The following is a 55,885-nucleotide window of genomic DNA, read 5'->3' as shown; positions in this document are numbered from 1 at the left end:
CCCGGCGACCGCCGCGGCCAGGAAGTCCGCCTCCTCACCGCTGTGCGGGCGGGACCGGAAGTCCACGTCGTTGGTGCCCAGCACCACCCGGGCGAACTTCGCGTACGCGTACGCGTCCTCCACCGTCACCCGGCCGCCCGCCAGCACACCCGTACGGGCCCCGCGCAGACCCTCGGCGGCCCGCCGCAACGCCTCCGGCCAGGAGGCCGGCACCAGCTCGCCGTCCACCCGCACCAGCGGGGCCGTCAGCCGGTCCCGCTGCTGGGCGTAGCGGAACGCGAACCGGCCCTTGTCGCAGTTCCACTCCTCGTTCACCGCCGGGTCCTCGCCCGCCAGCCGGCGCAGCACCTTGCCCCGCCGGTGATCGGTGCGCTGCGCGCAACCCGCTGAGCAGTGCTCGCACACGCTCGGCGAGGACACCAGGTCGAAGGGGCGCGAGCGGAAACGATAAGCCGCCGAGGTCAGCGCGCCCACCGGACAGATCTGGATGGTGTTCCCGGAGAAGTACGACTCGAAGTCGTCCCCCTCCCCCGTGCCCACCTGCTGCAGCGCCCCGCGCTCCACCAGGTCGATGAACGGGTCCCCGGCGATCTGCTGCGAGAAGCGGGTGCAGCGCGCGCACAGCACGCAGCGCTCCCGGTCCAGCAGCACCTGGCTGCTGATCGGCAGCGGCTTCGCGTAGGTGCGCTTCATCCCCTCGAACCGGGAGTCCGCCGCGCCGCTGCTCATCGCCTGGTTCTGCAGCGGGCACTCGCCGCCCTTGTCGCAGACCGGGCAGTCCAGCGGGTGGTTGATCAGCAGCAGCTCCATCACGCCGCGCTGGGCCTTCTCCGCCACCGGCGAACTCAGCTGGGTGCGCACCACCATGCCCTCGGCGACCGGGATGGTGCAGGAGGCGACCGGCTTGCGCTGGCCCTCGACCTCCACGATGCACTGCCGGCAGGCGCCGGCCGGATCCAGCAGCGGATGGTCGCAGAAGCGCGGGATCTGGGTGCCGATGGTCTCGGCGGCCCGGATCACCAAGGTGCCCTTGGGGACCTTCACTTCGACGCCGTCGATGGTGAGCGTGACCAGTTCGACCGCGGCTCCGTCGTTCGTGGAGGCGGCCGGCTCGGTGATCGTCACGCGTGCACCTCCCTCTCGGTGGCGGACTGGTGGCCGGGGCGGGGGCCGTCGGCCCAGACGGTGGACGCGGCCGGGTCGAACGGGCAGCGGCGCTCGGCCAGGTGCTGCTCGTACTCGGCCCGGAAGTACTGGAGCGAGGAGACGATCGGGCTCGCCGCGCCGTCGCCCAGCGCGCAGAAGGACTTGCCGTTGATGTTGTCGGCGATGTCGAGGAGCTTCTCCAGGTCCCCGTCGACGCCCTGGCCCGCCTCGATCCGCTTCAACAGCTGGACCAGCCAGTAGGTGCCCTCCCGGCAGGGGGTGCACTTGCCGCAGGACTCGTGGGCGTAGAACTCCGTCCAGCGGGTCACCGCCCGCACCACGCAGGTGGTCTCGTCGAAGACCTGCAGCGCCTTGGTGCCGAGCATCGAGCCCGCCGCGCCGACGCCCTCGTAGTCCAGCGGGACGTCGAGGTGCTCGTCGGTGAACATCGGGGTGGAGGAGCCGCCCGGGGTCCAGAACTTCAACCGGTGCCCGGCCCGGACGCCGCCGGAGAGGTCCAGCAGCTGGCGCAGCGTGATGCCGAGCGGGGCCTCGTACTGGCCGGGGTTGGTGACGTGGCCGGACAGCGAGTACAGCGTGAAGCCCGGGGACTTCTCGGTGCCCAGGCCCTTGAACCACTCCTTGCCGCGGGCCAGGATCGGCGGCACCGAGGCGATCGACTCGACGTTGTTGACCACCGTCGGGCAGGCGTACAGGCCGGCGATCGCCGGGAACGGCGGGCGCAGCCTCGGCTGGCCGCGGCGGCCCTCCAGCGAGTCCAGCAGCGCCGTCTCCTCGCCGCAGATGTAGGCGCCGGCGCCGGCGTGGACGGTGATGTCCAGGTTCACGCCCGAGCCGAGGATGTCCCGGCCGAGCAGGCCCGCCGCGTACGCCTCGGCGACCGCGGCGTGCAGGCGGCGCAGCACCGGGACGACCTCGCCGCGCAGGTAGATGAACGCGTGGTCGCAGCGGATCGCGTACGAGGCGATGACCATGCCCTCGATGAGGGAGTGCGGGTTGGCGAACAGCAGCGGGATGTCCTTGCAGGTGCCCGGCTCGGACTCGTCCGCGTTGACCACCAGGTAGTGCGGCTTGCCGTCGTTCTGCGGGATGAACTGCCACTTCATCCCGGTGGGGAAGCCGGCGCCGCCGCGGCCGCGCAGACCGGAGTCCTTGACCAGGGCGATCACGTCGTCCGGGGGCATCGCGAGGGCCGCCTTGAGGCCCTCGTAGCCGTGGTGGCGGCGGTAGGTGGCGAGGGTCCAGGGACGGCTGTCGTCCCAGGGGTCGGACAGGACGGGGGTGAGCAGCTTCTCGGCCGGCTCGGCGGAGGTCATCACGCTTCGGTCCCTTCCTGGCCGTCGGCCTTGCCTTCGTGGCCCGGCTCCCCGTGGCCCGGATCCCCGTGGCGGGGGGCCTCGTGGCGGGGGGAGACCACCTTGGTGCCGGCGGTGCCGGGCAGGGCCTCGCCGCGCGCCAGCCGCAGCCCGGCCAGCGAGGGGGCGCCGCCGGCACCCGACTCGTCGTTGGCGCCCGGGCGCTCGTCCGGGAAGCCGGCCAGGATCCGGGCGGTCTCCTTGAAGCCGCACAGCCGGGCGCCGCGGGTGGGCCGCACCTCGCGGCCGGCCCGCAGGTCGTCGACCAGCCGGCGGGCGCTCTGCGGGGTCTGGTCGTCGAAGAACTCCCAGTTGACCATCACCACGGGGGCGTAGTCGCAGGCGGCGTTGCACTCGATGTGCTCGATCGAGATCTCGCCGTCCTCGGTGGTCTCGTTGTTGCCGATGCCCAGGTGCTCCTGGAGGTCGGCGAAGATCCGGTCCCCGCCGAGCACCGCGCACAGGGTGTTGGTGCAGACCCCGACGTGGTACTTCCCGGCCGGGCGCCGCCGGTACATCGTGTAGAAGGTGGCGACGGCGGTGACCTCGGCCGTGGTGAGCCCCAACTGCTCGGCGCAGAAGCGGATCCCGGTCCGGCTGACGAAGCCCTCCTCGGCCTGCACCAGGTGCAGCAGCGGCAGCAGCGCCGAACGGGCCTGCGGGTAGCGGCCGATCAGCTCGGCGGCGTCGGCGGCCAGCCGGGAGCGCACCTCCTCCGGGTACGGCGGGGCCGGCATCGCCGGCAGTCCCAGTTCGACGTCCGTCACCGGTCCACGCCTCCCATCACCGGGTCGATCCCGGCCACCGCGACGATCACGTCGGCCACCTGGCCGCCCTCGCACATCGCCGCCATCGTCTGCAGATTGGTGAACGACGGGTCCCGGAAGTGCACCCGGTACGGGCGCGTCCCGCCGTCGCTGACCACGTGCACGCCCAGCTCGCCCTTGGACGACTCGACCGCCGCGTACGCCTGGCCGACCGGGACCCGGAAGCCCTCGGTGACCAGCTTGAAGTGGTGGATCAGGGCCTCCATCGAGGTGCCCATGATCTTGCGGATGTGGTCGAGCGAATTGCCCATCCCGTCCGGGCCGACGGCCAGTTGGGCCGGCCAGGCGATCTTCTTGTCGGCCACCATGACCGGGCCCGGGCGCAGCCGGTCCAGGCACTGCTCGACGATCCGCAGGGACTGCTTCATCTCCTCCAGCCGGATCAGGAACCGGCCGTAGGAGTCGGCGGTGTCGGCGACCGCGACCTCGAAGTCGTAGTCCTGGTAGCCGCAGTACGGATCGGTCTTGCGCAGGTCGTGCGGCAGGCCGGTGGCCCGCAGGATCGGACCGGTGGCGCCCAGGGCCAGGCAGCCGGCCAGGTCCAGGAAGCCGACGTCGACCAGCCGGGCCTTGAACACCGGGTTGCCGGTGGCGAGTTTGTCGTACTCGTGCATCCGGGAGCGGAGGGTGCGGACCGCCTCGCGGATCTGGTCGACGGCGCCGGGCGGCAGGTCCTGGGCCAGGCCGCCGGGGCGGACGTACGCGTGGTTCATGCGCAGGCCGGTGACCAGTTCGAAGACGTCCAGGATCAGCTCGCGGTCCCGGAACCCGTAGACCATCAGGGTGGTGGCGCCGATCTCCATGCCGCCGGTGGCCAGGCAGACCAGGTGCGAGGCGATCCGGTTGAGCTCCATCATCATCACCCGGATGACGCTGGCCCGCTCCGGGATGTCGTCGGTGATGCCGAGCAGCTTCTCGACCGCCAGGCAGTAGGCGGTCTCGTTGAACAGCGGGATCACGTAGTCCATGCGGGTCACGAAGGTGGTGCCCTGGACCCAGCTGCGGAACTCCATGTTCTTCTCGATGCCGGTGTGGAGGTAGCCGATGCCGCAGCGGGCCTCCTTCACCGTCTCCCCGTCGATCTCCAGGATCAGCCGCAGCACGCCGTGGGTGGACGGGTGCTGGGGGCCCATGTTGACGATGATGCGCTCGTCGTCGGCCCGGCCGGCCGCCTCGACCACCTCGCCCCAGTCGCCGCCGGTGACGGTGAAGACCCGGCCCTCGGTGGTGTCGCGGGCATCTGCTTCCTCGTAGTGCTGAGTACTCATCAGCTGTACGACCTCCGCTGGTCGGGAGCCGGGATCTGGGCGCCCTTGTACTCGACGGGGATGCCGCCGAGCGGGTAGTCCTTGCGCTGCGGGTGGCCCAGCCAGTCGTCCGGCATCATGATCCGGGTGAGCGCCGGGTGGCCGTCGAAGACCAGGCCGAAGAAGTCGTAGGCCTCGCGCTCGTGCCAGTTGCTGGTCGGGTAGACGCTCACCACGGAGGGGATCCGCGGGTCGGCGTCCGGCGCGGTGACCTCCAGCCTGATCAGCCGGCCGTGGGTGATCGAACGCAGGTGGTAGACCGCGTGCAGCTCGCGGCCACGGTCACCCGGGTAGTGCACCCCGCTCACGCCCAGGCACAGTTCGAAGCGCAGCGCCGGGTCGTCGCGCAGGATGCGCACCGCCTTCAACAGGTGGGTGCGGTCCAGGTGGAAGGTGAGCTCGCCGCGGTCGACCACGGTCTTCTCGACCACCTCGGCCGGGTCCAGGCCCTGCTCCTCCAGCGCGCCCTCGAACTCGTCGGCGACCTCGTCGAACCAGCCGCCGTACGGGCGTTCGCTCGGGCCGGGCAGCACGATCGGGGCGGCCAGACCGCCGAAGCCGGAGGTGTCGCCGGTGCCGTCGGCACCGAACATGCCCTGCCGGCGGCCGACCACCTCGACCGGGATCTCCCGGGGCGGCTGCTCGCGGCGGGACTCGGGTACCTGCTCGCTCATCGCAGCTGCCCCCGCATCTCGCTGATCGGGGTCGCCTTGAGGGCCAGGGCCTCGCCCAACTCCTCGGCGCGGCGCCGGTTCACGCCCAGCGGCTCGTGCTGGATCTTGTCGTGCAGCTTCAGGATCGCGTCCAGCAGCATCTCCGGGCGGGGCGGGCAACCGGGCAGGTAGATGTCCACCGGGACGATGTGGTCGACGCCCTGCACGATCGCGTAGTTGTTGAACATCCCGCCGGAAGAGGCGCAGACGCCCATCGAGATGACCCACTTCGGGTTGGGCATCTGGTCGTACACCTGGCGCAGCACCGGGGCCATCTTCTGACTCACCCGGCCCGCCACGATCATCAGATCGGCCTGCCGGGGGGAGCCCCGGAAGACCTCCATCCCGAACCGGGCCAGGTCGTAGCGGCCGGCACCGGTGGTCATCATCTCGATCGCGCAGCAGGCCAGACCGAAGGTGGCCGGGAAGAGTGACGCCTTGCGCACCCAGCCGGCGGCCGTCTCCACGGTCGTGAGCAGAAAGCCGCTCGGCAGCTTCTCCTCGATTCCCATCAGATCCCTCTCAATGCCCTCAAGTCCTCTGGTACGTCCGGCGATGCGCCCGCGGAGCGTCCGGGGGAACGTCCGGCCCGTCCGAGCTTGTCCGCTCGTTCACAAGGGCGGCGGCGCCACCCCTGCCTCAGTCCCACTCCAGGCCGCCGCGACGCCAGACGTAGGCGTACGCGACGAAGACGGTGGCGATGAACAGGAGCATCTCGACCAGCCCGAAGAGCCCCAGGGAGTCGAAGGTCACCGCCCAGGGGTAGAGGAAGACGATCTCGATGTCGAAGACGATGAAGAGCATCGCCGTCAGGTAGTACTTGATCGGGAACCGACCGCCGCCCACGGGCTGCGGGGTCGGCTCGATGCCGCACTCGTACGCCTCCAACTTGGCCCGGTTGTAGCGCTTGGGGCCGGTGAGTGAGGCCATCACGACGGAACCGACCGCGAACGCCGCCGCGATGGCACCGAGTACGAGGATCGGCGCGTAGGCATTCATAGCCCCCGCTCCCTCCGTCCAGTCGTCCTTGACTGCAGATCGGAACCGGCGGGTCACACTGAGGTGAACCCGCGTTCCAGTTCCCGAGATCCACCTCATGTGAGGCAGTTCACAAAGCCTGGAACGAGCGCATCCTATGCCCGGTGGCTTGTGATCTGCGACACGCAGTTCATCGTCATCTTTGTGATCTACGCCACCATGTGAATGGTGGCGAATGTGAACATGCCCAGAGTTGTCAACGCAAAGGAGTCAAATGGTCACAAGCAGTCGCATTTACCTGGGAAGCGGCTGGTCAGGGGCGTATTCCTATATCAACTATGCTCCGGGGATGGCAAATTTCGGGGCGTCATGTTGACGTGTTATAGCGGCTCACTCGGAGGGGTGGTGGGGGGAGGAACGCTTGCTTGACCCTTTGTTCACAAGCGCGCGATGTTGCCGTGGGGGTCTCCCCTCCCCCTCCCCCTCCCCCTCCCCCTCCCGCCCGCCGCCCGCCGCCCGCCGCCCGCCGCCCGCCGCCCGCCGCCAGGGTTGCCCACCTGCTGCCGGTGTCACCTGCGCTGGACCGGCCGGTCCCAGCGCGGGGCTGCTGCGCGCTCGCAGCCCTGGCAGCCTGTGGGCCCCTGGGGGCCGCCCTCCTCCTCCGCCTCCGCTTCACCCGCCGCCCTCGCGGCTCCGCCTCCCGTGTAGGCAGGCCCAACTTCCTGCTGCGGCCCTCGAATCCCTCGGCCCGCCTCCTCCTCCGCCCTGCCTCCCTCTCGCTCTCGGGCCCCGCTCTGGCGCAGGCCTCGTCCGTCGTTCCGCTCTCGCCCTTGGGGCCAGGGGCCAGCTACCGGTTGCCGACTGCCTGTTCCCACACCCAGGCCGCGATGCCCACCCGGTTACGGGCACCGAGCTTGCGCTGGATGTTGGCGAGGTGGTTCTTCACCGTTCCCGGTGAGATGAAGAGCCCAGCGCCGATCTCGGCGTTGGTCGCTCCATCGGCCACCAGCTCAGCGATCTCCTTTTCCCTCTCGGTCAGTTCTTCCACCGGGCCGGCTATCGACGGGCCCGGCACGCCTCCCCCGCCCGCGGCCCCAGGCGTCGGCGTGGCGCCCGGCAGTGCCATGTGCTGCAACAGCCGAACGGTCACCTGCGGACTGATCAACGCATCCCCGGCCATCGCCGCCCTGACCGCCTCGATCAACAGGACCGGCCCCGAGCGCTTGAGCAGGAAGCCCGCCGCACCGTGCCGCAAGGCCGTGTGCACGTACTCGTCCAGGTCGAAGGTCGTCACCACGATCACCTTGCACTGACCGGCGAGTTGCCGCGTGACCTCCAGGCCGTCGAGCTTCGGCATCCGGATGTCCGCGAGCACCACGTCCGGCCGCAGCCTGTTCGCTTCCTGTACCGCCGCGGCACCGTCCGCCGCCTCCGCCACCACCGTCATGTCCGGCTGAACGTCCAGGATCATCCTGAACGCGCTGCGGATGTCCGCCTGGTCATCGGCGACCAGGATCCGGATCGGCTTTGCGCTGCTGCTCATCCGCTCTTCTCCCCTGCACCCGCACTCGTCCTCATCGGGGTCTCCGGCCGCTCCGGTTCCTCCCGCTCCGCCAGCGGCAGCCTCGCCGTCACACGCCACGCCTGCCGCTCATGCACTCCCGCCTCGAAGGTGCCGCCGAGCGCCTCCACCCGCGCGGCCAGACCAGGCATTCCGCTGCCACCCCCACGCCGGGGCCGACTGGCCGCCCCCGCCGGCCGACCGTCGTTCGTCACGGTCAGCTCCAGCCACTCGCCGACACGGCGCGCCCGGACGTCGACCCGTCCGGCGCCCTGGGCGTGCCGCCGGACATTCGTCAGCGCCTCGACGACGATCCGGTGGACCGTCCCTCCCAGCTCCCTCGGAACCGGCTGCTCCGGCAGTTCCAGCCGGACCTCGGGGCCGCCCGCGGCGGTGAACCGCTCGGCCACCTCCGCGAGTTCCGACAGCCCCGGCTGTGGGCCACGCCCGGTCCCCTCCTCCGTGCGCAGCAGCTGGACCGTCCGGTCCAGTGATGCCAGGGCCCGCTGCCCGGCCTGCTCTATCCGTTCGAACATGGCGACCGCACGGGCCGGGTCGACCGAGGCCAGGTAAGCACCGGCCTGGGCCTGGGCCACCATGCCGCTGACGTCGTGCGCCACGAAGTCGTGGAGATCGTGGGCCAGTTCGAGCCGCTGGGCCCGCCTGGCCTCGACCACCGCCTTGGTGCGTCCCTCGTCCAGGCCCCTCAGGTAGAGCCCGATCAGGACGGCCGGCAGGGAGAGCGCCGAGCCGAAGCCGAAGATCGTGAGGACGTCCCCGGGCCCTTCGACGAACGCGAACCTGGTCAGCCAGAGGGCGACCGCTGCGCATGCCGTCCAGGCCGCCAGTGCGCACCGCGGACCGTCCTCGGTGCGCAGGGTGATGACCACCGACAGCAGCAGGACGGCCAGTTCGACCAGTCCGAGCAGCCCGGCCCAGCGGTCGTCCTCCATCCAGCGGCCGAGGACCCAGACGGCGGCCGTGACCACCGCCGAGGACGCCCCGAGCGCCAAGGTCACGGCTGCCGCGCCGCGGCGGCCCCGCGCCGACCAGGCGGGCAGTGCCAGGACCAGGACGACCCCGGACAGGATCTGAGTCATCGTCATCACCTCTCCTCGACTCTTCGACTGCCGTCACATTACGGCGCGGGAGGGGCGGCACACCTGTGCCGATCGGCACATTTCAAAGGGCAGTTGAGCAGGAGGAAAAGCCCGATCGGCATCTGCCGCCGGCCCTTCCCGAGCGCCAGTCTTGAGTCATCGCACCGGCCACGGGGCCGGAGCCGAAGGGAGTGCACCGCCATGTCGAAGCTCATGATCAATGCCCGTCTGTCCGACCACCGGATCGGCCCGGTCGACACGGTCGTGCCGGACGTACCACCAGCCCCGCGCTGGGCCCGGATCGCCGCCGCGGCCGCCGCGCTCAGCACGGTTCCCTCGGGACTGTGGCGGATCGTCTTCGGCTTCGACGTCCCGCTCGGTTTCAGCGGGGCGACAGCTGCGGCGTACGCGGCGCACCAGCCGGGCTGGGGCACGGTCTACTGCGTGGCGCTGAGTGCGCTGGCGGAGGGGCTGGCGTTCCTGACCGTGGGCCTGGTCCGGCCCTGGGGGCAGGTGGCTCCGCGCTGGATCCCGCTGATAGGCGGCCGACGGGTGCGCCCCCTGTTCGCCGTCGTTCCGGCCTTCTCGGGCGCACTCGTCCTGACCGGGCTGGGGCTGTTCGCCCTGTTCGGCGGCTGGGCCGGGAACCTGGCCGAGTCGGATTCGCCGCACGGCCTCAGCGCCCTGGTGATGACTCTCGCCTACCTGCCCCTGGTCGCCTGGGGTCCGCTACTGGGCGCGGTCACGGTCGACTACGCCCGCCGGACTCTGTGGCGGCGCCGGTGACAGGGGCCTCGGGTCAGACCGGGGCCGGCTCCGGGCTCGGCTGCCCCGCCTCGGGTGCGCTCGCGGCCGGGAGCGGCGCAGGGGCGGTCCGCCGCCCCCACTCGGTCGCGATCAGCACCAGGGCTGCGCCGAGCAGGGCGAGCGGGCCCATCCGGTTCCCGGCCACGGTGAGGCCGAAGACGGCGGCCCACAGCGGTTCGGTGCCGAGCAGCAGGCTCACCCGGGACGGCGAGGTGGCCCGGACGGCCCACATCTGGACGAAGAAGGCGAACAGGGTGCAGAACAGGGACAGATGCAGCAGCCAGGCCCACTGGCCGGCCCCGTACGAGCGGGCGATGGTCCAGGGAGCGGGCCCGACGGAGAGCGCGACCACGGTGAACACCGTGGTGGCCGAGGCGAGTTGGACCCAGGTGACGGCCAGCATGTCGGTGTGGCGGACGGCTCGGGCACGGGCCGTCGCCAAGACGTACGCCGAGCGGACGAGGGCGGCGCCGAGCACCAGCAGGTCGCCGAGGGTCGGAGGGCGCAGCCCGCCGTCGCCGGTGAGCAGGGCTACGCCGAGGACGGCCAGCCCGGCGGCCGCGAGGAAGGCCCGCGGCGGTGCGGTCCGGGCGAGGGCGCTCTCGCCGAGCGGGGTGAGCACCATCGCGAGGCTGATGATCAGCCCGGCATTGGTCGCTGAGGTGTGCACGGCGCCGTAGGTCTCCAGCAGGAAGATCCCACTGAGGACCAGGCCCAGCGTGGCGCCGCCGAGCCATTCGGCGCGGCTCAGCTTCCGCAGGGAGCGCCAGGCGACCAGCCCGAGCAGCGGCAGCACCAGCCCGAAGCGCAGGACGAGCATCGCCACGACCGTCTCCGGGTCGGCCACCCGCTGGACAGCGAGGAAGCTCGATCCCCACACCACTGCCACGAGCAGGACCGGTAGATCGCGAAGGATCGATGAGGACGAGAACGAGGACAGGGAGGCGCGCATGAGGAGGATCCCTCCGTACGAACGGAACCGGCGGGTGCGAGGACCGTACGGCGTCGGACGGACCCGGGAGCTGGGCGTGTGGCTCAGCGGGGGACGGGGCGAGGGGTGGAGCACGGGGGCGCCATCTTCGCGCACCGGGCCGCCGATGATCAATGCCCCCGACGGGCGCCGGCGGGTCAGGAGGCGAGCAGACCGTTCGTCTCGGCGATGTCCTCGATGTCGGCTGGAGTACCGGACATGATGGCGCGGACGTGCTCGGTGACGAGCTCGGTCGGCCAGTCCCACCAGGCGGCGCGGAGGAGGCGTTCGATGTCGGCGTCGTCGAAGCGGCGTCGGATCGGGCGGGCGGGGTTGCCGCCGACGATCGTGTAGGGCTCGACGTCGGCGGTGACCACCGCACCGGCCGCGATGATCGCTCCGTCGCCGATCCGGACGCCCGGCAGGACGGTGGCGCCGAAGCCGAACCAGACGTCGCTGCCGACCACGGTGTCACCGCGGCTGGGCAGGCCCGTGACGATGTCGAGGGTCTGCTCGGTCCAGCTGCCGCCGAACATCGTGAAGGGGAAGGTGGAGACGCCGATGGCCGGGTGGGCCGCCCCGGCCATCAGGAAGCGGGTGCCGGTGGCGATCGCGCAGTACTTGCCGATCACCAGCCGTTCGGGGCCGTAGGCGTAGAGGACGTTGCGCTCCTCGAAGCGGGTGGCTCCGTCAGGGTCGTCGAAGTACGTGTACTCGCCGACCTGGATCCTCGGGTCAGTGACGAGCGGGCGCAGCAGGACCACTCGGTCGTGGCCGGCGAGCGGGTGGAGGGCGGTCGGGTCGGGGATGGCACGGGTGGTCACACAGGCTCCTCTCGTAATGCGACTTGAGTCGCATTACGATGAGCATGGCACGACCGCCACCCCACAGCAAGCCTTAATGCGACAGGAGTCGACTTTGAGCGAGGCCACCACTCCCGACCGGCAGTCGCCCCGCACGCCCACCCCGCGCCCGGGCGGGCGCAGCGCCCGGGTCCGCGCGGAGGTGGTCACCGCCACGCTCGCCGAGGTCACCGAGAAGGGGTACGACGGACTCACCGCCGAGGCGGTCGCCACACGCTCCGGCGTCCACAAGGCGACTCTCTACCGGCGGTGGGGCGGAGTGGACGGCCTGATCGCCGACGCCCTGACCGCCTCCGCCGACCAGCCCTGGCCGCTGCCCGACACCGGAGACCTCCAGGAGGACCTCCGCCGCATCACCCAGGAGGTGTTCAGCGTCTTCACCGGCCCGGAGCGGGGTTCCACGCCCACCGCGCTGATCTCCGCCGCCCAACGCTCCGACGTCGGCGCGACCGCCCTGCGCGGGTTCTTCGCGGCCCGCCACCGCCAGGCCGCCGAGGTCGCCGAACGGGCCATTGCGCGGGGAGAGCTGCCCGTCGGGACGGACGGCGTCGAGGTGATCAGGGCCGCCACGGCCCCGCTCTACTACCGGCTGTTCGTCACCGGCGAACCGCTGGACGCCAGCACCGCCGAACGGGCCGCCGACGTCGCCGCCCTCGCCGCCCGGGCCGGTCTGTTCACGCCCACCCCGAAGGAGAACTGACACCACGTCACCATCGACAGCCGAAGGAGTACCGGCCGCCCCAGCCCCCTACCGAAGACCCACCCGGCCGTGGATGATTCCTCCATGACAAGCATGCCGTCCACCACCCCCCGGAAGGCCCGTCACGTGAAGCGCAAGCACTGGGCGCTGGTCGCCGCCGCCACCGTCCTCCCGCTCGCGGCGAGCACCGGCACGGCCGTCGCGGCCCCCTCCGGCGCCACCCCCGCCCCGAGCGCGGCCTGCACCTACACACCGGCCGTCCCGGCCGACAACTTCAAGGGCATCCCGGTCTTCGACGCCGCGAAGGCGGCCCGCCCCTACCAGGCGACCGTGCGCACCAACCAGGGCCCGATCACCTTCGAGGCACTGACCGACAAGGCGCCCTGCACCACCTTCTCGTTCCGCTTCCTCGCCGAGCACGACTACTTCGACCGCAGCCACTGCCACCGGCTCACCACCCAGCGGATCTACGTGTTGCAGTGCGGCGACCCGACCGGGACGGGCAGCGGCGGTCCGGGCTACTCCTTCCCGGACGAGAACCTGACCGGCGCCACCTACCCGGCCGGCACCGTGGCCATGGCCAACGCCGGTCCGAACACCAACGGCAGCCAGTTCTTCATCGTCTGGAAGGACACCAAGCTCTCCCCCGCCTACACCCCGTTCGGCCGGGTGACGGCCGGCCTGGACGTCCTGCAGAAGATCGCCGCCGCAGGCGAGGACGACCAGAACGGCCCGGGCGACGGATTCCCGAACGTCCCCGTGAACATCCGCCACGTGAAGATCGGCAAGCGCTGATCCACCGGCCGGGCAGGCGAGCAGGCGAACACAAGGGGGTGGACCGGGCGGCACCGGTCCGGCGCGCAGCGGTCCGGCCCGCCCCCTCGCCGCTCCCGTACGGTGGCAGCACCACCGACACCGCAGGGAGCAGCACCGCATGGACAGCCGGATCTGGGAGAGCGTCGACCACCTGGTCGCGTGGCTGGACGATCAGAGCACCCAGTCGCCGCAGGAGGAGCGCCTGCTGCGGCTGCTCAAGCTCTCCGAGGAGATCGGCGAGGTCGGCGCCGCGGTGATCGGCGCGACCGGGCAGAACCCGCGCAAGGGCGTCACCCACACCTGGGAGGACGTCCAGCACGAGCTCTGCGACGTCGTGTTCAGCGCCCTGGTCGCCCTGCGGACGCTCACCCCCGACGCGGCCCGGGTGTTCGACGAGCGCCTCGCCTACGTCGAACAGCGCTCCGCCGCCTCCCGCGACACGGCGGAGCAGGAGACGGCGGAACAAGATCCCTCAACGCGGGGGACGACGGAACAGGGGACGGGGGCCCAGGGGACGGGGGCCCAGAGGACGGCACCGAAGTCGCCCTGAACAGCGCCGCCCCGAGCACCCGGCACCCCGAGCACCCCCGGCACCCCGCCGCCCCGAGCACCCCCGCCGCCCCGCTCGCCCCGCCACCTCAGGCGTTCGGCGCGACCCTCGCCAGCCCGTTGATCACGCGGTCCATCGCGTCGCCGCCCTGCGGGTCGGTGAGGTTGGCGAGCAGCTTGAGGGTGAAGCGCATCAGGAGCGGGCGCGGCAGGCCGTGCTGGGCGGCGAGCTGCATCACCTTGGGGTTGCCGATGAGCTTCACGAAGGCGCGGCCGAGCGTGTAGTAGCCGCCGTACACGTCCTTGAGGATGCGCGGGTAGGCCTGCAGGGCGCGCTCGCGGCCGCCCTCGGTGACGCGGGCGTGGGCCTGCACGATGACGCCGGCGGCGATCTGGCCGGATTCCATCGCGTAGGCGATGCCCTCGCCGTTGAACGGGTTGACCATGCCGCCCGCGTCGCCGACCAGCAGCAGGCCGCGGGTGTAGTGCGGCTGCCGGTTGAAGGCCATCGGCAGGGCGGCGCCGCGGATCGGCTCGGTCATGTTCTCGGGGGTGTAGCCCCACTCGGCGGGCATGCTCGCGCACCAGGCCTTGAGCACCTCGCGCCAGTCGAGTTCACCGAAGGCGGGCGAGGAGTTGAGGATGCCGAGGCCGACGTTGGAGGTGCCGTCGCCCATGCCGAAGACCCAGCCGTAGCCGGGGAGCAGCTTGCGCTGGTCGCCGCGGGTGTCCCACAGCTCCAGCCAGGACTCCAGGTAGTCGTCGTCGTGGCGCGGCGAGTTGAAGTAGGTGCGGTAGGCGACGCCCATCGGGCGGTCCTCGCGGCGGTGCAGGCCCATGGCGAGGGAGAGCCGGGTGGAGTTGCCGTCCGCGGCGACGACCAGCGGGGCGCGGAAGGTGACCGGTCGCTTCTCCTCACCGAGCTTGGCGGTGACGCCGACGATCCGGCCGGTGCGCTCGTCCAGGACCGGGCCGCTGACGTTGCAGCGCTCGTAGAGCCGAGCGCCGGCCTTCTCGGCCTGACGGGCGAGCAGTTCGTCGAAGTCGGCGCGCTTGCGGACCAGGCCGTAGTCGGGGAAGGAGGCCAGCTCGGGCCAGTCCAGCTCCAGCCGGACGCCGCCGCCGATGATGCGCAGGCCCTTGTTGTGCAGCCAGCCGTTCTCGGTGGAGACGTCGATGCCCATGTCCACCAGCTGCTTGGTGGCACGCGGGGTGAGGCCGTCGCCGCAGACCTTCTCGCGCGGGAAGGCGGTCTTCTCCAGCAGCAGGACGTCCAGTCCGGCCTGGGCGAGGTAGTACGCCGTGGTGGCACCGGCCGGGCCCGCGCCGACCACGATGACGTCGGCGGTGCTCTCGACCGTGCTGTCCGGCTTCGTCAGATCGGCTGCGGTCTCGGACACGTGGACACACTCCTGGAGCTGCGGCGGGGGATGGCGGCTTTTGTCTCCGGCAGTCTAGTTCCGCTCACGCTGCCGGAGACTCCTGCGGTCCCCGTGCTCCGCCGCGTACCGCCCCCCTGCGGCTACGCCTGCTTGTACCCGCGGTGCAGCGCGACGATCCCGCCGGTCAGGTTCCGCCAGGCGACCTTGGACCAGCCGCTCTCCTGCATCCGGGAGGCCAGCGTGGGCTGGTCCGGCCAGACCCGGATGGACTCGGCGAGGTACACGTACGCGTCCGGGTTGCTGCTGACGGCGGTGGCGACGGGCGGCAGCGCGCGCATCAGGTACTCGGTGTAGACGGTCCGGAACGGCGTCCAGGTCGGCGTGGAGAACTCGCAGATCACCAGCTTGCCGCCGGGCTTGGTGACCCGGTGCATCTCGCGCAGCGCCGCCTCGGTCTCCTGGACGTTGCGCAGCGCGAAGGAGATCGTCACCGAGTCGAAGGCGTCGTCCGCGAACGGGAGCCGGGTGGCGTCGCCGGCGGTGAGCGGCAGCTCGGGGTGGCGGCGCTTGCCCTCGGTGAGCATGCCGACCGAGAAATCGCACGGGACGACGTCGGCCCCGGCCTCGGCGAAGGGCAGCGAGGAGGTGCCGGTGCCGGCTCCGAGGTCGAGCACGAGGTCCCCCGGTCCCGCGGCCACCGCCTCGGCCACCGCCCGGCGCCAGGCGCGGGCCTGGCCGAGGGAGAGCACGTCGTTGGTGAGGTCGTACTTGGCCGCGACGTCGTCGAACATGGCGGCGACTTCGTGCGGCTGCTTGTCCAGGGAGGCTCGGGTCACGCCCCCCATTGTTCACCCTGCGACGGCTGCCCCGACCAACGGGGGCTCGGTGCGATCCGCCGACGGGGGCTCAGTGCGATCCGCGCCGCCCGCCCGCGCGACGGCGGCGGCGCGAGCGCTTGCCCTGGGTGATCGCGGGCATCCCCTCGGCCAGGGCGCCGGTCGCCATGGCCAGGTTGGCGCTGAGCCGGCCCTGCCCGCCGCGGACGGCGACGGCCCGCCGGTGGCGCCGGATGCGCAGCATGCAGATCACGAACAGCACGACGGCGACGGGCACGCTGAACCGGGCCAGGCCGACACCGACGGGCTGCGGGTAGGTGTCGCCGCAGATCCGGACGGCGCCCGGGTCGTCGGCCGCGTGTTCCAGGCAGACGGCGTCGCCGAGCCTGATGCCGTCGGCGAGCGGCAGCGCGGCGGCGGTGTGCGGCTGACCGCTGACCTTGTAGCTGACGGCGCTGTAGGTGCCGCCGCCGGTCGGCAGCTGGGTGACGACGCCCTCGACCCTGACCGGGTGGGCCGCGATCCGGTCGGCCTGGTCGGCCTGGCGCCAACCGAGCAGGCACATCCCGACGGCCAGCACGGCGCTGAGCACGGCGGCGAGGTACCAACCACGGCCCATCCGCGGGGTTCGCGGCGGGGGGACGGTCGCGGTTCGCATGGTTCCTGTCCTGGCTTGCCTCCGGGGCCTGGGACACGGCCCCGCCGCCCGCGGGCACGGGTGGTGGTGTGGTGAGGGTACGGAGTGAGCTGTCCGGGATCGTATCCGCTGGCGGGCCCTCAGGTCACGGTGAAGGGACAATCACCCCCCTGGGAGGGCACGGCAGTTCGGGTGCACACGAAGGAAGTCCCCCGCACGGCAAGGCAATCCGCCTACTGATGGGTACGTCACACCGGAGGGCTCACGACCGCCTCCGCCCGCCGACCGTCACCCCTTCGAGCCGCCCCGCAAGCGACCCGGTGAGCGACCCGGCAGGCCGCCCCCGCGGGCGGTCACCTCCGCCGGTACACCAACCGCCCGGCCAGCACGGTCGCCAGGCACCCACCGGCCGCCGGCCGGACCCCGCCCTCCTGTGCCTCCTCCGCCGCCACCGGGAACACCACGAAGTCCGCCCGCCCACCGGCCGCGACCCGCCCGTGCACGGCCCGGGCGAGCGGCAGCACCGCCAACGGGTCCAGCAGGCCCGCCCCTTCGCCCAGCTCCCCAGCCCCCGACACCCCCGGCCCCGGCAACGCCACCAGCCCCGACCGCGCCACCGCCGTCCGCACCGCGGGCCGCGCGAACGGCCCGGCCACCGCCGTCACGCCGAACCCGAGCATCCGCTGCAGGCCGCGCCGCGCACTGGCTCCGTACCGGGCCTCGTCGGTGCAGCCGACCAGCCCGTCCATGACCGGCTCGACGCCGATCTCCTCCCGCGGGTCCGGGTGGTAGTCCCGTTCCAGCAGCCGCTGCCCGCAGGGGTTGCGCAGGCCGGGCGCGAGCAGGGCCCGGCCCCAGTCCCGGACCCGGGCCGACGGATGGTCCGCCGCCAGGTCCGCGTACGGGCCGACGGCCTCGACCAGTTCGCCGCGCACCACCACCGCCCCGTCGGCGAAGGACGGGGCGGTGGGTGCGGCGGGGTCGGGCAGCAGGAACTCGGCCCGGTGCAGGGTCAGCACGGCGTCGACCGGAGCGGTCTCGGGTGTCCGTGGTCCTCGGTCGTCCGGGGCCTCAGCCGTTGTCCAGGATCTTGAGCTCGGGGTGCGCCGTGCCGCCCTCGATCGCCGTGGAGGCGATGTGCGAGGCGACCCGGGGGTCGACCGGGTCGTTGGCCGGGTCGTCCAGCACCCGCAGGTGCTCGTAGGTGGTGGCGCGCTGCGCCGGTACGCGGTCGGCGGCGCGGATGAGGTGGATCAGCTCGGTGAGGTTGGAGCGGTGCTTGGCACCGGCCGCCGAGACGACGTTCTCCTCCAGCATCACGGAGCCCAGGTCGTCGGCGCCGTAGTGCAGCGACAGCTGTCCCGCCTCCTTGCCGGTGGTGAGCCAGGAGCCCTGGATGTGGGCGATGTTGTCGAGGAACAGGCGGGCGATCGCGATCATCCGCAGGTACTCGAAGACGGTGGCCTGGGTCGAGCCCTTGAGGTGGTTGTTCTGCGGCTGGTAGGTGTACGGGATGAAGGCGCGGAAGCCGCCGGTGCGGTCCTGCACCTCGCGGATCATCCGCAGGTGCTCGATCCGCTCGGCGTTGGTCTCGCCGGTGCCCATCAGCATGGTGGAGGTGGACTCCACGCCGAGGCCGTGCGCGGCCTCCATGATCTCCAGCCAGCGCTCGCCGGACTCCTTGAGCGGGGCGATCGCCTTGCGCGGCCGCTCGGGGAGCAGCTCGGCGCCGGCGCCAGCGAAGGAGTCCAGGCCCGCCTTGTGGATCCGGGTGATGGCCTCCTCGATGGAGACGCCCGAGATCCGGGACATGTGCTCGACCTCGGAGGCGCCCAGCGAGTGGATCACCAGCTGGGGGAAGTCGGCCTTGATCGCCGAGAAGGCGCGCTCGTAGTACTCGACGCCGTAGTCCGGGTGGTGGCCGCCCTGGAACATGATCTGGGTGCCGCCCAGCTCGACCGTCTCGGCGCAGCGGCGCAGGATCTCGTCGAGCTCGCGGGACCAGCCCTTGTCGCTCTTCGGCGGCACGTAGAAGGCGCAGAACTTGCACGCCGTCACGCAGACGTTGGTGTAGTTGATGTTGCGCTCGATGATGTACGTCGCGATGTGCTCGGTACCCGCGTAGCGGCGGCGGCGCACCGCGTCGGCGGCGGAGCCGAGCGCGTGCAGCGGCGCCGAGCGGTAGAGCTCCAGCGCCTCCTCCGGGGTGATCCGGCCGCCGGCGGCGGCCCGGTCGAGCACGGCCTGCAGGTCGGTGCTGGACGCATCGAGGGTGGTCGCTGCGAGCTCGGTCACCTGGCGGCCTTCTCTCTCTCAAGTGCAACTCGGGTACGGCCGAACCAGCCTACGCCAGGCCTTTCGGACGCCCGCGTCAGCCCGCTGAACTGCGCCTCGACCCGTCCCACCGGGCCGCCCGCAGCGACCCGCCACCGAACCGCACCGGCCCGCACCGGCCCGCAGCGACCCGCCGCGAGCCGCACCGACCCGCTACCGACCCGCCGAGCCGGTCCTGCGCAGGGTGCCGGCCGGGTTCCCGGCGGCCGGGTCGGCGGAGGTGAAGCGGATCGTCCCGTCGGACCGCAGGCTCAGGGTCTCCGTGTTGGAGCCGCCGGTGCAGGCACCGGGGAGGGAGGAGCGCACCAGCCGGGACCGGAACACCAGCTCGGTGCCGGAGACCGACGTGAGCGTCCAGGCGCCCTCGCAGCTGATCGAGATCAGCCCGGAGACACCGTTGTGGCTGGTGGTGGCCTCCTGGCCGATCGCCGCCTGGCGGACGGTGAGCGTGGTGGTGCCGCCGGGCAGCCCCTTGTCGGTGACCATGTCGCCGCTCCAGGTGCCCAGGAACGCCGCGGGCACCGCCCCCGGCCCACCCGTCCCGGACGGCGGGGCCGCCCCGGACGCCGCCCCGGACGCCGCCGTGGAAGGAGACACCGGCTCGGAGGGCGACGCCCCCTCCGTCCCACCCGGCACGAAGGCCCCCGGCGACGCGACGGCCTGGCCCGGGTCCACGGACGGCACGGGCACCGGCCCCAGGGTCGGCACCGACACCACCGGCTCGGACGGCCCGGTCATCGCGTACCACCCGTACCCGGCGCCCCCGAGCACCGCGACCACCAGCACCGCCGCCACCGTGGTTCCTGCCCGGCGGCGCCGACGGGCGAGCCCCTGCTCCTCCCCCGTCCCGGCCGGGTAGCTGCACAGCGGCAGCAGCCCGTCCCCCTCCCCCTCCCCCTCCCCTTCTCCTGACGCCGACCCCGCCCCCGACGCAGCTCCGGACACCGCCGCCACATCCTGCGCCGACGCCCACGTCGACGTGTACGACGCGTCCGGCGCGTCCGGCGCGTCCGGCGGCGCCTCCCCCTGCGCCCCCTCCAGGTCCAGCAGCTCCACCGCGCTGCGCCCCACCCCGGCCGCCAGCGCCGGCGGCAGCCAGTCGCCCCGCCCGAGCAGGGCGGCGGCCGCGCCGTCCGGGTCGAGGCGGGCGGCCAGTTGCCGCGGGGTGGGCCGGGCGGCCGGGTCCTTGGCGAGGCAGTCGAGGACGACCGCCCGCAGCGCCTCGGGCAGTCCGGTGACGTCCGGTTCCTCGTGGAGCACCCGGTAGAGCAGGACGGCCGCGCTGACGTCCGCTCCGAAGGGGTGGACCCCGGTGGCGGCGAAGGCCAGGACGGCGCCGAGCGAGAAGACGTCCCCGGCCGGTCCGGCCGGCTGCCCGTTCGCCTGTTCGGGCGACATGAAGCCGGGCGAGCCCACCACATAACCCGAACGGGTGAAACCACTGGTCGCGTCCAGGGCCCGGGCGATCCCGAAGTCGATCAGCCGCGGGCCGTCCAGCGTGAGCAGCACGTTGGAGGGTTTGACGTCGCGGTGCACCAGGCCGAGCCCGTGCACATGGGCGAGTGCCCCGGCGAGCCCGACGCCGAGGGCGCGGACGGCGGCCTCCGGCAGCGGGCCGTGTGCCCGGACGGCGTCGGCGAGTGCGGGACCCGCGACGTAGCCGGTGGCGACCCAGGGCTGCTCGCCCTCGGTGTCGGCGTCCAGGACGGGGGCGGTCCAGGCACCGCCGACCCGTCGGGCGGCGGCCACCTCCTGCCGGAACCTGGCGCGGAACTCGGCGTCGTCCGCGAGTTCGGCCCGGACCACCTTGACGGCGACGGTGCGCCCGCCGGCCGTCCGGCCGAGGTAGACCCGGCCCATCCCGCCCGAGCCGAGCCGTCGCAACAGCCGATAGGCGCCCACCTGGCGCGGATCGTCCGACCCCAGTGCCCGCATGCCCCGCACGCTCCCCTCGCCCACCCCGCACCCGCGCGGGACCCCGCCGGACGCACCTCGGGAGCAGACCGTACCGGGCCGGACCGACCCGCCGCCCGGCTCGCCGCCCGACCCGCCCGCAGGCCGGACCGACGGCCCGACCGCCGCGCCCCGCCGGACCAGCGCGAACACCGTCCGCACCCCCGCGAACGCGCCGTCCACACCCCCGCGAACGCGGCGGCCGCACCCCACGCGAAGGGGCCGGCCGCACCACCACCGTGGTCCGGCCGGCCCCTCCCGCGGACGGCGGGACGGAGGCGGACCCTACGGCCCGACCGGCAGCGCCGCCGGCTCCAGCAGCCGCACCGTCACGTCCGGCGCGAAGCCGCTGTCGTGGGCGACCCGCCGGGCGAACTCGGCGACCCCGGCGAGCTGCCGCCCGCCGAGCGAGAAGTCGAGCGCCTCGCTGAAGTACCGCTCCAGCACGTCCGCCCCGATGGTCTCCCAACGGGCGGCCTGCTCGGCCACCTTGGCGGCCTCGACCAGCGAGAGGTCCCGCGACTCCAGGAAGGCCCGGTGGACGGCCGCGGTGAGCTCGGGGCAGCGTTCGGCGAACTCGCGGCGCACGGCCCAGACCGCGAAGACGAACGGCAGTCCGGTCCACTCCTTCCACATCTCGCCGAGGTCGTGGACGGTCAGCCCGAGGTCGGCGGCCTGGCCGAGGTAGGCGCGCAGGGCCGGGTCGCCGATCAGGACGGCGGCGTCGGCCTCGGCGAGCATCGCGCTGAGGTCCGGGGGGCAGGTGAAGTAGTCGGGGCGCACGCCCTCCCGCTCCTCCAGGAGCAGGCGGGCGAGCCGGACGGAGGTGCGGCTGGTGGAGCCGAGGGCGACCCGGCGGCCGTCGAGGTCGGCGAGCGGCACCTTGCTCACGATCAGGCAGGACATCACCGGGCCGTCGCTGCCGACCGCGATGTCGGGCAGGACCAGCAGGTCCTCGGCGTTGCGCAGGTACTCCACGCAGGTGATCGGGCCGATGTCGAGGGAGCCGCCGACGAGCTGGTCGCTCAGCTTCTCCGGGGTGTCCTTGGTGAGGTCGAGGTCGAGCAGGTTGCCGGTCCTGGCGAGGCCCCAGTAGAGGGGGACGCAGTTCAGGAACTGAATGTGGCCGACCCTCGGCCTGACCGGGGTGGTCTCCTGGTGCTCGGGCTCCCGCGTTTGTCCGTCCGGTGCTGCCACTGCGGCGCTCCCTTGCTGTTCGTGCGCTTCCCCACGGCGCTGTTCGTGCGTTTCACCGCAGCGTATGCCTGCTGTTCGCGACGGCTCGCACCGGCCACCCGACACGCGCGCGGGCGCTTCCGGACCGGCGCGCGGGCGCCTCCCGGCGGACTCGTGCGGGCCCCCAACACGCCTGCCCGCGCCCGTAACCAGCCCCGTCGGGGGGCCTACGACACGCGTCGTCCGAAGGGCAAGTGACCCCTGGTCGTCACAGCGGCCGCATGCTAGCGTTGCCCTCAGTTGCAGTTTGATTCCCCTTGCAGTACTTGAAGCCTGCGGAGCATGTAACCGCGGGCTTTTTGTAGTTTTTCAGCAATATCGAAAAACTTCGGACTCGTCCGGAGGCAGGGCGATCAGCGCAGCGGACCGGGGACCACACGGTGTGGCCCCCGACACGCATCGCAAGGAGAACGGCATGGCTCAGGGAACCGTCAAGTGGTTCAACGCTGAGAAGGGCTTCGGCTTCATCGCCCAGGAGGGCGGCGGCCCCGACGTCTTCGTCCACTACTCCGCCATCAATGCGAACGGCTTCCGTTCGCTGGAGGAGAACCAGGCGGTCACCTTCGACGTCACCCAGGGTCCGAAGGGCCCGCAGGCGGAGAACGTCACCGCCGTCTGATCATCCTCTGATGTTCTGATCGCTCGGGACCCTTCGGGTCCGCCGGCGGCTCCCGGCAGCCGTCACCATGAGCACAAGAGCAGCACCCAAGGGGGCCTGCCCATCGCGGCGGGCCCCCTGCCTTTTCCCGGCAGACGGGGAGGGGCAGGAGAAGGCCGAAGGGCCCTCCCCCGTGAACCGGGAGAGGGCCCTTCGTGTCGCACCGATCGCACCGACGATCGAACGGCGTGCCGAGAATCAGGCAGCGCGATCGGCCGGCGTGCCGACGATCAGCCGGCGTGCCGAGGATCAGGCAGCGACCGGAACCGCGGCCTTCGGCGCGTCCTCCTCGTACAGGTCCCCGGAGGGGTTGTTGTACGCGGCCACGTCCAGGATCCGCTCCCGCGCCGCGACCACGACCGGCACGACCACCTGGCCGGCGACGTTGGTGGCGGTGCGCATCATGTCCAGGATCGGGTCGATGGCCAGCAGCAGGCCGACGCCCTCCAGCGGCAGGCCCAGGGTGGACAGGGTCAGCGTCAGCATGATGATCGCGCCGGTGAGGCCCGCGGTGGCGGCCGAGCCGACGACCGAGACGAAGGCGATCAGGATGTAGTCCTTGATGCCCAGTTCGATGTTGTAGACCTGGGCGACGAAGATCGCGGCGACGGCCGGGTAGATCGAGGCGCAGCCGTCCATCTTGGTGGTGGCGCCGAACGGCACGGAGAACGAGGCGTACTCGCTCGGGACGCCGAGGCGCTCGGTGACGCGGCGGGTGACCGGCAGGGTGCCGACCGAGGAGCGGGAGACGAAGGCCAGCTGGATGGCGGGCCAGGCGCCCTTGAAGAAGTGCAGCGGGTTGAGGCCCGCGGCGAAGCGCAGCACCAGCGAGTAGACGACGAACAGCACCAGGGCGCAGCCGACGTAGATGTCGAGGGTCAGCGTGGCGAAGGGCTTGAGCAGGTCCCAGCCGTACTTGGCGACGGACTTGCCGATCAGGCCGAGGGTGCCGAGCGGGGAGAGCCGGATGACCCACCACAGCGCGGTCTGGGTCAGCTCCAGCACGGTCTCGCTGAGCTTGAGGACCGGCTCGGCCTTGGTGCCGAGCTTGATGATCGCGGCGCCGACCACGACCGCCATGAAGACGATCTGCAGCACGTTCACCTTGACGAAGGCGTCGACGATGTTGGTCGGGAAGATCCCGGTCAGGAAGTCGATCCAGGTGCCCTTGGAGTCGAGCGCCTTGAGGCCGTCGGTCTTGAGGTTGGTGCCCTGGCCGGGGTTGGTCAGCAGGCCCAGGCCCAGGCCGATGCCGACCGCGATCAGCGAGGTGATCATGAACCAGAGCAGCGTGCGGGTGGCCAGGCGGGCCGCGTTGGTGACGTTGCGCAGGTTGGCGACGCTCACCACGATCGCGGTGAAGACCAGCGGCGGCACGGCCAGCTTGAGCAGCTGGACGAAGATCTTGCCGATCGTCTCCAGGGTGGTGGCCAGCCAGGAGACGTCGGCGGCGCGGGCCAGGTAGCCGAGGCCGACGCCGAGCACGAGGCCGGCGACGATCTGCACCCAGAACGGTGTCTTGCGGATGCGGGTGAGCAGGGACGGCGACGAGGTCGCCTCGGGCGCTGTGGACATGGGGGTGCGACTCCGGGGGAGGGCGTTGCTGGCGGTGGGGCGGGGCGGAGGCGGCGGCACGGCTCGGGGCCGGACGGGGAGAGGTCACGGACCCCGGTCAGGGGCGTGCCGCCGCGATACAGCTCATGGCTGCGCAGCTCATGGCGCGACAACGGCGCGGGCTGTCCACAGCACCGTTCAGCGCACCCGGGCGGGCGGCGCCGGGCAGCGGGCCCGGGCCGTGCATCCGCAGTGCGTCTGAGGTGGTCACGGCCGATACGTTAGCAGTAAAGGTTTGAGATGTTCAAAGTACTTGTTTGAGATCGAGCCACGGCCACTCCCCGCCCGGCAGTGAGATCCGGACACGAACGAAGCTGACGCCCCATCAGCCCCACCTTCCGGTCGGATTGACCGAATGGCAGTTATACGTATAACTTTGACGGCGTCCCCACCCTCCCCTGCCCTGACCGGAGAAGACCACCGATGGGCTACCTCGCCCTGCTCCGCGCCCCGCACGTCTCCCGACTCCTGCTCGGCACCCTGCTCGGCCGCCTGCCCGCCGGTATGACCGCCCTGGTGATCGCCCTCGCCCTGCGCGAGGCCGGCGTCCCGTACGGCCGGATCGGACTGGCCACCTCCGTGTACGCGCTCGCCGCCGCCGTCGGCGGGCCAGTGCTCGGCCGGATCGTCGACCGCACCGGCCAGCCGCGCGTCCTGCTCGCCTCCGCCGTGGTGGCCGGCGGCGGGTACGCGCTGCTCGCCCTCGCCCCCGGCTCGCCGCTCGCCGCGCCGCTCGGCGCCGCCGTCGCCGGCCTGGCGATGCCGCCACTGGAACCCTGCCTGCGCTCGCTCTGGCCGAACGTGGTCGACGAGGAGCAGCTCGACACCGCGTACGCCTTCGACTCCGCCTCCCAGCAGATCCTCTACGTGGCCGGACCGCTGGCCGTGGCCGGGATCGCCGGCCTGTTCAGCCCGGTCGCCGCGCTCTGGGTGGCCGCCGGACTCGGACTGGCCGGTGCACTGGTGGTCGCCACCACCGCACCGGCCCGGGCCTGGCGCGCCCCCGCCCGCGACCACTCCGCCGGACTGCTCGGCCCGCTGCGCTCCCCCGGCCTGGTCCTGCTGCTGGTCGGACTCGCCGGAGCCGGCTGGGCGGTCGGCGCGCAGAACGTCCTGTTCATCGCCTACGCCGAGCAGCACGCCGACGGCCTGCCCGGCGGCGGGGGCACCCTGCTGGCACTGGCCGCGCTCGGCGGCCTGCTCGGCGCGCTCGCCTACGGCATGGTCACCTGGCGGCAGAGCACCGCGACCCGCACCTGGCTGATGGCCCTCGCCATGGCCGCCTCCTACCTGCCGCTGGTCACCCTGCCCGGCCCGTACCCGATGGCCGCACTGGCCTTCCTCTCCGGCGTCATGCTGGCCCCGCTGCTGGCGGCCGCCTTCGTCCTGGTCGCTGAACTGGCCCCGACCGGGACGGTCACCGAGGCCTTCGCCTGGCTGGTGACCCTGTTCGCCACCGGCAACTCGCTCGGCTACGCGGTCTCCGGCCACCTCGCCGAGGGATCGCTGCGCCCGGTCGCGGTGTGCGCGGCCGGCGGGATCACCCTGGGCGGCCTGGTGCTGTTCGGCGCCCGGCGCTGGTTCCGCGGCGCGCCGGTGGCGCCGCTCGCCGAACCCGTCCCGGTGGGCTGACCCCCCACCCCACAGACGACTGCGCCCGCCGGGGTCTGGCCGGCGGGCGCAGTCATGTCCTCCGTTCGTTCGGTTACGGCGAGCAGCAGCGGGAGCATCCCGTTGCCGCCGGTACCGGGCAGCTGTCCGCCACCGTGGGTCCACGAGGGCGACGGGGTGCGCGTGGGCGTGGGCGTGCGCGTGTGCGTGTGCGTCGGGGTGTGCGTCGGCGTGCCGGGCTCACTCGTGGTCGGGCTCCCGCTCGGCGACGGACTGTGGGTCGGGCTCGGCGAGGCGGACGGAGACGGCGACGGTGACGGCGACCCGGTCGGGGAGGGCGAGTTCGTCGGCGAAGGCGACGGAGAACTCGCCGGCACCACCCCCATGTCCAGGTCCAGGTCCCGCCGTCCGCCCTCCAGCCGCACCGTCTGGGTGATCCCCGTCGCCGGGTCGGCGTCCGAGTCCAGCGCCGGGTCCGTACCGGCGTGGCGCACGGTGGCCTTCGCCCCGTCCGGGATGGTCGTCAGGCCGAAGCGCACCGCGTACTCCCCGTCCGGCAGCTTGTCGAACAGGTAGTGCCCGCTCGTGTCGGTGACGGTGGTGACGGGCTTGCCCGTCCGGTCCCGGACCGGCTGCCCCGTTCCGTCCAGCAGTGCGACCCGTACGCCCGGCACGCCGGCGGCGCCGGGCTTCTGGATGCCGCTGCCGTCGCGGTCGAGCCAGACGAAGTCGCCGAGCGCGTTGTTCGGCAGGACGGGCGCGGTCACGCCGACGCCGACCTTGGCGGGCTCGGCGGGCTCGGCGGGCTCGGCGGGCTCGGCGGGCTCGGCGGGCTCGGCGGGCAGCAGCGGACTGCCGCCGGAGTCGGTGGCGGTGTAGGCGAAGCTGTTCCAGGCGAAGTCGGCGTTGCCGGCGTCGACCGAGGCGACCATCGGCCAGGTCAGGTCAGGTCAGGGTGAACACCCCTCCGGGCGCTGGCGTCGCAGGGGCCGGGCACGGTGATGGCGCCGGTGACGCACGGGTCGGGCGAGGTGGTGTACTCGATCACCACGGTCGGGTCGCTGGAGGTCAGCGGCTGGTTTTCACTCATTGGGACCATCCCGGCAGGGCGGCAGCACGAGCGGCCGTCAGGTCGCTTCCGGGTTCGGGACCTGGGACGGGGACGGAGCCGGGGCCGGGGCCGTCGAGGAGCGCAGCACCAGCGAGGTGGCCAGCGGCGCGACCGGTTCCACCCGCTCGCCGGCCAGCAGTCCGGCGAGCGCGGCCGCCCCCGCCCGGCCCAGCTCCTCGCCGGGCAGGTCGACGGTGGTCAGCGGCGGGGCGAGCAGCCCGGAGACGGCGACGTTGTCCATGCCGACCACCGACAGGTCGTCCGGCACCCGCAACCCCCGCTCGGCGGCGGCCTGGTAGACCCCGGAGGCGACCACGTCGTCGTCGCAGATCACCGCGCGCGGACGGTCCGCCCGTTCCAGCAGCTCCCCCGCCACGCTCCGCGCGGCCGCGTGACCGTCGTTCAGGCTCACACCCAACTCCACTACGTCCAGGCCGAGTTCGCGCACGGCCTGTTCGAAGGCGGCCTGCCGGACCCGGAACGTGTACGCGGCGTGGGTGGACCGCAGGTGCCCGATCCGACGGTGCCCCAGAGCGGCCAGGTGCTCGACGGCGGCCCGCATCCCGCCGGCCACGTCGAGCTCGACGGTCGGGCGCGCCCGGTCGGTGCCGGGGTCGGCGTCCAGGAAGACGGCGGGGGTGTCCGGCGGCAGCTCGCCGAGCTGGCTGTCGTCCGGGGAGCAGATCAGCAGACCGTCGAAGCGGCCCGCGGTGGCGGCCTCGGCCAGGGTCGCGCTGCCCCAGCCCGAGCTGACCACGACCGCCAGGCCGTGCCGGCCGGCCTCGTGGTGGACGCCCTCCAGCACCCGGCCGAAGAACGGGCCCTGGAGGTTGGGCACGGCAAGCATGATCATTCCGCTGCGGCCCAGCCGCAGCTGCCGGCCGGCGGCCTGCGGGCGGTAGCCCAGGCTGCGGGCGGCCTCACGGACCCGCGCCCGGGTCGCCTCGGAGACCCGGCGACCGGCCTCGGCGCCGGAGAAGACCAGCGACACGGTGGCCTGGGAGACCCCGGCCAGCCTGGCCACGTCCCGCCCGGTGGGCCTGCGCACGGGCGCCGGCCACGTCCCGGCGGCACGCCCGGTGCCGGCGCCGGTGCTGGCGTCGGTCTCGGTATCGGTCTCGGCGCCGGTGTCAGTGCCGATGCCCGTGCTCGGGTGCGGATCGGCGGGTACCGCGGGCACGTTCGGCACGGCGGGGCGCGCCCCGGGTCAGCTCTGCCGGGAGGACGCCGCGCGGGCGGCGTCGTCCGCGGCGTCCTCCTCGGCGTTCTGCGCGGCGATCCGGTCGGCGGTGCGGCTGCGCATCCCGGAGACCTTGGTGGTGATCTGGGAGGACATCTCGTCGCGCTGCTTGCTCAGCAGCACGTAGCTGAGGGGCGCGGAGGCGATCGCGGCCAGCAGGAACAGGAAGATCATCCCGGACTCACCGCTCACCGGGATGACCTGGAAGTGCCCGAGCAGCAGGGCGACCAGCAGGCAGGCGAGGAAGATGCTGGCCCGCATGGAGGTGTAGCGGAGCGTGGCGTGCGACTTCTGCGGGCCGTTGCTGCTCACTGGGACACATCCTTCTGGTTCGAGCCGGGGCGGGTCTCCCAGTCAAGCATGCCTGACACCGGGCGCGGGCCAGGGGGCCGCCGTCCCTCCTCGACGGCCGGTCGGCGCAGGTCCAGCCACATGGTGACGTCGTCGCGGTCGTCCCCGGGGGCGACCCGGATCGCGGCCGGCACCCGGCCCACCTCCCGGTAGCCGCAGCGGGCGTAGAAGCGCTCCAGCCCCAGGCCGCCGCGCGCGGTGAGCCGCAGCGACTCCAGACCCCAGGCGCGGGCGACCCGCTCGGCCTCGGCGAGCAACTCGGCACCGTGGCCGAGGCCCTGGAAGTCGGGGTGCACCATGACCCGCTTGAGCATCCGCCAGTGCTCCATCGGCGCGAAACGCATCGACGCGAAGAACAGCACCCCGACCAGCCGGCCGGTCGCGCTCTGGTACGCGACCAGGAGGCGGTCGGGGCCGTCCGGGGCGAGCCCGGCGAACTGACGGTCGGCGGTGTCCCAGACCTCGTCCTCGGTGACCGGGGCCACGAAGCCGACCGCACCGCCGGCGTTGGTCACGTCCGTCCACAGCCGGACCACGGCGGTGCGCAGGTCGGGGTCGGGCTTCGGGTCGAGAGTGAAGGTGAGCGCCATGAATGCGGAGCCTAGCCCTCCGCTCCGACGGGCCGGACGGGCCGGACGGGCCGGACGGGCCGGACGGCTGTGCCAGACGCACCTCCGGCCCGGGCGGACGCGCCCTTTGGAACGGACGTCCGATCCAGACGCACGGGCGGGCCGGGCGCATGGGCGGATCAGACGGACGTACCTGTCAGACGGACGTCCGTACCTGGCACCCGCACCGCCGGACGGACGTACGTGCCAGACGTACGTCCGTCCCATCCGCCCGCCCCTCCCCGCGCGTGTCCCCGCGCCCCTCAGGACAGGGCGGGCACCGCCCGGTCGCCCGACCGCCCGGTGCGCAGCGCCAGGCAGAGTCCGACCGCGACCGCGCACAGCGCGCCGGCGCCGTACCAGGTGAGGTCGTAGTTCCCGAGCGCGTCGCGGGCCAGCCCGGCCAGCCCGGCGACGACGGCCGCGCCGATCTGGTGGGCGGCGAGCACCCAGCCGAAGACGATCGGGGCGTCCTCGCCGAACTGCCGACGGCAGAGCGCGACGGTCGGCGGCACGGTCGCCACCCAGTCCAGGCCGTAGAAGACGACGAAGGCGAGGATCGGCGGGTGCAGCGAGCCGGCCAGCAGCTGCGGCAGCAGGAGCAGGGAGACGCCGCGCAGCCCGTAGTAGACGGTGAGCAGCAGCCGGGAGTCGACCCGGTCGGTGAGCCAGCCGCTGAACACGGTGCCGACCACGTCGAACACGCCGATCAGGGCGAGCAGGCTCGCGGCGGTGGTGACGGGCATGCCGTGGTCGTGCGCGGCCGGGATGAAGTGGGTGCCGACCAGGCCGGCGGTGGTGGCGCCGCAGATCGCGAAGGAGCCGGCCAGCAGCCAGAACTGCCGGGTGCGGGCGGCCTCGCGCAGCACCCGCAGCGTGCGGGCCAGGGCGCGACCGTCCCGGGCCGGCTCGGGCGGGGCCTCGGTGGCGCCGTACGGGAGCAGGCCGAGGTCGGCGGGGCGCTCGCGCATCAGCAGCAGGACGGGCACGGCGACGGCGCTGGCCGCGAGCGAGACCACGACCACGGCCGAGCGCCAGCCGTGCTGTTCGACCAGCCAGGCGCCGACCGGCAGGAAGATCAGGTTGCCGGCCGCCCCGGCGGCGGTGAGCACTCCGGTGACCAGGCCCTGGCGGGCCTGGAACCAGCGGCCGGTGATGGTGGTGGCGAAGGCGCCGGCCATCGAGCCGCTGCCGAGGCCGACCAGGACGCCCCAGCAGAGGATGAGCTGCCAGGGCTGGCGCATCAGCATGGTGAGGCCGGCGCCGACCGAGATGGTGAGCAGCGCGCAGACCACCACCAGGCGCACGCCGAAACGGTCCATCAGGGCGGCGGCGAAGGGGGCGGTGAGGCCGTAGAGGGTGAGGTTGACGGAGGTGGCGCTGGCGATCGTCGCGAGCGACCAGCCGAACTCGTTGTGCAGGGCGTCCATCATCAGGCTGGGCGTGGAGCGGAAGCCGGCCGAGCCGAGCAGGACCAGCAGGGCGACGGCGGCCACCACCCAGGCGTAGTGCACCCGGGGGCGCCGGCCGGGGGCGGGTATCGGGACGGTGGGGGGCGTGGAGGCGGCGAGGGCACTGCGTTCGGTCACGTGGACGAGTCTCCCGGGCGGGCGCCGCCCGGACGAGTGGCCCGAATGACAGCTTTCGCAAGAATCGGGCCACGCCCGGCGCGTACCCTGGCCCGGACCCCGCACCGCCCGCCCGCACGCCAGCCCGCACCGCCCGCACGCCCGCACGCCCGCACCGCCCGGCCGCACCCCGGGCGGGCCCCCGGAAAGGAACGGCATGACGCACCTCGTTGCGGTACTCGCCCTGCGGGGTGTGATCGCCTTCGAACTCGGCATCCCCGCGCGGATCTTCGGCAACGCCAAGGACGGCTCCGGCCGGCCGCTCTACCGGGTGGCCACCTGCACCCTGGACGGCGGACCGGTCGCCACCAGCGCCGACTTCCGGATCTCGGTCGACCACGGGCCCGAACTGCTGGAGCGGGCCGACACGGTGGTGGTCCCGGCCTCCCACGACGCCGCCCCGGACGGTGCGGACGCCGCCTTCACCCCCGAACTGGCCGCCGCCCTGCGGCGGATCCGGCCCGGTGCCCGGCTGATGTCGATCTGCACCGGCTCCTTCCTGCTGGCCGCCGCCGGTCTGCTGGACGGCCGCCCGGCCACCACCCACTGGCGCTACACCGAGCGCTTCGCCCGGGCCTTCCCGAAGGTCCGGCTGGACCCGGACGTGCTCTACACCGACGACGGCGACGTCCTCACCTCCGGCGGGGTGGCCGCCGGGGTGGACCTCTGCCTGCACGTGGTGCGCCGCGACCACGGCAGCGCGGTCGCCAACGCGGTGGCCCGCAACTGCCTGGTGCCGCCCTGGCGCGACGGTGGCCAGAAGCAGTACGTGGAGGCCCCGAGCCCGGTGGAGACCGGGGGCGCCGGCACCGCCGCCGTGCGCGCCTGGGTGCTGGAGCACCTGGACGGGCCGCTGCCGTTGAACCGGCTCGCCGAGCGGGCGGGCATGAGCGTGCGGACCTTCACCCGGCGCTTCCGCGAGGAGACCGGCGCCAGCCCCGGCCAGTGGATCACCACCCAGCGCACCGAGCGGGCCCGGCAGTTGCTGGAGCGCACGGACCTGACGATCGACCAGGTCGCCCGGGAGTCCGGTTTCGGCACCGCCGCCTCACTGCGGTTGCAACTGCGCGGCCGGCTGGACGTGGCCCCGAGCGCCTACCGGCGCACCTTCCGGACCGCCCCGCTCTGAGCAACGGCCGCACCGGAACGGACAACGGCCGCACCGGGACGGGCGGGTGAAACCGGGACGGGCGGGTGGAGCCGCCTGGCCGGAATTCGATCGTCCGGAGCGGGCACCACGGACGACGGCCGGCCGCCTGCGCGCCGAGCGCAGCGTGCCGGGCCGCCGTCCGATCACGGCGCACGGGCCCTGAACCCGCGCCGGGCCCTCCGCACTCGCCGAGGAGCCGTCCGCGACCGGCAGTCCACGATCCCCCCTGCTGACGCGATCCCCCTGGACAGCAGCACCGTGACGGCGGACGGACGTTCCCTCGGCGTCCCCTCGCAACGGGAGCCGCACCCAAGCGTGATCAGTCGGATACGTCACGTCAATGGCTAGTCCGAAATTCGGAATGGTTGCGTCAGCTTTCGGCCGGTGATCGCCTTTCGGCCGGTGAGCGCCGCCGGAGGCCGCCACCACGCCGGGTCCGCTCAGTTACCGCGCCGGGTCCGCCCGATCACTGCGCCAGGGCCGCCCAGTCCACGCCCGCCATCGGATCGACCGGCCGCGCCCCGGCGCCGATCTCGCACCAGACCCGCTTGCCCGAACCGTCCGGGTACCAGCCCCAGCGGTCGCAGAGCAGCTCGACCAGTTCCAGTCCGCGCCCGTTGGTGGCGTCCTCGTCCGCCCCGGCGTGCCGGGGGGCCGGGGCGGCCCGGCTCGCGTCGGCCACCTCCACCCGCAGCGGGCCGGGCGGGACGTCCTGCGCCGGGCCCTCGGCCACCGGCAGGCAGAGTCTCAGCACTGCCGGACAGCCGGTGTGCACCACGGCGTTGGTCACCAGTTCCGAGACCACCAGCACCACCGTCTCGGCCATCGGCGCGTCCGGGTCCACCCCGTGGTTCAGCAGCCGCGAGCGCACCCACCGCCGGGCCCGGCCGACCTCGGCGGGGTCCGCCTGCACCGCAAGCTGTACCTGAAGAACCTGCACCGCTCCACCACCTGCACTCGCAGTTCGGCCAACGTCCCGATCGGGCCGGATCAGCCGGCCGGCGGGGCCCTCGCACTTCGCCTGGTGCCACCCGGGACCACCGGTGCCACCTGGGACCGCCCGGGACCACCGGGGCCACCCGGTGCCCGCTCGGGCACTCGCCGACCCGTCCGCCCGCGCCACTCGCCCGCGTCAACTCGTCGGTCGTACAACGACCGCGACACGAATACGCCTCAGGATGGGTGGGCGGACGGACCGCAGCAAGCGCTTCGGGCATATTCCGGCGATCGGGGGACAGGGCAGTGCATACTGTCCCGCTCACTCTCGCGAGCCTCGCACCGGCACTCGTCCGGCCCGGGCCGACGCCGGTCCCGCGGGGCCTGTTCGGACCCGCCCTGGGCGGGAACCTACCGCCGGACGCCCCCGCCGCCCCGCCCGCCACTCGCGAACCACCCGTACGACATATGTCCAGCGGGTCTCGAACAGCGGCACCGGCATCATCATCGGCGACGGCGGCACCGGCATCGGCATCGGCATCGGCAACCACACCGGCACCGGCGAACCACGAGACCGGGTTCCGTTCTTGCCCGAATCCCTCCCGCCGCGGACCGGCCAGGGGATACCGTTGGGTAACGCCAGCGAACCGGTCAGGAGGGTGGTTCTCGATGGCCACCCCGGACGGGATCCCGCGCTGGGACGAGCAGTTGCAGCGACGCCTCGCCCGCGGCGAGGAGACCGCGCTCGGCGAACTGTACGACCGGCTCGCCCCGATGGTGCACGGCCTGGCCGGCCGGATACTCGCCGACCAGGCGGCCGCCGCCCAGCTCACCCGGGAGGTCTTCGCCCACGTCTGGGAGCACCCCGGGGACTTCGACCCCGCCCGGGGCTCGCTGCGCTCCTGGCTCGGCGCGCTCACCCACCGCCGCGCGGTCGAACGGCTGCGGGCGCGCCGCGGCGCCGAGCTGGCGCCGGAGCACGGCGGGGCGGCCGAGCGGGAGATCCGGGCCGTCGCCACCGCCGCGCGCATGCAGTACGTGGTCGACTCCCTGCCCCAACCCCTGCGTGAGACCATCGCGGTGACGTACTACGACGGCCGTACCTACCAGGAGACGGCCCGACTGCTCGGCATCAGCGAGCAGGCCGCCAAGCAGCGGATGCGGCTCGGCCTGGAGCTGCTGGCCACCGAACTGGCCGACGAACGCGCCCGCCAGGAGCACGGGGACGGGAACGGGAACGGGGGCAGGTGAAGGTGAGCGTGCGAACCGTCGAGAGGTGCGCGGGCGGATGAGCGAGGAGCGGCACGACGCCCTGCGCTCGCTGCTCGGTGCCTGGTCCCTCGGCGCCTGCCCGCCGCGCGAGGCCGCCGAGTTGGAGCAGCACCTGCCGGCCTGCCCGGAGTGCGCCGACGAGGCGGACCGGCTGCGCGAGGCGGCCGGCTGGCTCTCCCTGGACGAGCCGCTGGACCAGCCCGGTTCGCTGCGCCAGCAGGTGCTGGACTGGTGCCTGGCCAGCCGCCCGGCCGAACTGCCCGTCCCCGCCTGGGGGATGCCGTACACCGCGGAGACCGCCAAGCTGGACGCGCTGCTGCGCGACCTCGGCCCGGAGGAGTGGCAGGAGGTGGCCGAACTGCCGTGGCACGGCGGCACCGAGCTGCTGCGCCCGGCCGAGGTGCTGGGCCGGCTGACCGCGGCGGACGGCTTCCTGGCGCTCGCCCTCGGCCTGCCCGACCCGGTGCCGGCCGCCGCCGGACCCGGGCCGGTCCCGGGCGCGGAGCGGCGGGTGCCGCCGCAGGAGGCGGGCGTCCCGGCGCCGCGGGTGCCCCCGCAGGGCGGCCGGTACGCGGCGGACGCGGCGCGGACCGCCCGGCTGCTCGCCGACCAGGCCGGGCTGCCGCCCCGGTCGGTGCGCGCCCGGTGGCGGCAGCAGACCCACGACCTGGTGCGCAGCGCCGCGCTGGCGCCGCAGGGCAGCACCCCGGTCGACCTCGGCTTCGCGGTGCTGCCGCTGCGCGACGCCTTCGTGGAACGCGCCCTGGAGTGCTTCGTGCACGGCGAGGACGTGGCCCGCGCGGTGGCCTACCCGTACGCTCCGCCGGCGCCGCAGCACCTGCGGCAGATGGTGGAGCTGGTGGTCCGGCTGCTGCCGCGGGCGCTGGCGGGGCTGCGCGCGGCGCGGCCCGCGCCCGCCGGGGCGCCGTCCGGGGACGGTCGGACCGTTCGGCGGGTGCGGCTGGTGGTGGACGGTCCGGCGGCCGGCGAGTGGCTGGTGCCGCTGGACGGCGGACCGAGCGGACCGGCCGGTCCCGCCGGATCGACCTGGTTGGCGCGATCGGCGCGGTCGGCCGGTCCCGCCGCCGGGGAGCCGGTGGCCTCGATGGTGCTGGACGGCCTGGAGCTGTGCCAGTTGGCGGCCGCGCACCGGGACCCGGACCGGCTGCCGGTGGGCGAGCACGGCGACCGGGCCGCGGTGCGCGAGGTGCTGCACGCGCTGCCGCTGCTGGCGCGGCCCTGACCCGCCCCGGGGCGGCTACGCGAAGACGACCGTCCTGGTCCCGTCCAGCAGCACCCGGTGCTCGCTGTGCCACTTGACCGCGCGGGCCAGCGCCTGGCACTCGACGTCCCGGCCGAGCGCGACCAGCTGGTCCGGGCTGACGTCGTGGGTGACCCGGGCCACCTCCTGCTCGATGATCGGGCCCTCGTCGAGGTCGGCGGTGACGTAGTGCGCGGTCGCACCGATCAGCTTCACGCCGCGGGCGTGCGCCTGGTGGTACGGCTTGGCGCCCTTGAAGCTCGGCAGGAAGGAGTGGTGGATGTTGATCACGCGGCCGGACAGCTCGGTGCACAGCCGGTCGGAGAGCACCTGCATGTAGCGGGCCAGCACGACCAGTTCGACGTTCTCCTTCTCGACCAGGTCGAGCAGCTGCCGCTCCGCCTCCTCCTTGGTGTCCCGGGTGACCGGGATGTGCCGGAAGGGGATGCCGTAGCTCTCGGTGAGGTCCTGGAGGTCGGTGTGGTTGGAGACCACCGCGGCGATCTCCACCGGCAGGGCGCCGATCCGGGTGCGGTAGAGCAGGTCGTTCAGGCAGTGCCCGAACTTGCTGACCATGAGGACGATCCGCATCCGCTGCTCGGTCGGGTGGATCTGCCAGTCCATCCCGAAGGAGGCGCCGATCGCGGCGAAGCTGGCCCGCAGCTTGTCTGCGGTGACCGGCTCGGGGGCGGAGAAGTGCACCCGCATGAAGAACAGTCCGGTGTCCCCGTCCCCGAACTGCTGGCTGTCGATGATGTTGCAGCCGGTCATGAAGAGGTAGCTGGAGACAGCGTGGACGATGCCCTGCTTGTCGGGGCAGGACAGCGTGAGGACGTACTGGGCGCTGGCCGGCTGCTGTTCCACTGCGGGTATCCCGTTCTGAACTGGTGACGTGCGTGAATGGTCCAGCGTGTCACATCCTGGACAGCCGCCGCCCCGCTGCCCGTACTGCGGGACGGCACCGGCCGGTGGAACGGCTCAGACCTGGGTGAGGATGCGCAGCACGTCGAGGGACTTGGGCGTCGCGTCCGGGTCGTCCCCGTCCCCGGTGGCGAGGGCGACGTGCGCCTCGCGGGCGGCCCGGACGGTCTCGGGCCAGCCGGGGTGGCCGAGGTAGGCGGAGGCCGGGGCGTCGGCGCCGACCTCGTGCAGCATCTGGACCGCGCGCAGCACCGCGACGTCGACCAGGGCGGCCTCGGCGGAGTCGCGGAAGATGGTGCCCACGTACTTCTCGGCGGACCAGCGGTCCAGCCAGGTGTCCTCGACCAGCCGGTAGACGGCGTCGGTCACATCGCCGTAGCCCTCCCGGCCGGTGAGCCAGGCCTCGTGCTGGAAACCGGGGTCGGACAGCATGTGCAGCGCCGAGCGGAGTCGGGCTCGCCAGCGCCACCAGGGCAGGTCGTTGAGCGGCATGCCGCCCATCGTGCTGGAGCGGTGGCCCGGACGAGAAGGGTTTCGGGTGGACCGGTGCGAAGAATCTGTGCTGGCGGACATGGTGAACGATCGTACGTTCCCCGTCTGTTCGTGCTCCACTCGCGATCTACACGCGTACCGCCCCGGATTTCGGCGTCCGTTGGCCGGGCGTTCACATTTCGTCCCTCTCGGCTTGTGGCTCCGGGGCTTGGCTGTCCCCCGGTGCGCCGGATGGCGCCCCAGAGAGGGAAGACCGATGACCCGCCGAAGGGACTCGTCCCGGGCCCGTCCCACGATCAGCGGACGCCGCCCGCGCCGCCCGATCGCCGCCGCGGTGACCGCCGCGGTGCTGTTCCCCACCCTCTTCTCGGCCTCCGCGTGCGGCGGACCGGCCGGAGCCTCCACCGGCGCCGACGACCTGACCGTGATGACCTGGGCCCCGTCCGGCACCGGTTCCGCGGACCGTCCCGGCATGACCGCGCTCGCCGAGTCGATCGGCCGGGACGTCAACGTCAAGGGCGGTCTGAGCGGCCACCGGCTGCACGTGATCACCTGCAACGAGCACAACACCGCCGACGGCGCCAAGGCCTGCGCCCAGCAGGCGGTGGACGCCAAGGCGGTGGCCGTGCTCGGCTCCTACAGCCAGTGGGGCGACGCCTTCATGCCGATGCTGGAGCGCGCCGGCATCCCGCTGATCGGCGGCTACGGCCTGTCCCAGCCCGAGTTCTCCAGCCCGCTGTCCTACCCGGTGGACGGCGGCATGCCCGCGCTGATCGCGGGCAGCGGCCGGCAGTTGGTCGACGCCGGCTGCAAGGCCGTCTCGCTGATCCGCCCGGACACCCCGGCCGGTGACAACCTGCTCGGCTACCTGGGCAACGCGCTCAAGCCGGCCGGCATCAAACTGCTGGACGTCAAGGCGCCCGAGCAGTCCTCCGACTACAGCCAGGTGGTCCGCAAGGCGATCGGCAGGGACGACCCGGGCAACTGCGTCACCAGCGCCCTGGCCGCCGAGCCGACCAGCAACCTGCTGGACGCCTACCGGCGGCAGAACGTGAAGAACACCCGGATCGCCTCGGTGATCGGCAGCGTCCAGCAGTCGGTGGTCGACTCCACCGGCGGCGACGCCGGCCCGCTGGCCGGCGCGTTCGTCACCAGCTGGTACCCGCCGGAGTCGGCCAAGACCTGGGACGGGCTGCGCGCGGTGGTCCGCTCCCAGGCCACCGACGGGAACGCCATCGACGTCTCCGACCCGGGCGTGCAGACCACCTGGGTCGCCTACGAGGTGTTCCGGGTGGTGGTGGAGAAGCTCGCCGCGGCCGGCAGGCCGATCGAGGCGAAGTCGATCGACGCCCTGCTGGACAGCGGCGAGGGCATCGACGTCGGCCTCACCCCGCCGCTGAACTGGGGCACCACCAACATGCTGCCCAGCACCGAGTCGCCCCGGCTGGTCAACACCTGGGTCACCTACCAGGTGGTCAAGGGCGGCCGGATGACCTTGCAGCAGCCGGGCTTCGTGGACGTCCGCTGGGTCCTCACCGGGGCCCGCAGCCCGTCCTGATCCCTCCTCCCCCGCCCCGCACCGCACCCCGCACCGCACCGGACCGCGTACGGCACACGGACGGACGGGCCCCGCGCGGGCCCGCCCTCCGGTGTTCCGGGGGTCCCGCTACAGGTCGCCGTCGCCGCGGCTGGGCAGGCCGGTCTGGGTGGCGATCGCGTTCCACAGGGTCGAGGCCTGCTTCTTCGCGGTGGTGGCCGTGCCGCTGGCCTGCACGGCGTTCTTGTAGTGCTGGTTGCCGGTGTCCGGCTTCTTCGGGTCGCAGGAGGACTGGGCGTCGGTCGCCCAGGCCGCGTACTCGTCGTCGGCCTGGGCCGAGGCCGTCCAGGCCGCGTTGAGCTGCTCGACCAGCTGCTGGCCGCCGGGCAGCTTGTCGGTCTTCAACTGGCCGAGCTTGGTCTGCAGCTCGCGCCGCTTGCCGGCCGCGGCGGCCAGTGCCTGCTGCGAATCGGGCAGCTTGTCGCACTTCTGCACCGAGGCGACCGCCGAGACCACCGCGCTGCGGCTGTCGCTCGCGGTGCCCAGCAGGTCGGACAGCGGCTGCGCCTGCGCCTTGACCTCCGGGTCGGCGGCGGCGCCGGAGCCGCTCGCGCCGGCCGCGCCGGTGGCGGTGCCGCCGGTGGCCGCGACCGGGGCGGTCTTCTGGCCGCTCTTGGTGGTGTCGTCGCCGCCGCTCATCAGCACGGCGACCAGCACGCCGGCCGCCGCGAAGCCCGCGACCACGCCGCCGATGACCAGCTTGTTGGAGGAGCGTCCGCCGCGGCCGCCGCGCCCCGCCTGGGTGGCGTCCTGGTCGGGCCGGTAGCCGTCCGACCCGTAGCCGTCGGTGGCGTAGCCGTCCTGGGCGTAGCCGTCCGGCTGGGGGTAGCCCTGAGCCGGGTAGCCCGCCTGCTGGTGCTGCTGGTGCTGCGGCAGCTGCGGCTGGGTGGCCTGCGGGTAGCCCTGGTAGCCGGGCGCGGCCTGCGGCGGGACGCCGTAGCCGGGCTGCGGCGCCGAGTAGCCGCCCTGCGGGCCGCCGGCCGGGTACGGCGGCAGGTGCTGGGTCTCGGGGGCCGGCTGGGCCTGCTGCGGGGCGCCGTAACCGGCCTGCGGCGGTGCACCCCAGGCGGGCTGCTGGGGGGGCATCGCCTGGGTCGGCGGCGCCTGCGCGCCCTCGCCGAGGTACTCGGGCTGCCCGGACGGCCGGCCCACCGGCGGCACGGCCGTGGGGCCCTGCTGCTGGCCCGGCTGGCCCTGGGGCTGGCCGGGCTCGGGGCGGAACAGGTCGTCCAGGTTGAAGTCACCCGAGTTGTACGAGCGGCGCTGACTCAACGCGATTCCTCACCTGTGCAGGACCGCGCACTGGCGGCGGACCACATCTCGTCGGTTCTTGGGAGCATCACAGTTCCTTGGACGTCGCGCCCACGCTACCGGTTCGCCTCACCGGGTGACCACGCGGGCGGGACATTCCCACACGCTCCCTGCACAGACGGTGGTCAGGCCGCCTCCGCGTCCGCCCTGGCGTGGAACTCGCGCACCACCCGCTGCTCCCGGTAGGGCTCCAGCCGGCGCCGGAACTCGTCCAGGTACTCCACGCCCCGGTTGGAGCGCAGCCCGCTGAGCAGCCGCACCGCCTGGGTGCCCGTCTCGCAGGCGCGTTCCAGGTCGCGCTGCTGGAGCTGGGCGGTGGCGAGCAGCACGAGGTCCACCGCGCGGCGGCGGACCCGGGTCGGCGGGTGCAGGTCGAGCGCCCGGCGGGCGTAGTGCTCGGCCGGCCCGGCCTGTTCGAGGTCCCGGTGGCAGTGGGCGAGTTCGTCGGAGAGGTAGGCGTCGTCGAAGTGGGCGATCCAGTCCGGGTCGTCCTCGGGGCGGCGCTTCTCCATCATCTCCAGGGCCTTGGCCGACACCGCCTCGCAGGAGCGGGCGTCGCCGAGCAGGGCGTGGCCGCGGGCCTCGGCGGCGTAGAACATCGCCATCGCCGTCGGGGTGGCCACCGTACGGGCGCCCTCCTGGGCGGCACGGGCGAGCTGGGCGATCTCCCGCGGGTTGCCGAGGGTGGCCGCCAGGTGGCTCATCGAGGCGGCCAGCACGTAGCCGCCGTAGCCGCGGTCGTCAGCGGCCTGGGCGAGCCGCAGGGCCTGGATGTAGTAGCGCTGGGCGAGCCCGGGCTGCCCGGTGTCCACCGCCATGTAGCCGGCCAGTTCGGTCAACCGGGCCACCGCGGCGAAGAGTTGGCGCCCGGTCTCCTCCCGGTAGGCGCCGCCGAGCAGACCGGAGACCACCGAGTTGAGGTAGTGCACGACGACCGGGCGCACATGGCCGCTGCCGAAGCGGTGGTCCAGGTCGACCAGCATCGCGGTGGTGGCCTTGATCGCGGACACGTCCGTCGGGCCGACCCGGGGGCCGCCGGTGCGGGCCACCACCGGGTCGGGCGGGGTGATCAGCCAGTCCCGGCTGGGCTCCACCAGCGCGGAGGCGGCGACCGTCGCCCCGGTGAGGAAGTCCCGCCGGCCGACGTCACTGCGCCACAGCTCGCACACCTGCTCCAGGGCCGCGTTCAGGGTCGGCGCGAACTGCAGCCCGATGCCGGAGCTGAGGTTCTTGCCGTCGGCCATGCCGATCTCCTCGACCGACACGCTGCGGCCGAGCTTGCGCCCGAGCGCCTCGGCGATCACGGCCGGCGCCTGACCGCGCGGCTGCTGCCCGCGCAGCCAGCGGGCGACGGAGGTCTTGTCGTAGCGCAGGTCCAGTCCGTGCTCCGCGCCGCACAGGTTGACCCTGCGGGCCAGACCGGCGTTGGAGCAACTGGCCTCCTGGATCAGTTGCTGCAGGCGCTCGTTGGGCTGTCGTGCGACGAGTGGTCTCGCGGCCATTGGGCTTCGCCTCCCCACACCCTCCGGTCCCGGCCGGCGGGCGACGATGTGCTGATCTGTTGCCGACTGTCCGACCGTCCAAGGAATCTGACACCAGGTTAGCGATCAGCAACGTCAGCGGGATACCCACGGTGACGAACCGCACCCCCCGCGCGCCCTGGGGAATGCTTCCGTGCGCCCCCGCTGCGCCTGCCTCCGCCCGCCCCAACTCGCTTGAGTCACCGGTTCGGGTGACATTGCCGGGATGCGGCCGACCGGGGCCCGCCGGGCCGTAACCAGCCTCACGCACGGTAGTTGAGCAGCCCGTGGAAGACATCCCCGACGCCCCCGGCCAGGACAAGAACGCCGGCCTGCCCCCGCTGCTGATCGAAGCCGTCGGCTACGCCGAGAACCGCCACTGGGAGGTGGCCCCCGGCGCCTGGCTGATCGACGGCGACGGGCCCGCCCGCTGCTCCTGCGGCGACCAGCGCTGCCCCCAGCCGGGCGCCCACCCGCTGGACGCGGACTGGGCCCGCAAGGCGAGCGCCGGGCCGGGCGCGGTGCGGCGCTGGTGGACCGAACGGCCCAAGGCCTCGATCCTGCTGCCCACCGGCCGGTCCTTCGACGTCCTGGACGTGCCGGAGACCGCCGGGTGCCTGGCGCTGGCCCGGATGGAGCGGATGGACCTCCAGCTCGGCCCGGTCGTGGTGCTGCCCAGCTCGCCCGGCCGGGTCGGGCGGCGGCTGCACTTCCTGGTGCTGCCCGGCGTCGCGGCCAAGCTGCCGGAGATGCTCCGCAAGCTCGGCTGGCCGCCCGGGCGGCTGGACCTGGTCGCCCGCGGCGAGGGGGACTGGACGGTCGCCCCGCCCTCGCGGATCGGCTCCACCGGTTACGCCCAGTGGGCCCGCTCCCCCTCCGAGTCCAACCGCTGGCTGCCGGACGCCGCCGAGCTGATCAGTCCGCTCGCCTACGCCTGCGGCCGCGAGGCGCCCGCCCAGCAGCTCCAGGCAGCCCAGCCGGCCGGCGTCTGAACGGCCGGCGCCCGAACAGCCGAAGCCTGCCGCCCTGCGCCGATCGGGTGAGGGCGTGCACCGCGCGACACAACGCGCGCGAGTGACGGGCCTTGTCTCCCACCGGAGGCGGGGCCCGTCACACGCATGTGCGGATAAGGCCTCGGTCTACCCGCTGGTCAACCGGGAAAGCCCCTCGTACGAGTGACAGCGCTCAAGGATTGCCATGATCGGCCGAGGGGAGGAATTGCGGTGTGTGGGGTCGCCGGAAGGGTCGCTCGGACGGGGAAGCCGGGCGAGGCGGTGGAGGGGCCGGGAGGGAACGGGAGGGGCAGGAGGGGACCGGGAGGGAGCCGGGGAGGGACGGGAAGGGCCCGCTGCACGGGGAGCAGCGGGCCCCGATCGTCACCCGGGGCTTCCCGACCGTCGCACGGGGCGCGGCGATCGGGCCCGGCCGAGCGGGGTCAGGCCTGGGCGACGAAGACGTGCTGGGCGATGTCCTTGCCCAGCTCCGCCGCGTTGTCCCCGGTGCCGACGAGCACGCCGCCGACGCCGGTGCCGGCCGCCACCTTGATCGTGGAGCCCGGCCGGACGCCGGCCCGGCGCAGGGTGCTCATCAGCTCGCTGTCCGTCTGGATCGGCTCGCCGATCCGGCGGACCACCACGTCCGCCCCGGCCTCGCCCGGCTTGACGGTGTCCAGCGGGACGAGCGCGGCGTCGAAGCCCTCGCCCTCGGCCTTGGTGTCGCCCAGCTCGTCCAGCCCCGGGATCGGGTTGCCGTACGGGGACTGGGTCGGGTGGCCGAGCATGGCGAGCACCTTGCGCTCGACCGTCTCGCTCATCACGTGCTCCCAGCGGCAGGCCTCCTCGTGCACCTGCTCCCACTCCAGGCCGATCACGTCGACGAGCAGGCACTCGGCGATGCGGTGCTTGCGCATCACGCGCACCGCGAGCCGCCGGCCCTCCTCGGTCAGTTCGAGGTGGCGGTCGCCGGCGACCTGGAGCAGCCCGTCTCGCTCCATCCGGCCGACCGTCTGGCTGACCGTGGGACCGCTCTGCTCCAGGCGCTCCGCGATCCGGGCACGCATCGGGACGATGCCCTCTTCCTCCAGCTCCAGGATGGTGCGAAGGTACATCTCAGTGGTGTCGATCAGCCCAGACATCGCCGCTGGCTCCGTTCTTCGGTGTCCTCACCGCCAATTCTGACGTACCGCACCGACAACCGGGCCCGCCCCGGGGTTTCCGGGACCGGTTTTCGTTCCTGTTGACAGCGGTGCCGCCGGGGCGCGACCGTGCTCGCCGTAGCTTTCTCCACTGGCGTCCGGGCCGTCCCGGTCGCCCCACCCGGCCGGCGCCCCCACCGGCAGAGAGCGAAGGCAACCGATGAACGACCTGGTCGGCCGGTACTTCGACGCGGCGATCGCCCACCTGAACCGGGTCCGCGCGGAGGAGTCCGACACCATCGAGGCGGCGGCCGCCCTGCTGGCCGAGGCGATCACCGAGGGCCGCCGGGTGTTCACCTTCGGCGCCGGGCACTCCTCGCTGCCGGCCCAGGACGTGGTCTACCGGGCCGGCGGGCTGGTCCCGATGAACCTGCTGAACGTGCCCGGGATGGCCGGGGTGACGATGATGCCCGCGCCGCTGGCCAGCGCCCTGGAGCGGGTGTCCGGGCTGGCCACCTCGACCCTGGACCTGACCCCGGCGACCAGCGGGGACCTGCTGTTCCTGATCTCGCTCTCCGGCCGCCAGGTGATGCCGGTCGAGCTGGCCCGGTACGCCCGGGACCGCGGCTTGAAGGTGATCGGGGTGACCTCGCTGGCCTACCCCGAGGAGGTGCCCTCGGCGCACCCCTCCGGCACCTACCTCAAGGACCACTGCGACGTGGTGCTGGACAGCAAGGTCGCGGTGGGCGACGGCGAGCTGACCCACCCGGGCGCCGAGACCTCCTTCGGCCCGGTCTCCACCATCGTCACCAGCGCGCTGATGCAGGCCGTGGTCGCCTCCGCGGTCGGCCGGCTGGCCGACCGGGCGGCCGCCGGGGACGCCGCCGCGCCGCCGCTGTTCCGCTCCGGCAACGTCCCGGGGGGCACCGAGTGGAACACCAAGCAGATGGCCGACAACGCCGAGCGCATCCTCTACACCTACTGACGACACCTTGTTGACGGCCCGCAACCGTCCGACTACGGGGCGTACCAGACAATCCACCGGGCCTTCCCGGCCATTGCGCGGCGCCCCCGCCGCGGCCAGGCGTACCGGCGACCCGCCCGGGGCAGGAGAGCGGAGGGACCGGAGCGACGGGTGGGGGCCGAGCATGGCGTCTGGTGCGGGACGGACCGGGTGGGTGCGCGAGCGGGAGCTGCTGCCCGAGTTCTTCTGGGCCGCCGACGCGGCCTCGCTGCGCGGCCAGCGCCGTTCGGTGCTGCTCTCCGCCTGGGAGCTGCTCCTGCTGCTGGTCGCGGCCGCGACCGGCTCGGCCGACGGCGAGCCGTGGGCCTGGGCGGCCGCCGCGGCCTACCTGGGCGCGGTGGCGCTGGCGGTGGTGATCGGCCGGCAGAACCCGCAGGGCCTCTGGTACGAGGGCCGGGCGGCCGCCGAGTCGGTGAAGACGCTGGCCTGGAAGTTCGCCGTCCGGGCGGACGCCTACCAGCCGCCGCCGCACAGCCTGCCGGACGCCGAGGGCCTGTACCGCTTCCAACTCGCCCGGGTGCTGGGCGCGTTCCGGGGCGGCCCGGTGGGGGTGCCGGCGACCGGGGTGGACATCACCCCGGCCATGCGCGACCTGCGCGGGCAGCCGCTGGCGGTGCGCCGCGAGGTGTACCTGAACGAGCGGATCCGGGTGCAGCACGACTGGTACCGCGGCAAGGCCCGCTACTGCGCCCGGGCCGGCTACTGGACGGACGTCCTGGGGGTGCTGCTGCCGGCGCTGGGCCTGGCGCTGGCGGTGCTGCGGGCCCTCGGCGCCTTCACCTACGACGCGCTGGGCACGGTGTCGGCAGTGGCCGCCTCGGTCACCGCCTGGGCGCAGCTGCGCCAGTACCGCCCGCTGGCCGCCGCGTACGGGCTGGCCGCCGAGGAGCTGGAGCTGATCCGCCTCCAACTCGCCCGGCTGGACCTGGAGTCGATGGACGCCGAGGAGATCTGGGCCCGGCTGGCCCGGGACGCCGAGGACGCGGTGTCCCGCGAGCACACCACCTGGCAGGCCCGCCGGGAGGTGCGCACCACCACCGACCGGGAGCACTGAGGAGGAACGCGTGGCGTTACGGATGGTCAAAGCGGCGGACGGTCGCGCCCTCGCCGTGGAGTCCCTCGGCGATCCGCGCGGCCGTCCGGTGTTCCTGCTGCACGGCATGCCGGGCAGCAGGGTCGGGCCGCATCCGCGCAGCACCGTGCTGTACCGGCTGGGGGTGCGGCTGATCTCCTACGACCGGCCGGGCTACGGCGACTCGACCCGGCTGTTCGGCCGCCGGGTGTCGCACGCGGCGGCCGATGTGCGCACCATCGCCGACGAGTTGGGCCTGGGCGACTTCGCCGTGCTGGGCCGCTCCGGCGGCGGCCCGCACGCGCTGGCCTGCGCGGCGATGCTGCCGGGGCGGGTCAGCCGGGTGGCGGTGCTGGTGGGGCTGGCGCCCCGGAACGCGACCGGCCTGGACTGGTACGCGGGGATGACCCCGTCCAACGTCCGGGCCTACCGGGAGGCGGAGCGCGGGCACGGCCGGATCGCCGACGCGATGGAGTTCCGCTCCCGCCAGATCAAGGACGACCCGGTCCGGCTGCTGAACGGGCTGCGCACCGAACTGTCGCCCGCCGACCGGGAGGTGGTGGCGGACAGCGGGCTGCGCCGGATGCTGCAGAGCAACTACCGGGAGGCGTTCCGGCACGGCGCGGACGGCTGGATCGACGACGTGCTGGCCTTCACCGCCGACTGGGGCTTCGACGTCGGGTCGATCGGGGTGCCGACCTGGCTGTGGCACGGCGCGGACGACCAGTTCTCGCCGGTGGACCACTCCCGCTGGCTGGCCGACCACGTCCCCGGCGCCGAGCTCTTCCTGGAGCCCGGCGCCGCGCACTTCGGGGCGTTCCGGGTGATGACCACGGCCCTGGCCTGGGCGGCGGGGTAACCCCGGTCAGCGCTTCACCGGGGTCAGTGGTTCGGAGCCGCCCAGCACCGCGAGGATGTTGTCCACTGCCAGGCCGCCCATCGCCTGCCGGGTCCGTACGGTGGCGCTGCCCAGGTGCGGGACCAGCACCGCGCGCTCCTGGGCGAGCAGCGCGGACGGGACGTCCGGCTCGTGCTCGAAGTTGTCCACGGCGGCGGCGAACAGCGCGCCGGACTCCAGCGCGGCGGCCAGCGCCTCCTCGTCCACCACGCCGGCGGTCATGCTGACCACCACCGCCCCGGGCGGCAGCAGGGCCAGCCGGCGGGCGTCCAGCAGGTGCCGGGTCTCCTCGGTGCACGGGCAGGTGACGACCAGCACGGTGGAGGTGGCGAGCAGTTCCTCCAGCGGCTTCCACTCGGCGCCGTGGGCCTGCTCGGGCGGCAGGGCGCGGCGGTTGTGGTAGCCGACCGGCATGTCGAAGGCGGCGGCCCGGCGGGCCACCGACTGCCCGATCCGGCCCATGCCGAGCACGCCGAGCGGGGTGCCGGCCAGTTCCAGGCCGAGCAGGAAGTTCGGGCTCCAGGTCCACGGCGTGCCGGAGCGCAGCAGCCGCTCGCCCTCGCCGAGCCGGCGGACGGCGGCCAGCAGCAGCGCCCAGGCGGTCTCGGCGGTGGCGTTGGTGAGCACGCCGGGGGTGTTGGTGACGACGACGCCGCGTTCGGCGCAGGCCGCCAGGTCGATGTTGTGGTAGCCGACGGCGTGGTTGGCGACGATCTCCAGCTGGGGGCCGGCGGCGTCCAGGAACTCGGCGTCCACCCGGTTGTTGAGGGTGGTGAGCACGGCCCGGCGGCCGCGGACGGCGGCGAGCAGTTCGGCCCGGTCCAGCTCCTCGTCGGTCTCGCGCACGGTGACGGCGTACCGGTCGGTGAGCCGTTCCAGGACGCCGGGCGCGGGGTGCCGGGTGACCAGGACGGGGGGCAGGGTACTCATGGCTCGGCAGCGTACCCCGCCCCTCGTCCGGTCATACGGGCTGCGGCTCCAGGTCGCGGTTGATCCGCTTCCAGCCGCGGGCGGAGACGGTGTTGGGGTGCTCCTCGCCGAACTGCCGGATCAGTTCGGAGATCGCCCGGGCGCGCAGTTCGGCGGCCTGGGTGTGCCGGCCGGCCGAGCGCAGGGTGATCGCCAGGTTGGCCTCGCAGGCGACGGCGTCCGGGTGCTGCGGCGAGTACCGCCCGCACAGGCCCGAGTAGGCGGCCCGGCCGAGCGCCTCGGCGAGGTCGGCCTGCCCGTCGTCGCCGTAGGCGTTGGCCAGGTTGATCACCGCGTTGAGGGTGTACGGGTGCTCGGCGCCGACCGAGCGGGTCAGTCCGTCGACGGTGAGCCGGCCGCGCTCGATGGCACCCTGGACGTCGCCGCTGCCGCGCAGGTAGATGCCCAGGTTGTTGGCGCAGGCCAGGGTGAACGGGTGCTCGTCGCCGAACAGCCGCCGGTGGCCCTCGAAGACGGTGGAGCAGAGGTCGCGGGCGGCCTCCTTGTCGCCGGAGGCGCTGTGGTCGGCCGCCAGGTTGAGCGCGCAGGCGAGCGCGTCGGGGGCGTCGGCGCCGTAGCGCTCCAGGTAGCGCTCGTAGGTCTCCTTGGTGATCCGGCGGGCCTCGGCGAGCTGGCCGATCCGGCGCAGGGAGACGGCCAGCGACTTGGCGTTGCGCAGGTTCTCCGGGAGGTCCGGGTCGAGGACGTCGCCGAGGTCGGAGGTGACCTCCTGGAGGAGGTCCACCGAGCCGCGGTAGTCGCCGAGTTCGCGCAGGTCGCGGGCCAGGTTGGACTTGGTGGAGAGGGTGTAGGGGTGCTTGGGGCCGAGGACGGCGGTGCGCCGGTCGAGGGTCTCCTGGTCGAGTTCGCGGGCGGCCTCGCTGTTGCCGACCAGCCGGAAGTCGATGGCGAGGTTGTTGGCCATCGACAGGGTGCGCGGGTTGTCGTCGCCGAACAGTTCGCGGAACTGCTCCAGGATCTCCTGGTCGAGGTCGAGCGCGGCCTGGAAGCGGCCGAGCGCCCGCCGGTCGGCGCCGAGCGAGCCAGCCGTCATCAGGGTGTACGGGTGGTGTTCGCCGAGGAGCACCCGCTGGCGCTCCAGGGTGGCCTCGTCCAGGGCCAGGGCCTCGGCGTAGTTGCCCTGGGAGCGCAGCACGTTGGCGAGTTGGAAGCGCAGCAGCAGGGTCTGCCGGTCGTCCTCGCCGAGCTTGCTGGTCCACTCGGCGTCGAGGGCGTGGCCGAGGTCGCGGGCGCGGTCGAGTTCGCCGCGCTTCCACAGGTAGCGGACCCGGTCGATGAGCAGCTGGCGGGTGTCGGCCTCGTCGCAGTTGTGCGCCTTGGAGGGCGACAGGTGCGGCCAGATCTCGTCGAAGGCGGGCCAGTTGGCCGGGTCGTCGGTGTCGCCGAGGACGGGCCGGGCGCCGGTGAGGATGCGGTGCACCTCGTGGACGGCGATCTCCTGCTCGTCGTCGGTCATCCCGGCCCGGATCACCGCCTGGACGAGGCGGTGCACCTGGAAGCTGTTGCTGCCGGCGTCGACCTTGGCCAGCGCGTACCGGCCGATCGCCTGGATGACCTTGCCGAGCATGAACTTGTCGCTGAGGTCGGCGTCGTACTTCACCAGCGCCCGGATCATCTGGTCGCTGTAGAACAGGTTCATCGAGATCGGCTCGGGCGCGAAGAAGGCGCACAGCTGGAGCAGCCGGACGGCGGCCGGGGACTGCTGGCGCAGCCGGCCGATGGAGACGTTCCAGGTCGCGGCGACCGGGGTGGGGTAGTCGGTGGGGTGGTCGACGGCGAGGGCGCGGGCGGCCTCGGCGTGCAGCTGGGCGACGTAGGTCTCCACCGGGGTGCCGGTGGTGTCCAGCCAGGCGGCGGCCACCTCGACGGCCAGCGGCAGGTCGCCGACGGCCTCGGCGACCCGGTCGGCGTCCGCGCGGGAGAGGCTGCGGGCGCGCCGGCACAGGTGCTCGACGCTCTCGCCGCGGGTGAAGACGTCGACCTCCAGCGCCTCGGCGTGCCCGGTCCAGGCCTGGTTGCGGGAGGTGACCAGGATGTGGCCGGAGCCGCCGGGGAAGAACCGGCGGATCTCGGAGGGCTCGTCGGCGTTGTCGAAGATCAGCAGCCAGCGCGAGGTGGGCACGCCGCGGCGCAGCGCCTCCCGGGCGGCCTCGGCGGCCTCGGTGACGGAGTCGCCGACCCGCAGGCCGAGGCGGCGGGCGAGTTCGGCGAGGGCCGGGGCGACCAGTTCGGTCTGCTCGGCGTCGATCCACCAGACCAGGTCGTAGTCGGACATGAAGCGGTGGGCGTACTCCAGCGCGACCTGGGTCTTGCCGACGCCGCCGAGCCCGTACAGGGTCTGCGGGGTGGGCAGCACGGCCGCCATGCCGCCGCGTAGCTGGTTGCGCAGCTGCTCCAGGACGGCGGCGCGGCCGGTGAAGGAGGGGTTGCGCGGCGGGACGTCCCACACCGAGGGCTTGCTGCCGGGGAAGCGCGGGCCGCCGGCCGGGGCGTCGCCGAGCACGGCGTCGCCGCGGCCGAGGGCGCGCAGCAGGCTCTGGATGGACTGGTTCTCGTCGCGGCCGACCAGGTCGACCGGGTTGCGGTTGCTGAACGGCGCGGTGAGCCGGACGTCGCCGACGCGCACCGGCAGCAGCTGGCGCCGGGTGCCGGAGGGGTCGGAGTTGACCACCGACTCCCACAGCGCCCGGGCCTGCGGGGAGCGCTGGTAGGCGGGCGAGAGGACGGCGACCGTGCGGTAGGCGGAGTCGATGCCGCGCTCGGTCTCCTCGCGCGGGTCGGTGCCGGCGCTGAGGTCGCGCGGCAGCACCCGGAAGCCGGCCCTGGTCAGCACGGACTCGATCCAGTCCGCCCACATCCGGTCCTCGGGCACGTAGGACAGGTAGAGGTCGGCGGGCACGGACGGGCGGCGGCGGGTGAAGGCGTCCACGTAGCGCAGCCGCACCTCCTCGTCCATCGGCGGCAGGCCGGCGGCCCGGCCCTCGGTGATCATCGAGGTGAGGCGCTCGCAGGCGGCCAGCATCGAGGTGGGGGTGCCGGTCTGGTCGCCGAAGGTGGCGAGGATCTCCTCGTAGGCGTAGAACGGCCGGTACGGGATCTCCACCGAGCCCCAGTAGCCCGCGAGTTCCTCGCTGCCCAGGCCGGCGGGCAGGCCGTCGAAGCGGACCCGGGCCAGGGCGCGGCCGGCGTCGGCCTTCTCCTTCTCGCCCTCGTCGATGCGCATCGGGACGGGCAGGATGCGGATGCCGCGGTCGCGGTAGCGGTCGTGGATGTGCTGGGCGATCCGGGAGGCGCCGTCGATGGACTGGTCGCTGAGGGTGAAGCAGACCACCAGGTCGTCGGGCATCTGCACGGTGCAGATCTCGGCGATGTCGGACAGGCCGGTGCGGGAGTCGATCAGCACGTAGTCGTAGCGCTTGGCCATGTCGGCCTTGAGCGCGTCGAAGAACTGTCCGCCGTCGAAGCGGTCGTAGAAGATGTCCCAGTCGAGGTGGGTGACGGCCTCGGAGTAGTCCCGGTTGAACTGGCCGGCGGAGAGGAAGTCCAGGCTGCCGCCGGCCGGGAAGTGCGGCCAGGAGAGCGAGAGGGCGTGCGGGTGCACCCGGGCGAAGTCCAGGTGCCAGCCCTCGGCGTGCTCGACCGGGCGCAGCGCCTCCTCCCGGTACTCGGCGATCAGGTCCATCATCCCGGTGGTGCCGGCCAGCGAGGCCGGGTCCAGGAAGGGGTGGAAGAACTTGGCGAGGCCGGGCGCCTCCAGGTCCCAGTCGACGGTGAGCACCCGGAAGCCGTTGGCGGCGAGGATCCACGCGGTGTTGGCGAGGGCCATGGTGCGGCCGGTGCCGCCCTTGTAGGAGTAGAAGGTGATGATCCGGCCCTGGCGGTCCTGCTCGGCGGCCTGCCGGGCGGCCTCGCGGGTGGCGGCCAGTTCGGCGGCGCCGAGGCGCAGGTTCCTGGTGGTGTTGTCACTCATCGGTGCGGTCCTCCCAAGGGCGCCATCCCAGCATCGGGGTCATCGCCGTCGTCACGGTCGTTGCGGTAGGGGCGATCGTTGTCACGGGCGGTGCGGTCGTCACGGGTGGTGCGGGTGGTGCGGGTGATACGGGTGGTGCGGTCCTCGGGGGCGGCGCGGGGGTCGGGGACGGTCCGGGGGTCGGGGGCGGTCCGGGCGTCGGGGGCGGCGTAGTCCGCGCGGGAGAGTCGGACGGTGCGTTCCTCGTCGGCGCCGTAGTCGTCCCGCGCGCCGTAGTCGTCCCGCGCGGCGCGGCCGTCCCGGCCGGGGCTGCCGTCCCGCGCGGCGCGGTCGTCGCGGTCGTCCCGGTCGGGGTCGTGGTCGCGGTCGAAGGGGTCCGGGCCGAAGGGTTCGGTGCGGTGCCCGCCGAAGCCGTCCGGCCCGTAGCCCCCGGGGCCGCGGCGGAAGGCCTCGCGCAGGCTCGGCCGGGGCGCCGGGGGCTCCTCCGGTTCGGCCCTGGTCCGGCTCTCGAAGGCGTACTTGGCCTTCATCGCGGCACGGGGCAGCGCGTCGTCGAAGTCCTCCAGGCTGTTCAGCCCGGTCGGGCCGGTCACGCCGAGGAAGCTCGGGCGCCCGGCCCGCCGGGTCTTGCGCAGCGTCTGGTCGCTCAGTCCGCTGAACTCGCCGTCCCGTTCGAGGCACTCCCGGTCCTCGGTGTTCCACGGTTCCAGGACGCTGACCCAGGTGGCGTCGGAGCGGTCGAAGCGGCGGACCAGCTCCCGGCGGCGCGGGTCGCGCAGCGCCCACCGGTCCAGCAGCAGCAGTCCGGGGGCCTCGGCGTTGCCCTCGATGATGGACTCCACCTCGTCGTCGAACTCGTGCACGGTCGGCTGGAACCCCAACTGCCGTGCCAGCCGTACGGCGTGCTGCGCGATGGGCGAGCCGGCCGGCCGGTACGGGTGCCAGTCGGTGCGCCGGGCGCCGTAGAAGTCGGGGTTGCGGTCCTGCGGCAACTCGCCCTGGTGGTAGGTGAGTACGGAGATCCGCAGCTGCTTGGTCGGGGCGGACACGTTGAACGCGCTGGGCAGCCCGTTGAATTCCAGCCGCCGCCCGACCGGGATCACCGTCTCCTCCGCCACCTGGACGATCCGCGCGGCCAGCCGGTGCACGGCCAGTTCGTAGGCGGCCCGGAAGTAGCTGAGCTTCATCAGCGCGTACAGGCCCTCGGTGGCGTAGTCGGGCCCGAACCCCGCGTGGTTGAACTGGAGTTCGCTGGCCACCTGGGGCAGCCGGTAGCGGCTCATCGGCGCCCACAGCACCGGGACGATGCCACTGGTGCGCTCCACCTCCATGGTCGCCGGGTAGACCGGGCGGCGGGTGAAGGCGTGCCACTCCTGGCCGCACGGAACGCTGTTGAAGTACCGGGGTGAGTACAGCGGCACGAAGACCCGGCAGGTCGCCAGCTCCTCGGACAGCCGCTCGGCCCACAACTCGCCCTGGTGCATGGACTCGTCCATGAATCCGACCGGCACCCCGGCCGGGACGGTGGTCAGTTGGAGCACCGCCTCGCAGAGGTCCCGGTACAGCTGGCGCACCCAGTGGTTCGGGTCGCCGGCGCCCCGCGCACCGGACTTCGGCGTGTGCGCGTAGGAGAGGAAGAAGTACGGCCGGGCTTCGTCCTCGTCCCAGCCCCGGTCAGTCACACGTGCCTCCCCCGGGCCCGTCGGCAACCTGGCTCCCGCAGCCCCCGTGCGGCGGGGTCTCAGTGTAGGAACGACTGACACCCCAATGGAATAGCACAGCGACCCGCACGAATTGACATGACCGAAACGGTGCCGCTGCCCTCTTGCGTGGAGCAGTACCCTCGTTGCGGCTGTGGTGAACGATCAGGAGGAGCACGCATGGACCAGCTCAACTGGCAGCGGTCGAGTTTCAGCGCCGGGGAGGCCAGGTACCTGGAGATCGCCTCCGCCGGGGAGCTCGTCTACATCCGCGAGTCCGACCGCCCCGACCTGGTCGTCACCACCACCCGGGTCAAGCTCAACGCCTGGATCCTGGGCGCCAAGGACGGCGAGTTCGACCACTTCGTCGGGCTCTGAGCGGCTCCGGGCGGCGACGGGCGGCCCTGAGCGGCTACGGGCGGCTCCGGGCGGCCCTGGGCCCTCACCTCCCGGAATCGGCGCTCCCGTAGCGGGCGGCCAGCGCCCGGACCGTCCCCGCGATCCGCTCGCGCAGTTCGGCCGGTTCCAGCACCTCGATGTCGGCGCCCAGCCGCAGGAACTCCCCGTGCGCGTGGTCGACCGACTCGATCGGCACCCGGGCCTGCGTCCAGCCGCCCTCCCCCGGCGGCACGCCGAGCCGCCGGGCACCCTCCGGGGTCAGCCGCACCAGCGCCTCCCCGGTGTGCAGCCGGGCCCGGAAGTCAGCCAGGTGGGCCTGCCAGTACGCCGGCAGGTCGAAGCCCTCCGGCACGGAGAACTCCTCCGGCAGCGGCCGCAGTTCGATGACCTGGTCGACCCGGTAGGTCCGCGTCCCGGACGGCCCGCCGGCCACCAGGTACCAGCGGCCCGCCTTGAGCACCAGCCCGTACGGCTCCACCCGCCGCTCGATCTCCTCCGGCGCCCGCCACCGCCGGTACCGCAGCACCACCGCCCGGCGCGCCCACACCGCCGCGGCGACGGCCGCCAGGTGCGGGGTCTCGTCCGCGCGGCCGTACCAGCCGGGGGCGTCCAGCAGGAAGCGCTCCTGGATCCGCCCGGCGTGCTCGCGCAGCTCCGCGGGCAGCGCGGCCCGCAGCTTGAGCTGGGCGGTGGCGAGGGCCCCGCCGAGGCCGAGGTCGGCGGCGGTGCCCGGGAGCGCGGCGAGGAACGCGGCCTGGGCCTCCTCGGCGGTCAGCCCGGTGAGGCGGGTCCGGTAGCCGTCGACCAGCCGGTAGCCGCCCTCGTGCCCGGCCTCGCCGTACAGCGGGATCCCAGCGGCGGCCAGCGCCTCCACGTCCCGGTAGACCGTCCGGACGGACACCTCCAGCTCCTGCGCCAACTCCCGGGCGGTCATCCGGCCCCGGTTCTGGAGCAGCAGGAGCAGGGTGACCAGTCGGCTCGCGCGCATACCGAGCAGTATTCACTGACAGTGGATGTCAGTGGACCGCTCCTAGCCTGCGGCACATGAACGGCACGAACGACTTCGACTTCCTGCACGGCACCTGGCGGGTGGCCAACCGCCGCCTCACCGCCCCGCTCAGCGGTGGCGACAGCAACATCGGCAGCGACATCGGCTGGGAGGAGTTCCCCGGCGAGTCCGTGGTCCGGCCACTGTTCGGGGGCGCGGGCAACATCGACGAGATCGCCTTCCCCACCCTCGGCCGCCGGGGCGCCACCCTGCGCCTGTACGACCGGGAGGCGCGGCAGTGGTCGATCTTCTGGTCCGACAGCCGCACCGGCCGGCTCGACCCACCGGTGACCGGCGGCTTCACCGGCGACCGCGGCGACTTCCACGGCGACGACACCTACGGCGGCCGCCCGATCCGGGTGCACTTCACCTGGTACCGCCTCGGCCCGGACGCCGCCCGCTGGGAGCAGGAGTTCTCCGCCGACGGCGGCCGCAGCTGGGAGCTCAACTGGACGATGGACCTCACCCGCACCGGAGCGGCCCTCGACGGGCTCGCCGCATGAACCACGTCGCCGGGAACCCCATCGCCGTGAACCCGATCGTCGAACTGCGCCGGTACACCCTGCACCCCGGCGCCCGGGACACCCTGATCGAGCTCTTCGAGCGGGAGTTCGTGACCGGGCAGGAGGCCGTCGGCATCACCCTCGGCGGCCGCTTCCGCGACCTCGACCACCCGGACCGCTTCGTCTGGCTGCGCGCCTTCCCCGACATGGCCGCACGTCGCCGGTCCCTGGAGGCCTTCTACGGTGGACCGGTCTGGCGGGCGCACCGCGACGCGGCCAACGCCACCATGATCGACAGTGACGACGTCCTGCTGCTGCGCGGTCCCGGCTTCCTCCCGCCGCCCGGGGCCCGCGAGGTGCTCGCCACCGTCTGCCACCCCGACCCGGCCGCCTTCGAGGCCTTCGACGCGTACGCGGCCCGGCACCTCGCCCCGGAACACGCCCTGCACCGCACCGAACACGCCGAGAACGACTTCCCCGCCCTCCCCGTCCGCACCGGCGAGGACGTCCGGGTCTGGTTCGGCCCGACGGCGGAGCCGCCCCCCTGGCCCCACCACCGCCTCCGCCTGGAACCGGTGACGGGCTGACGGCTGTCACCCCGCGGGTCGCCGTCCCCCGCTGTCCGGTCCCGTCCCCGCGCAGGAAGTCGGCCCCGGCGTCGTACTGGGCGGGGCCGTGTTCCGGCGGGTAAACGGTGGGACACCCGTTAGCGGGCCGGCAGGCTATCGGCAAGCATTTCTTGCTTTGGTCCGGCCGGGGCGTCCAGGGCCCCGTC

Annotated in this window: 51 protein-coding genes and 1 pseudogene (1 of these 52 cut by a window edge); 17 read left to right on the top strand and 35 right to left on the bottom strand. The window is 73.3% G+C overall.

Annotated features, from left to right (window positions below):
* The 9 genes from ACFC1T_RS16550 to ACFC1T_RS16510 form a co-directional block, all read right to left on the bottom strand.
* Positions 1–1,125: the start of an NADH-quinone oxidoreductase subunit G gene (locus tag ACFC1T_RS16550; RefSeq protein ID WP_375888982.1), read on the bottom strand. 1,419 nt of this gene lie to the left of the window's left edge; 1,125 of the gene's 2,544 nt are visible here — the first part of the coding sequence; it begins with the start codon at positions 1,123–1,125; its stop codon lies beyond the left edge, outside the window.
* Positions 1,122–2,483, bottom strand: a complete 1,362-nt coding sequence (gene nuoF / locus ACFC1T_RS16545; protein WP_375888980.1) for an NADH-quinone oxidoreductase subunit NuoF — start codon at positions 2,481–2,483, stop codon at positions 1,122–1,124. Before nuoF ends, ACFC1T_RS16550 begins: the two co-directional genes overlap by 4 nt.
* Complete coding sequence (gene nuoE, locus ACFC1T_RS16540; RefSeq protein ID WP_375888977.1) at positions 2,483–3,289, bottom strand: NADH-quinone oxidoreductase subunit NuoE; 807 nt, start codon at positions 3,287–3,289, stop codon at positions 2,483–2,485. The genes nuoF and nuoE overlap by 1 nt, the downstream gene beginning before the upstream one ends.
* Entirely contained in the window at positions 3,286–4,617 is a 1,332-nt protein-coding gene (locus ACFC1T_RS16535; protein WP_375888975.1) for an NADH-quinone oxidoreductase subunit D, read from the bottom strand. The genes nuoE and ACFC1T_RS16535 overlap by 4 nt, the downstream gene beginning before the upstream one ends.
* Entirely contained in the window at positions 4,617–5,330 is a 714-nt protein-coding gene (locus ACFC1T_RS16530) for an NADH-quinone oxidoreductase subunit C (RefSeq protein WP_375888972.1), read from the bottom strand. Before ACFC1T_RS16530 ends, ACFC1T_RS16535 begins: the two co-directional genes overlap by 1 nt.
* Positions 5,327–5,881, bottom strand: a complete 555-nt coding sequence (locus ACFC1T_RS16525; protein ID WP_375888969.1) for a NuoB/complex I 20 kDa subunit family protein — start codon at positions 5,879–5,881, stop codon at positions 5,327–5,329. The genes ACFC1T_RS16530 and ACFC1T_RS16525 overlap by 4 nt, the downstream gene beginning before the upstream one ends.
* Positions 5,882–6,008: 127 nt before the next feature.
* Positions 6,009–6,368 carry an NADH-quinone oxidoreductase subunit A gene (locus ACFC1T_RS16520; protein ID WP_360239135.1) on the bottom strand — a complete coding sequence of 120 codons (360 nt, stop codon included), beginning with the start codon at positions 6,366–6,368 and terminating at the stop codon, positions 6,009–6,011.
* Positions 6,369–7,194: 826 nt separating this feature from the next.
* Positions 7,195–7,890 carry a response regulator gene (locus ACFC1T_RS16515; RefSeq protein ID WP_375888967.1) on the bottom strand — a complete coding sequence of 232 codons (696 nt, stop codon included), beginning with the start codon at positions 7,888–7,890 and terminating at the stop codon, positions 7,195–7,197.
* The gene (locus ACFC1T_RS16510; protein WP_375888965.1) at positions 7,887–9,014 is read right to left on the bottom strand and encodes a sensor histidine kinase; all 1,128 of its coding nucleotides are present in this window, start codon (positions 9,012–9,014) and stop codon (positions 7,887–7,889) included. Before ACFC1T_RS16510 ends, ACFC1T_RS16515 begins: the two co-directional genes overlap by 4 nt.
* 195 nt (positions 9,015–9,209) lie before the next feature.
* Here ACFC1T_RS16510 and ACFC1T_RS16505 point away from each other — a divergent pair, with 195 nt between their 5' ends.
* A complete protein-coding gene (locus tag ACFC1T_RS16505; protein WP_375888964.1) occupies positions 9,210–9,794 on the top strand; it encodes a hypothetical protein in 585 nt (194 codons plus the stop codon).
* Between the two features lie 13 nt (positions 9,795–9,807).
* Here the strand turns inward: ACFC1T_RS16505 and ACFC1T_RS16500 are convergent, their stop codons facing one another.
* Positions 9,808–10,767: a DMT family transporter gene (locus ACFC1T_RS16500; RefSeq protein WP_375888961.1), complete on the bottom strand. Its 960-nt coding sequence runs from the start codon at positions 10,765–10,767 to the stop codon at positions 9,808–9,810.
* 176 nt (positions 10,768–10,943) lie between these two features.
* On the bottom strand, positions 10,944–11,609 hold the full coding sequence (locus ACFC1T_RS16495; RefSeq protein ID WP_375888959.1) for a CatB-related O-acetyltransferase: 666 nt from the start codon (positions 11,607–11,609) through the stop codon (positions 10,944–10,946).
* 94 nt (positions 11,610–11,703) lie between these two features.
* On the opposite strand from ACFC1T_RS16495, the gene ACFC1T_RS16490 reads away from it, so the two are divergent.
* The 3 genes from ACFC1T_RS16490 to ACFC1T_RS16480 all read left to right on the top strand — a co-directional run bounded on the left by ACFC1T_RS16490 (position 11,704) and on the right by ACFC1T_RS16480 (position 13,714).
* Complete coding sequence (locus ACFC1T_RS16490; RefSeq protein ID WP_375888958.1) at positions 11,704–12,348, top strand: TetR/AcrR family transcriptional regulator; 645 nt, start codon at positions 11,704–11,706, stop codon at positions 12,346–12,348.
* Positions 12,349–12,432: 84 nt separating this feature from the next.
* A complete protein-coding gene (locus tag ACFC1T_RS16485) occupies positions 12,433–13,143 on the top strand; it encodes a peptidylprolyl isomerase (protein WP_375888956.1) in 711 nt (236 codons plus the stop codon).
* 139 nt (positions 13,144–13,282) lie between these two features.
* A complete protein-coding gene (locus tag ACFC1T_RS16480; RefSeq protein ID WP_375888953.1) occupies positions 13,283–13,714 on the top strand; it encodes a MazG-like family protein in 432 nt (143 codons plus the stop codon).
* A gap of 88 nt (positions 13,715–13,802) precedes the next feature.
* Here ACFC1T_RS16480 and ACFC1T_RS16475 read toward each other — a convergent pair whose 3' ends face one another.
* The 7 genes from ACFC1T_RS16475 to ACFC1T_RS16445 form a co-directional block, all read right to left on the bottom strand.
* Positions 13,803–15,092 (bottom strand): geranylgeranyl reductase family protein, encoded by a 1,290-nt coding sequence (locus ACFC1T_RS16475; protein WP_375889202.1) that lies wholly within the window; start codon positions 15,090–15,092, stop codon positions 13,803–13,805.
* Between the two features lie 143 nt (positions 15,093–15,235).
* Positions 15,236–15,931, bottom strand: coding sequence for a demethylmenaquinone methyltransferase (locus tag ACFC1T_RS16470; RefSeq protein ID WP_375888950.1), 696 nt, complete (start codon positions 15,929–15,931; stop codon positions 15,236–15,238).
* Between the two features lie 70 nt (positions 15,932–16,001).
* Positions 16,002–16,589 carry a hypothetical protein gene (locus ACFC1T_RS16465; protein WP_375888948.1) on the bottom strand — a complete coding sequence of 196 codons (588 nt, stop codon included), beginning with the start codon at positions 16,587–16,589 and terminating at the stop codon, positions 16,002–16,004.
* Between the two features lie 332 nt (positions 16,590–16,921).
* Positions 16,922–17,587: a hypothetical protein gene (locus tag ACFC1T_RS16460; protein ID WP_375888945.1), complete on the bottom strand. Its 666-nt coding sequence runs from the start codon at positions 17,585–17,587 to the stop codon at positions 16,922–16,924.
* 52 nt (positions 17,588–17,639) lie between these two features.
* A complete protein-coding gene (gene mqnC, locus ACFC1T_RS16455) occupies positions 17,640–18,863 on the bottom strand; it encodes a cyclic dehypoxanthinyl futalosine synthase (protein ID WP_375888942.1) in 1,224 nt (407 codons plus the stop codon).
* 192 nt (positions 18,864–19,055) lie between these two features.
* On the bottom strand, positions 19,056–20,837 hold the full coding sequence (locus tag ACFC1T_RS16450; protein ID WP_375888939.1) for a serine/threonine-protein kinase: 1,782 nt from the start codon (positions 20,835–20,837) through the stop codon (positions 19,056–19,058).
* Positions 20,838–21,140: 303 nt separating this feature from the next.
* Positions 21,141–22,052, bottom strand: a complete 912-nt coding sequence (locus tag ACFC1T_RS16445; protein WP_375888937.1) for a menaquinone biosynthetic enzyme MqnA/MqnD family protein — start codon at positions 22,050–22,052, stop codon at positions 21,141–21,143.
* Between the two features lie 454 nt (positions 22,053–22,506).
* Here ACFC1T_RS16445 and ACFC1T_RS16440 point away from each other — a divergent pair, with 454 nt between their 5' ends.
* Positions 22,507–22,710, top strand: a complete 204-nt coding sequence (locus ACFC1T_RS16440) for a cold-shock protein (RefSeq protein WP_030287184.1) — start codon at positions 22,507–22,509, stop codon at positions 22,708–22,710.
* Positions 22,711–22,998: 288 nt separating this feature from the next.
* Here ACFC1T_RS16440 and ACFC1T_RS16435 read toward each other — a convergent pair whose 3' ends face one another.
* On the bottom strand, positions 22,999–24,324 hold the full coding sequence (locus ACFC1T_RS16435) for a dicarboxylate/amino acid:cation symporter (RefSeq protein WP_375888933.1): 1,326 nt from the start codon (positions 24,322–24,324) through the stop codon (positions 22,999–23,001).
* Between the two features lie 462 nt (positions 24,325–24,786).
* On the opposite strand from ACFC1T_RS16435, the gene ACFC1T_RS16430 reads away from it, so the two are divergent.
* On the top strand, positions 24,787–25,995 hold the full coding sequence (locus ACFC1T_RS16430; RefSeq protein ID WP_375888930.1) for an MFS transporter: 1,209 nt from the start codon (positions 24,787–24,789) through the stop codon (positions 25,993–25,995).
* Positions 25,996–26,363: 368 nt separating this feature from the next.
* Here ACFC1T_RS16430 and ACFC1T_RS16425 read toward each other — a convergent pair.
* The 6 genes and pseudogenes from ACFC1T_RS16425 to ACFC1T_RS16400 all read right to left on the bottom strand — a co-directional run.
* A pseudogene (locus tag ACFC1T_RS16425) lies at positions 26,364–26,906 on the bottom strand (SdrD B-like domain-containing protein); the annotation flags it as partial.
* An 8-nt stretch (positions 26,907–26,914) separates the two neighbouring features.
* Positions 26,915–27,064 (bottom strand): hypothetical protein, encoded by a 150-nt coding sequence (locus ACFC1T_RS16420; protein WP_375888928.1) that lies wholly within the window; start codon positions 27,062–27,064, stop codon positions 26,915–26,917.
* Between the two features lie 37 nt (positions 27,065–27,101).
* Positions 27,102–28,265: a LacI family DNA-binding transcriptional regulator gene (locus ACFC1T_RS16415; RefSeq protein WP_375888925.1), complete on the bottom strand. Its 1,164-nt coding sequence runs from the start codon at positions 28,263–28,265 to the stop codon at positions 27,102–27,104.
* 27 nt (positions 28,266–28,292) lie between these two features.
* Positions 28,293–28,637, bottom strand: coding sequence for a DUF4229 domain-containing protein (locus ACFC1T_RS16410; protein ID WP_375888924.1), 345 nt, complete (start codon positions 28,635–28,637; stop codon positions 28,293–28,295).
* Entirely contained in the window at positions 28,634–29,266 is a 633-nt protein-coding gene (locus ACFC1T_RS16405) for a GNAT family N-acetyltransferase (RefSeq protein WP_375888921.1), read from the bottom strand. Before ACFC1T_RS16405 ends, ACFC1T_RS16410 begins: the two co-directional genes overlap by 4 nt.
* Before the next feature lie 281 nt (positions 29,267–29,547).
* Positions 29,548–30,873: an MFS transporter gene (locus ACFC1T_RS16400; protein ID WP_375888919.1), complete on the bottom strand. Its 1,326-nt coding sequence runs from the start codon at positions 30,871–30,873 to the stop codon at positions 29,548–29,550.
* Between the two features lie 196 nt (positions 30,874–31,069).
* Here ACFC1T_RS16400 and ACFC1T_RS16395 point away from each other — a divergent pair, with 196 nt between their 5' ends.
* Positions 31,070–32,041 carry a GlxA family transcriptional regulator gene (locus ACFC1T_RS16395; protein WP_375888916.1) on the top strand — a complete coding sequence of 324 codons (972 nt, stop codon included), beginning with the start codon at positions 31,070–31,072 and terminating at the stop codon, positions 32,039–32,041.
* Between the two features lie 487 nt (positions 32,042–32,528).
* On the opposite strand, the gene ACFC1T_RS16390 is transcribed toward ACFC1T_RS16395, so the two are convergent.
* The gene (locus tag ACFC1T_RS16390; protein WP_375888915.1) at positions 32,529–33,002 is read right to left on the bottom strand and encodes an ATP-binding protein; all 474 of its coding nucleotides are present in this window, start codon (positions 33,000–33,002) and stop codon (positions 32,529–32,531) included.
* A gap of 665 nt (positions 33,003–33,667) precedes the next feature.
* On the opposite strand from ACFC1T_RS16390, the gene ACFC1T_RS16385 reads away from it, so the two are divergent.
* Positions 33,668–34,249, top strand: coding sequence for a sigma-70 family RNA polymerase sigma factor (locus ACFC1T_RS16385; RefSeq protein WP_375888913.1), 582 nt, complete (start codon positions 33,668–33,670; stop codon positions 34,247–34,249).
* A 37-nt stretch (positions 34,250–34,286) separates the two neighbouring features.
* Positions 34,287–35,513, top strand: coding sequence for a zf-HC2 domain-containing protein (locus ACFC1T_RS16380; protein WP_375888910.1), 1,227 nt, complete (start codon positions 34,287–34,289; stop codon positions 35,511–35,513).
* Between the two features lie 15 nt (positions 35,514–35,528).
* On the opposite strand, the gene purU is transcribed toward ACFC1T_RS16380, so the two are convergent.
* Together purU and ACFC1T_RS16370 are read right to left on the bottom strand one after the other, a co-directional pair.
* Entirely contained in the window at positions 35,529–36,395 is an 867-nt protein-coding gene (gene purU / locus ACFC1T_RS16375) for a formyltetrahydrofolate deformylase (protein ID WP_375888908.1), read from the bottom strand.
* Positions 36,396–36,509: 114 nt separating this feature from the next.
* A complete protein-coding gene (locus ACFC1T_RS16370) occupies positions 36,510–37,025 on the bottom strand; it encodes a hypothetical protein (protein WP_375888906.1) in 516 nt (171 codons plus the stop codon).
* 175 nt (positions 37,026–37,200) lie between these two features.
* Between ACFC1T_RS16370 and ACFC1T_RS16365 the strand changes: the two genes are divergently transcribed.
* Complete coding sequence (locus ACFC1T_RS16365; protein WP_375888904.1) at positions 37,201–38,502, top strand: ABC transporter substrate-binding protein; 1,302 nt, start codon at positions 37,201–37,203, stop codon at positions 38,500–38,502.
* A 108-nt stretch (positions 38,503–38,610) separates the two neighbouring features.
* On the opposite strand, the gene ACFC1T_RS16360 is transcribed toward ACFC1T_RS16365, so the two are convergent.
* Positions 38,611–39,813, bottom strand: a complete 1,203-nt coding sequence (locus ACFC1T_RS16360; RefSeq protein WP_375888902.1) for a hypothetical protein — start codon at positions 39,811–39,813, stop codon at positions 38,611–38,613.
* A gap of 164 nt (positions 39,814–39,977) precedes the next feature.
* On the bottom strand, positions 39,978–41,354 hold the full coding sequence (locus ACFC1T_RS16355) for a transcriptional regulator (protein WP_375888900.1): 1,377 nt from the start codon (positions 41,352–41,354) through the stop codon (positions 39,978–39,980).
* A 305-nt stretch (positions 41,355–41,659) separates the two neighbouring features.
* Here ACFC1T_RS16355 and ACFC1T_RS16350 point away from each other — a divergent pair, with 305 nt between their 5' ends.
* Positions 41,660–42,364, top strand: coding sequence for a bifunctional DNA primase/polymerase (locus ACFC1T_RS16350; RefSeq protein ID WP_375888897.1), 705 nt, complete (start codon positions 41,660–41,662; stop codon positions 42,362–42,364).
* A 443-nt stretch (positions 42,365–42,807) separates the two neighbouring features.
* On the opposite strand, the gene ACFC1T_RS16345 is transcribed toward ACFC1T_RS16350, so the two are convergent.
* Positions 42,808–43,506, bottom strand: coding sequence for a metal-dependent transcriptional regulator (locus ACFC1T_RS16345; protein WP_375888894.1), 699 nt, complete (start codon positions 43,504–43,506; stop codon positions 42,808–42,810).
* A 220-nt stretch (positions 43,507–43,726) separates the two neighbouring features.
* On the opposite strand from ACFC1T_RS16345, the gene ACFC1T_RS16340 reads away from it, so the two are divergent.
* From ACFC1T_RS16340 to ACFC1T_RS16330, 3 genes are all read left to right on the top strand, one after another.
* Positions 43,727–44,491 carry an SIS domain-containing protein gene (locus tag ACFC1T_RS16340; RefSeq protein WP_375888891.1) on the top strand — a complete coding sequence of 255 codons (765 nt, stop codon included), beginning with the start codon at positions 43,727–43,729 and terminating at the stop codon, positions 44,489–44,491.
* Positions 44,492–44,684: 193 nt separating this feature from the next.
* Positions 44,685–45,584, top strand: coding sequence for a DUF4231 domain-containing protein (locus ACFC1T_RS16335; protein ID WP_375888890.1), 900 nt, complete (start codon positions 44,685–44,687; stop codon positions 45,582–45,584).
* Positions 45,585–45,606: 22 nt separating this feature from the next.
* Positions 45,607–46,461 carry an alpha/beta fold hydrolase gene (locus tag ACFC1T_RS16330; RefSeq protein WP_375889199.1) on the top strand — a complete coding sequence of 285 codons (855 nt, stop codon included), beginning with the start codon at positions 45,607–45,609 and terminating at the stop codon, positions 46,459–46,461.
* A gap of 6 nt (positions 46,462–46,467) precedes the next feature.
* On the opposite strand, the gene ACFC1T_RS16325 is transcribed toward ACFC1T_RS16330, so the two are convergent.
* From ACFC1T_RS16325 to ACFC1T_RS16315, 3 genes are read right to left on the bottom strand one after another with little or no spacing between them, the layout of a single operon-like run.
* Positions 46,468–47,430: a 2-hydroxyacid dehydrogenase gene (locus ACFC1T_RS16325; RefSeq protein ID WP_375888887.1), complete on the bottom strand. Its 963-nt coding sequence runs from the start codon at positions 47,428–47,430 to the stop codon at positions 46,468–46,470.
* A gap of 31 nt (positions 47,431–47,461) precedes the next feature.
* Complete coding sequence (gene fxsT, locus ACFC1T_RS16320; RefSeq protein WP_375888884.1) at positions 47,462–51,460, bottom strand: FxSxx-COOH system tetratricopeptide repeat protein; 3,999 nt, start codon at positions 51,458–51,460, stop codon at positions 47,462–47,464.
* The gene (locus ACFC1T_RS16315; RefSeq protein ID WP_375888882.1) at positions 51,457–53,142 is read right to left on the bottom strand and encodes a TIR-like protein FxsC; all 1,686 of its coding nucleotides are present in this window, start codon (positions 53,140–53,142) and stop codon (positions 51,457–51,459) included. Before ACFC1T_RS16315 ends, fxsT begins: the two co-directional genes overlap by 4 nt.
* 198 nt (positions 53,143–53,340) lie before the next feature.
* Here ACFC1T_RS16315 and ACFC1T_RS16310 point away from each other — a divergent pair, with 198 nt between their 5' ends.
* Positions 53,341–53,538, top strand: coding sequence for a DUF397 domain-containing protein (locus tag ACFC1T_RS16310; RefSeq protein ID WP_375888879.1), 198 nt, complete (start codon positions 53,341–53,343; stop codon positions 53,536–53,538).
* 64 nt (positions 53,539–53,602) lie between these two features.
* Here ACFC1T_RS16310 and ACFC1T_RS16305 read toward each other — a convergent pair whose 3' ends face one another.
* On the bottom strand, positions 53,603–54,547 hold the full coding sequence (locus ACFC1T_RS16305; protein WP_375888877.1) for a helix-turn-helix transcriptional regulator: 945 nt from the start codon (positions 54,545–54,547) through the stop codon (positions 53,603–53,605).
* 56 nt (positions 54,548–54,603) lie between these two features.
* Here ACFC1T_RS16305 and ACFC1T_RS16300 point away from each other — a divergent pair, with 56 nt between their 5' ends.
* A complete protein-coding gene (locus ACFC1T_RS16300) occupies positions 54,604–55,110 on the top strand; it encodes a hypothetical protein (protein WP_375888875.1) in 507 nt (168 codons plus the stop codon).
* Entirely contained in the window at positions 55,107–55,697 is a 591-nt protein-coding gene (locus ACFC1T_RS16295; RefSeq protein ID WP_375888873.1) for an NIPSNAP family protein, read from the top strand. The genes ACFC1T_RS16300 and ACFC1T_RS16295 overlap by 4 nt, the downstream gene beginning before the upstream one ends.
* Positions 55,698–55,885: the final 188 nt, after the last annotated feature.

It is taken from the genome of Kitasatospora sp. NPDC056076 (assembly GCF_042266305.1).
GTDB lineage: Bacteria > Actinomycetota > Actinomycetes > Streptomycetales > Streptomycetaceae > Kitasatospora.
This window is presented reverse-complemented; position numbering and strand designations above follow the sequence as displayed.

Excerpts from the sequence above, each read along its gene's own strand:
- ACFC1T_RS16295 (WP_375888873.1), top strand. The coding sequence starts at position 55,107 with ATGAACCACGTCGCCGGGAACCCCATCGCCGTGAACCCGATCGTCGAA.
- ACFC1T_RS16500 (WP_375888961.1), bottom strand. The coding sequence starts at position 10,767 with ATGCGCGCCTCCCTGTCCTCGTTCTCGTCCTCATCGATCCTTCGCGAT.
- ACFC1T_RS16370 (WP_375888906.1), bottom strand. The coding sequence starts at position 37,025 with ATGTCCGCCAGCACAGATTCTTCGCACCGGTCCACCCGAAACCCTTCT.
- ACFC1T_RS16365 (WP_375888904.1), top strand. The coding sequence starts at position 37,201 with ATGACCCGCCGAAGGGACTCGTCCCGGGCCCGTCCCACGATCAGCGGA.
- ACFC1T_RS16325 (WP_375888887.1), bottom strand. The coding sequence starts at position 47,430 with ATGAGTACCCTGCCCCCCGTCCTGGTCACCCGGCACCCCGCGCCCGGC.
- nuoF (WP_375888980.1), bottom strand. The coding sequence starts at position 2,483 with ATGACCTCCGCCGAGCCGGCCGAGAAGCTGCTCACCCCCGTCCTGTCC.
- ACFC1T_RS16345 (WP_375888894.1), bottom strand. The coding sequence starts at position 43,506 with ATGTCTGGGCTGATCGACACCACTGAGATGTACCTTCGCACCATCCTG.
- ACFC1T_RS16515 (WP_375888967.1), bottom strand. The coding sequence starts at position 7,890 with ATGAGCAGCAGCGCAAAGCCGATCCGGATCCTGGTCGCCGATGACCAG.
- ACFC1T_RS16405 (WP_375888921.1), bottom strand. The coding sequence starts at position 29,266 with ATGGCGCTCACCTTCACTCTCGACCCGAAGCCCGACCCCGACCTGCGC.
- ACFC1T_RS16510 (WP_375888965.1), bottom strand. The coding sequence starts at position 9,014 with ATGACGATGACTCAGATCCTGTCCGGGGTCGTCCTGGTCCTGGCACTG.
- ACFC1T_RS16505 (WP_375888964.1), top strand. The coding sequence starts at position 9,210 with ATGTCGAAGCTCATGATCAATGCCCGTCTGTCCGACCACCGGATCGGC.
- ACFC1T_RS16485 (WP_375888956.1), top strand. The coding sequence starts at position 12,433 with ATGACAAGCATGCCGTCCACCACCCCCCGGAAGGCCCGTCACGTGAAG.
- ACFC1T_RS16310 (WP_375888879.1), top strand. The coding sequence starts at position 53,341 with ATGGACCAGCTCAACTGGCAGCGGTCGAGTTTCAGCGCCGGGGAGGCC.
- ACFC1T_RS16305 (WP_375888877.1), bottom strand. The coding sequence starts at position 54,547 with ATGCGCGCGAGCCGACTGGTCACCCTGCTCCTGCTGCTCCAGAACCGG.
- fxsT (WP_375888884.1), bottom strand. The coding sequence starts at position 51,460 with ATGAGTGACAACACCACCAGGAACCTGCGCCTCGGCGCCGCCGAACTG.
- ACFC1T_RS16450 (WP_375888939.1), bottom strand. The coding sequence starts at position 20,837 with ATGCGGGCACTGGGGTCGGACGATCCGCGCCAGGTGGGCGCCTATCGG.
- ACFC1T_RS16440 (WP_030287184.1), top strand. The coding sequence starts at position 22,507 with ATGGCTCAGGGAACCGTCAAGTGGTTCAACGCTGAGAAGGGCTTCGGC.
- ACFC1T_RS16300 (WP_375888875.1), top strand. The coding sequence starts at position 54,604 with ATGAACGGCACGAACGACTTCGACTTCCTGCACGGCACCTGGCGGGTG.
- ACFC1T_RS16535 (WP_375888975.1), bottom strand. The coding sequence starts at position 4,617 with ATGAGTACTCAGCACTACGAGGAAGCAGATGCCCGCGACACCACCGAG.
- ACFC1T_RS16380 (WP_375888910.1), top strand. The coding sequence starts at position 34,287 with ATGAGCGAGGAGCGGCACGACGCCCTGCGCTCGCTGCTCGGTGCCTGG.
- ACFC1T_RS16430 (WP_375888930.1), top strand. The coding sequence starts at position 24,787 with ATGGGCTACCTCGCCCTGCTCCGCGCCCCGCACGTCTCCCGACTCCTG.
- ACFC1T_RS16420 (WP_375888928.1), bottom strand. The coding sequence starts at position 27,064 with ATGAGTGAAAACCAGCCGCTGACCTCCAGCGACCCGACCGTGGTGATC.
- ACFC1T_RS16525 (WP_375888969.1), bottom strand. The coding sequence starts at position 5,881 with ATGGGAATCGAGGAGAAGCTGCCGAGCGGCTTTCTGCTCACGACCGTG.
- ACFC1T_RS16330 (WP_375889199.1), top strand. The coding sequence starts at position 45,607 with ATGGTCAAAGCGGCGGACGGTCGCGCCCTCGCCGTGGAGTCCCTCGGC.
- ACFC1T_RS16530 (WP_375888972.1), bottom strand. The coding sequence starts at position 5,330 with ATGAGCGAGCAGGTACCCGAGTCCCGCCGCGAGCAGCCGCCCCGGGAG.
- ACFC1T_RS16480 (WP_375888953.1), top strand. The coding sequence starts at position 13,283 with ATGGACAGCCGGATCTGGGAGAGCGTCGACCACCTGGTCGCGTGGCTG.
- ACFC1T_RS16435 (WP_375888933.1), bottom strand. The coding sequence starts at position 24,324 with ATGTCCACAGCGCCCGAGGCGACCTCGTCGCCGTCCCTGCTCACCCGC.
- ACFC1T_RS16395 (WP_375888916.1), top strand. The coding sequence starts at position 31,070 with ATGACGCACCTCGTTGCGGTACTCGCCCTGCGGGGTGTGATCGCCTTC.
- ACFC1T_RS16340 (WP_375888891.1), top strand. The coding sequence starts at position 43,727 with ATGAACGACCTGGTCGGCCGGTACTTCGACGCGGCGATCGCCCACCTG.
- ACFC1T_RS16355 (WP_375888900.1), bottom strand. The coding sequence starts at position 41,354 with ATGGCCGCGAGACCACTCGTCGCACGACAGCCCAACGAGCGCCTGCAG.
- ACFC1T_RS16520 (WP_360239135.1), bottom strand. The coding sequence starts at position 6,368 with ATGAATGCCTACGCGCCGATCCTCGTACTCGGTGCCATCGCGGCGGCG.
- ACFC1T_RS16385 (WP_375888913.1), top strand. The coding sequence starts at position 33,668 with ATGGCCACCCCGGACGGGATCCCGCGCTGGGACGAGCAGTTGCAGCGA.
- ACFC1T_RS16465 (WP_375888948.1), bottom strand. The coding sequence starts at position 16,589 with ATGCGAACCGCGACCGTCCCCCCGCCGCGAACCCCGCGGATGGGCCGT.